Raw genomic sequence first — 55282 nt, forward strand, 5'->3', positions numbered from 1 at the left:
TGATATCGGAGGCCGCTTACCGTGATTCAAACTTACGGGCGCCCGGGCTGCCGCCCGCGGCTGTCACGCCCTACCTCGCCCGCGGCGCTCCCTCCGCGGATCCCGCCGACCGCTTCGCCGCGCTCGTCGAGGGCTGGGAGCCGACCACCGACGTCCCGCCGGGTCTCGCCCTGCTCGCCGGGGAGGCCACGGTCTACGGCTCCGGGTTCGACACCGCCGAGAACGACCGCCTGCTGATCACCGAGCCGAACGGCACCACGGTCTGCCTCGCCGTGCAGCGCCCGGACGCGTCCTTCTTCGCCGGCTGCACCGGCTCGGAGGCGTTCTTCGCCGGGGAGCCCCTCCGGGTCAGCGGCACGACGCTCCGCAGCGGCGCCCCGGTGTACACGCAGATCCTGCTCCGCCCGGACGGGACGATCGAGGGCGGCTACCAGCTGGTGCCGGAGTCGCCGCAGCCCGAGGCGGCGGAGTCCGGATCGGTGGAGTCCGGAACGGCGGAGTCCGGATCGGTGGAGTCCGGGTCACCGGACCCCGCGACCAGCGAGCCGTGAGCCCGCGACCAGCGAGCCGCTAGGCGCGCGTCGCCTCCGCCGCGTCCGCGATCACCTGGGCCGCGGACGCCGTCCGCTCCCACACCGCGCGCTGCCGCTCGGCGCCCGTGCCCCGCGCCAGGACCCGCTCGACGCCGCACGCCGCGACCTCCCCGTCGCCCGACTCCGCCAGCGCCCGACCCGCGTGGTCGAGCAGGCGCGCCAGCACCGCGGAGGCGGGGGCCGGGCAGCCGTCGACCGGATCGATGAGGTCGCCGGTCGTGCCGTGGCGGCTCGCCAGCCAGGAGGAGACGGCGATCACCGGAGTCGGCAGCGGCACGGGCGGGACCCCGGCGCCCGCGTCGCGCACGGCCGTCTCGGCGAGCGCCCGGATCAGGACGGCGATCAGCGCCGAGTCCTCGGCGTGCAGCGGGACGTCGGCGATGCGCACCTCGACGGTCGGGTGCGCACGGGAGAGACGGGCGTCGAAGTAGAGCATGCCCTCGTCCAGCAGCACGCCGCAGGAGGTGAGGGAGGCGACGACGCTCCGGTACTGCTCGACGTCGCCCCAGATGCCGACCGGGCCGGCGGTGGGCCAGCGCCCCCACGACTGGTAGCGCCAGCTGGCGAACCCGGTGTCGACACCGGCGCTCAGCGGGGAGTTGGTGCTCAGGGCGAGGAGGGCGGGCAGCCAGCCGCGCAGCCGGTCGAGGACCGCGATCCCCTCCTCCGGCGACCCGATCCCGACATGGACGTGCAGGCCGCAGGTGAACTGCTCGCGGGCGACGAGGCCGAAGCGCTCGGCCATCCGGTCGTAGCGCTCGTCGGCCGAGAGGTGCGGCTCGAACGCGGCGGGGCTGGTCGCGACCGCGACGGCGCGGGCACCGACCTCGCGGGCGGAGTCGTCGGCCAGGCGGCGGCCCTCGCGCAGTCCGGCCAGCAGCGCGTCGTGCGTGCGGGCGGGAGCGCCGACCGCCTCGATCTGCTCCGCCTTGAGCTCGGCGGCCAGGGCGACCGCCGCGGAGCCGCGGACGGAGCCGAGCAGCAGCGGCGCCGCGGGCGTCGGGAGGAACGTGCCGGCGTCGACGAGGAGGTACTCCTCCTCCACCCCGAAGGTGCGGGCGCTCATCGGAGCGCCTTCCGCCCGAGTCCCCCGCCGCAGCCCACCCGGTCATCCCACCGTGCCGGGCGCCCGCCGGGCAACCGTCCTCGGCCGATGTTCAGCGTCGGGACGCCCGCGACGCCGGTCCGCGGGCGGGCTGTCAAGGCCGGGTGCAGCGGGGCGCGGAGCGGCAGGATCGGAGCACACCCAGAACCGGAGGTCCCCGTGCCCGACAGCACTCCCGAGCAGGCCGAGTACGACGTCGCCGTCATCGGCGCAGGACCCGCGGGGACGGCCGCCGCCCTCCGCGCCGCGGAGCTGGGAGCGCGCGTCGTCGTGCTCGAGGCCGCGCGCGTCGGCGGCACCTGCGTCAACACCGGATGCGTGCCCACCCGCGTCCTGGCGAAGACGGCGCGGATGATGCGCGAGACCCGCTCCGCCGGCGACTACGGGATCGAGATCGGCACTCCCGTCCTCGACTGGGCCGCGACCGTGCGCCACGTGCACGAGCGCGTCGACCTGGTGCGCTCGATCAAGCGCGAGGCGCAGCGGTTCGAGGAGGCGGGGGTCGACCTGATCCACGAGGGCCGCGCCCGCTTCGTCGACGAGAGCACCCTCGTGCTCGACAGCGGGCGGCGGATCCGCGCGCGCTCGATCATGGTCTGCGTCGGCGGGCACTCGCGGCGGCTGCCGATCCCGGGCGCCGAGCTCGCGACCGTGCCGGAGGACGTGCTCGGGCTGACCGAGCTGCCGCGCCGCGTCGCCGTGATCGGCGGCGGCAACACGGGCGCCCAGCTCGTCACCGTCTTCAACGCCTTCGGCTCGGAGGTGACGCTCCTCGACGTCGCCCCGCGGATCCTGATGACCTCCGACTCCAGCATCTCCGAGCACGTCGGCGCCGCCTTCGAGCGCCAGGGCGTCCGCGTCCGCACCGGGATCGAGACGGTGTCGGGCATCGAGCGGCAGGACGACGGCTCGCTCGCGATCGCGTGGCGCGAGGGCGGCGAGGACCGCACGGCCGAGGTCGACGTGGTGATCATGGCCACCGGCTGGCCCGCCGACGTCGAGGACCTCGGACTCGAGAACGCGGGCATCGAGGTCGTCCGCTCGGCGATCCCCGCCGATCAGTACTTCCGCACCGTGGTGCCGCACATCTTCGCGGTCGGCGACGCGAACGGGCGCGACATGCTCGTCCAGGCGGCGCAGTTCGAGGCGGAGGCCGCCGCCGAGAACGCGGTGCTCGGCGCGAACCGGCGCACGCCCCAGTTCCTCCTGCCCGCGGGCGGATTCACGGACCCGGACTACGCGGGCGTCGGCTTCACGCAGGAGCAGGCCCGCGAGCGCGACCCGCAGTGCGTCGTCGCCTCGGTGCCGTTCTCCAATTTGGACCGCGCCGTCATCGACGACCGCGAGAACGGGTTCCTCACGCTGATCGCCGACCGGCGCCGCGAGCTGCTGCTCGGCGCGCACGCGGTCGGCGAGAACGCGATCGAGGTCGTGCAGTCGGTGACCACGGCGATGGCGGCCGGAGTCGACCTCGCGACCCTCGCGAACGTCCGCTTCGCCTACCCCACCTACAGCGCGGTGATCGGGATGGCGGCGCGCGCCCTGCTGGCCGAGCCGGCGCGCCCGACCGAGCTGGACTGACGCGCTACCCGATCCTCGGAGGCGGCGCCAGCCCCGAACCGGCGGCCCGCCGCCTCCGAACCACTGGAGACGGGCACTCCGCCCGCCCCGCCGAGAGGAACCCCTGTGCCGATCCCCGCTGTCGACTACAACCACGTCCGACTCACCGTCCGCGACATCGCCGTCTCGCGCCCCTTCTACGACTCCGTCTTCGGCTTCGACGTCGCCTTCGAGGCGCCGCCGGCCGACGCGTCGCCGGAGGAGAAGGAGCAGCTGGCGTTCGTGTTCGGCGGGGTGATCTACCAGTTCCCGGGCGGACTGCTCGGCCTGCGCCCCGTCGCGCCCGGCGACGACCGCTTCGACGAGGACCGGGTCGGGCTCGACCACGTCAGCTTCACCGTTCCCGACCTCGACGCGCTGAAGGCCGCCGCGGCCGTGCTCGACGACCTCGGCATCGCCCACGAGCCGATCAAGGACGCCGGCGGCATGAGCCTCCTCGAGTTCCGCGACCCCGACAACATCGCGCTCGAGATCACGTCCCCGAGCTGATCGGAGCAGCGCGCGTATCGAGATCTCCACGCACGAACGGGCAGGTCTCGATACGCCGCTTCGGGCTACTCGACCAGCAGAAGTCCCCGACATGCTGATCGAGTAGCGCGCACCGCGCGCGTCTCGAGATCCCCGCGCACGCCCGGAGAAGCGGACTACGGACGCCGCCGTCGGTACGGAGTCGTCGTCGACACCCGGACCAGGCCCGCGCGCTCCAGGATGGGCCGCGAGTACTCGGTCGAGTCGCTGTGCACGAGGGTCTTCCCGAGTGCCTGTGCGGAGGCGGCGCGGGCGGCCGTGACCAGGCCGTAGAGCCCGCGTCCGCGGTACTCCGGCAGCGTCGCTCCGCCCCAGATGCCGGCGAAGGCGGTGCCCGGGACGGGCTCGAGCCGGCCGCCGGACGCCATCCGCCCGTCGACCTCGGCGACCCACAGCTCCATGCCGTCGCCGCGCGCCAGGCGGGCGACGAGCGAATCGGCGATCGACACGTCGACCTCCTCCTCGAAGGCGGCGTCGATCATGGCGCTGAACGCGCGGACGTCCGGCTCGTCGACGACCCGCCGCAGCACGACCCCCTCCGGGACCGGCCGGTCCGAGAGCAGCGCCTCGACCGGGCCGATCATGATCGACTCGGCCTCGTCCGGCGCGAAGCCGTTCGCGACGAGCGCGTCGTGCAGGCCGGGGGCCTCGTCGTGGCCGCGGGTCTTCCACTCGACGCGGGTGATGCCGAAATCGGCGTCGAAGTGCGCGCAGGCCGCGGCGACCAGGCGGGCGATCTCCGCGGAGGAGGCGCCGGCGAGGTCGCGGTAGGTGACGAATCCGCGTCCTCCGGCGAAGGTCACCAGACGCAGAGGCCCCTCGCGCGTCACGGAGACGGCGCTCGGGGTCTCGGCGTCGGAGCGGAGCTGGTCGTCGTAGGCGCGGAGGTAGTCGGAGCTCATCGCCCCGACGCTACCCCCGGACCCGGGCGATCAGGTCCTGGATGAAGGGGATGACGTCCTTCGCCTGGTCGACGCTGGCGAATCCGGTCGCGACGAGCGGCCAGATCGAGCCGATGAGCGTCGCGATCACGGCGGCCACCGCGGCGACCCAGGCGAGGGCCGCGTTGCGGGAGAGGAACGCGACCGCGAGGCAGGCCAGGCCGACCGCGTAGCTGAGGACGATCGAGAGGACGATCGCGCCGACCGGGACGTCGAGCGCCCCGGCCGTGGTGCCGTCGGCCGCGCCGATCAGCCCGAGGACGGGCAGCAGCACGGCGACGACGACCACGAACGAGAGCACGACGCCCGTGCCGAGCGCGATCCAGGCCGCGCGCGGCTTGCGTCGCGCGCCGTACGAGCGGGTGCGCACGGGACTACTCCCGACCGGCGGCGGACGACGCGCGGTCGTCCTCGGAGCGGTGGGCGTCGGCGTCGTCGGACGCGGCGTCGCGATCGGCCGCGGCCTCGTCGCGCTCGACGTGCTCGGACTCCTCCGCCGGAGCGACCTCGACGGTCGCGGTGCGGGGGTCGCCGTCGTCGTCCACCGGCTCGACCTGGACGCGGACCACGAACTCCGCGGTCTCGACGACGGCCGGAGCCGCGTGCGTCTCGACGCGGGGGTCGTCCTCGTCGCGCTCGGCGGCGCGCTCGTCGTCGGCCGTCTTCTGGGCGGCTGCGCGCTCGTCGCGCTCGTCGGCCGCACGGTCCATCGCGTCAGCGGCGTCGTCGGCGGCGTCCGCCAGACGTCCGCGGGCGGAGTCGACGGCACCGGAGACGGCGTCGCGAGCGTTCCCGGCGGCCTCCTTGGCGGAGTCGCGGGCGTCGGACGCGGCGCGCTTGGCGGTGTCGACGAGCGGCTCCTTGTCCTCCTCCGGCTTCTCGATCGGGTCGAACGGGCCGTGGACGTCGGTCGCCTCGACGTTGACGACGACGTGGCCGCCGGCGACCGGCTCCGCCACGCGCTGCACCTGATCGCGCACGGCGTCCAGGACCTCGCGGACGGGGTGGGGGTACTCGACGACGAGGTCGATGTCGACGGTGGTGACGCCGTCGGCCTTCGAGACCGTGACTCCGGGGACGGTGCTGGTGCCCAGCACGCGGCGGGAGGCGCGGTCGAGGCCGCGGGCGACGGCTCCGCCGAGGTGGTGGACGCCGGACACGCGCTGGGCGCTCTCGCCGGCGGCGGTCGCGACCCGGCTCTCGGTCGACTCGGGCTCGGACGGCTTCCCGTCGCGGCGGGCGGACTCGCGCCGGCTCTGCTGGTTCGGGGTCGGCTGCTCATCGGTGCGGATGCGCTCGACGGTGCCGGGCTCCATCGGATCGGACATGGGGTGCTCCTTCAGAAAGACTTCCATCCCGCCTGAGCGGGGCTCTCCGGCCCTCCCGATCGGGAGGGCCGGACGGTGGTGCCGGCGGCTACTGCACGCGGGCGGTGCCGCTCATCTTCGTCCGCAGACCGCTGACGATCTGGATGACGACGGGCGTCTCCTCGCCGAGGAGGGCGTCCCACTGGCGGACGGCCTGGTCGACCGTCTGCCGGGTGCGGGCGGGCGAGGCGCCGCGGCGGGTGTGCGCGGTGACGCGCAGCACCTTCTGGTGCTTGATCTCGAACGCGGTTACGTCGACCGCGACGATGGACGGCTCCTGCGACAGGGCCTCCTCGAGGACCTGCTCGGCGACCTTCGCGTCGATGGTGACGGAGCCGCCCGTGGGCGTCCCCGCTCCCTCTCCCGAGCCGACGCGCAGCAGCGTGGAGGTGCGGCCGCGGCCCTGGCGCACGATGAAGCGCACCAGCAGCAGGATGAGGACGAGCGCGACGACCGCGATGGCCCAGAGGATCCACGGGGTGCCGCCCGAGAGGGCCTGGCTCGTGGGGTCGGCCGCGTCCTGCGCGGCGGTGGACACGTTCTCCTGCACCTGCGGGAGCAGCGACCCCACCGCGACGGCGCCGCCGGCGAGGAGGAGGACGAGGCCCACGACGAACAGGAGCAGCCGGTTGAGGAATCGGTTCGTGGTGGTCATCAGCGGACCGTTCCCTTCTCGGACAGGCGCACCTTGGAGCGCAGGCGCGGGGTGCAGTCGAACGTGGCGAGCTCGGCGTCGACGGCCTCGCGGATCGGCGTGACGTCGATGCTGCGGCCGGAGGTGCGGGAGACCGTCACGTCGACGACGCGGGATCCGACCGACACCGACACGTTGTCGGGGTCGACGTCACCGGCGTAGCCGGCGGTGCGGGCGACGGCCTGCGCGATGACGCGGTCGTCGACGATCGCCGCGGTACGATCGGTGCTGACGGCGCGACGGCCGCGGCGGCCGGGCTTGAGCGACACGACGATCAGGACGAGCCCGATCAGCGCGAGCACGGCGCCGGCGGCGGCGGTCAGCGCGATGGGCGCCGCGGCCGCGTTGAGCAGCGAGGACGCTCCGTCCTGCGGGGCCACGAGCAGCGCGGGCTGGCCGAGGACGGCGAGGACCGCCTCCGTGCCCAGCCACGCGAACAGGAGGATGAGCAGGACGGCGAGGACGATCGCCGATCCGGAGCGGGACGAGTGCGTCTCGCGCCGCACCAGGCGCGGGTAGAGCGCCCGGCCGGCAGTGGTGGGAGTCGTCACGACACCCTCCTTCGTTCTCGGAGGTCGGCACCGGTGATCCGGAGGTCGACCCGGCCGATCGTGGAGCCCGTCAGTTCGAGGCAGCGCGAGCGGATGGTCGTCTGCGCCCGGCTGAGTCGGTCCAGCAGCGTCCCGGAGGAGCGGCGGCCCGTCTCGCCCAGGGGCGTGACGTGGATGGGGGCGTGCGCGACGACGTGGAGGCGTCCTCCCTCGTCGTCGAGCTCGACGGACACATCGGACGAGTTCACGTCCAGCGCCTCCGCGGTGACGGCCGACACGACTCGGCGCACGGCGCGCGAGCTGATCGTCGTGCGGCCGTGGCTGGCCTCGTCGGCCATCACCGCCGCGGTCACGAAGACCGCCGCCCGCGGAGGGTGTCGCCGAGGGAGCGCAGGTCGAGCTTGCCCTCGACGACCCGCCCGACGCCGTAGCCGATCGCCATGGCGAGGGCGACCCAGAGGAGCGCCCAGAAGCCGAAGACGAGAGCGGTCAGCGCGAGGACCGCGCCGAGGACCAGGCCGATGTGGGACGGAGTCACTTGACGCGGCTCTCGGTCTCGTCGTCCTTGTCGTCCGAGGGGATGAAGACGTCGGAGATGGTGACGTTCACCTCGGCGACCTCCATGCCGACGACCGAGGAGATGGCCTCGGAGACGGCGGAGCGGATGCTGTCGGCGAGCTTCTGCAGTGCGACGGGGTACTCGGCGACGACGGTGATGTCGGCGGCGACCTGCTTCTCGCCGACCTCGACGGAGATGCCCTGGCCGCGGTCCTGCGCGTTGATCGCGTTGCGGATGGCGCCGATGGCGCGGGCGGCGCCGTTGCCCAGGTCGTGCACGCCGGGGACCTCGCGGGCCGCGATGCCGGCGACCTTCTCGACGACGCCGTCGGCGATCGTGTTCTTGCCGGCCGAGGTGGCGGTGCCGTGCTTGGCCGAGGAGGCGTTGGCGAGGCTGGTGGGGGTGACGTTGGTCATGATCTTCTCCAGATGGTCAGAGGTCGTGGCCGGGGCCGCGGTGCTCACGATCCGTGGCACATGATGAAGACGTGGCCCGGGGCCCGGACGTCCCGGTGGTTCAGCCAAGGTGCAGGGAACGTCGAGCGGAGATGCGTTTCGCGGCCACCGGCGTCCACAGGCCCCCGCGGCGCACTCGCTGAGCGGCCAGCGGAGTGCACAGCCGCGTCAGGCCGCGGTCGCCGTCCCCGCCGGGAGCCGGCGGTCGCGCCGGCGGGTGAGGGCGCGGCGCCAGGCGGGGCTCCACCGCTCCTCGGCGACCGCGTTGACGCCCCAGGACAGCAGGAGGACGACGACGAAGGCGACGAGTCCTGCTCCGTCGCGGCCGATCAGCGGCCAGAGCGCGCTGACGATCGCGCTGCCCACGACCAGATGGAGGATGTAGAGCGAGTAGCTGATCCGCCCGAGCCAGAGCAGCGGCGCCCATCGCAGCACGGCGGTCCGGCGCCGCATCGCGACGACCGCGACGGCCGCGCAGACGCCGAGGACGACCGCTCCGTCCGGCCCGCCGTGGAGGAGCTGGGCGTTCAGGGCCGCGATCAGAGCCGCCGGCACGGCGAGGAGCTCGAAGCGCCCCTGGCGTCGCGAGAGGAACAGCAGCATCCCGACGCAGAAGAGCGGTCCGTACTCGGCCAGCGTCAGGTTCGCCAGGACCCGGACGGCGACCGGCGCCGAGACGACGTCGACGCCTCCCGAGGCGAGGTGAGCGGCGACGGAGGCGGTCACGGCGACGCCGAGCCAGACGACCACCAGCACGCGGACCAGCCGATCCGTGAACCGGCACTTCGTGAGGACGAGCACGAGCAGCACCAGCAGGTAGAACTGCATCTCGACGGCCAGCGTCCAGAACGCGCCGTTCACGTTGGGCACCAGCAGCAGCCGCTGCACCATCGTGAAGTTGAGCAGCAGCTCCAGCGGCGTGAGGTCGGTGCCGGGGACGCGGGCGAGAGCGCCGACGACGATCGAGACGACCACCGCGATCCAGTAGGACGGGTAGAGGCGGCTGACGCGGGAGATCGCGAAGTCCGACGGCCGCCGCGCGCGGTCCGCGGACATCAGGATCACGAAACCGCTGATGACGAAGAAGAGCTGGACGCCGAACTCGCCGAACGGGAGCGCGAAGGATCCCGGCGGTGCATCCGGATGATCGAGCGAGAACGCGGTGGTGAAGTGGTAGACGACCACGCCGAGGGCGGCGAGGCCGCGCAGACCGTCGAGCTCGACGAAGCGTGACGCCACGGCTCCCCCGCTCCGGAGCCCCCGCCCCTCGCTCGAGTGTTCCAGAGCGCTCCGGCCGCCCGCGCGTCTGCCGTCCGTCGTTCCGCGCCGCGCCCGGCATCAGCCTCGACCCGCATCTCGGCGGCGGAGGCGCGGGGAGGGCGGCGCTCAGCTCTCGGGACGGATGCGGAGCGCGCGGGCGAGGGCATGCCGACCTGACCGAGCGGTTCGTCGCGGATGCGATCGCGTCGGCCTCGCGCATGACCGAGCGCGGACTCCTCCCCGCGGAGGAGCAGCGCGTCAGGCCTCGTGCAGGTGACGGTCGAGCGTCATCCAGTTCTCCCGGCTGAGGCGGGCGGCGCCCTCGGTGTCGCCCGCGCGGAGGGACTCCACGATCGCGCGGTGCTGCTCCACGGATCCGCGGGCCGCGAGGGAGGCGAAGCGTTGGCGCTCGGCACGGCGGATGAGCGGAGTGGCCTGCTCGAGCACGTCCTCGATCATCCCGTTGCCGCTGAGCCCGGTGAGCACCGCGTGGAACGCGTCGTCGGAGCGCAGCGCCAGCTCGACGTCGCCCTCCGCCAGCGCCCGCGCGAAGTCGTCGTTCGCCGACTCCATCGCGGCGAGCGCCTCCGGAGTGACGGCCGGGCCGGCGAGGCGCGTGGCGAGCTCGTGCATGGCGGCGGCGATCTGCTGGGCGTCGCTGATGCTCTCGGCCGTGGCGGGGGTCACGATCGTCGCCCGGCCGGGCTTGGCCGAGACGAGGCCGACGCGGGCCAGCCGGAGCAGCGCCTCCCGGATCGGCGTCCGGCTGACTCCGAGCCAGGCCTCGAGCTCCTGGTCGCGGAGGCGCCCCCCAGTAGGCGCGCGAACCTGATGCGCCCACCGGCGCCGGAGAAGCCTCGCGCTCCTCGATGAGCGAGAGGACATAAGCTCCCACACGTGGCAGCCGGCGCAGTGATGTACAACTTCGCGATACAGCTGGCTGATGTGGACCGCGGTGTCTACGAGGACATCACGTTGCGGGCCGCTCGGCACCCCTCCGAGACCGACGCGTACATGATGACGCGCGTGCTCGCGTACTGCCTCGAATACGTGGAGGGGATCACCTTCAGCGAGGGGATCTCGTCGACAGCGACCGAGCCGGCGGTGCTGGTCCGCGATCTCACCGGCAGGTTGACCACGTGGATCGAGGTGGGCGCGCCGGACGCCGAGCGACTGCACTTCGGGAGCAAGCTGGCCGACCGCACGACGGTCTACACGCATCGCAACCCGGAGAAGGTGATCGCGGCGTGGTCCGGCAAGCGCGTCCACCAGCTCGAGCAGATCACCGTGCAGAGCTTCGACCAGGGGTTCCTGGATGCCGCGGTCGCGGTACTCGAGCGCCGCAACACACTGACCGTGTCGGTCGTCGAGGGGCAGCTGTATCTCGAGTTCAACGGCGTGACGTCGAGCAGCGACATCCACGTGCATCAGCCGGGCTGAGCCGGCGCCGAGTGTCACGAGGTCCGTGTCCTGAAGACCGGTCGGAGGACACGATGGAGCATCCTCCGAAACGGTCCCTCGGGACGCACCCGGAGACGACGAGGGCCCGGCACCGTCCTGAGACGGTCCGGGCCCTCGGGCTCGCAGGGGCTGAGCGTCAGCGGCGCAGCGTGTGGCTCGGCTTCTCGTCGAAGCGCACCTGGTACGCGCTCGCGAAGCGGCCGAGGTTGCCGAAGCCCCACTCGCGGGCGACCGCGGCGACGGTGGTCGAGCAGGGGTCGCCGGCGACCAGGTCGGAGTGGGCGCGGTCCAGCCGCACGTCGCGCAGGTAGACCGACGGCGACACTCCGAGGTGCCGCTTCGTCGCCTGCTGCAGTGTGCGGGTGTGCAGACCGGCCGCGCGGGCGGCGTCGGCCGGGGTGATCGGCTCGTGGGCGTGGTGCTGGAGGAAGTCGAGCGCCACCCGGGTGCGGGAGGCGGACGGGCGCCGCAGCACGGCCGGCACGTCCCACGCGCGCCACGGGAACAGCAGGAGCAGCACGCGGGCGAGGTCGAGCTCGGCGGTGAAGCGCACGAGCGGAGTGATCGCGGCCGTCGCGAGCGCGGCGCTCGCCTCCGTCACCGCGGCGCGCCAGCGGGCGAGGACGCCGGGGTCGGCGTCCGCCCCGTGGTCGAAGGAGACGGGCTGGCGGGGGCCGGCGTGCGTCTCGGTCGCGACGTCCTCGAGGAACCCGGGGGCGAAGTGGATGAGGTTCTGCCGGTGCGGCTCGAACTCGAGCCCGAACTGGCGCTCCGCGGGGAACAGGAACGGGGCCGAGAGCGCGCCGGTCCGGGTGAACGGCGGCAGGTTCAGGCGTCCGCCTCCGGCGCGGAACCAGCCGACGACGTACTCCTTCAGGTGGGGGACCTGGCCGGTGAGGGCGCCGGAGCAGTCGGAGGTGCGCAGGGTCACCCGGTCGCTGCCGCGGACGGCGTAGCGGTAGGAGAAGCCGCGCTGCAACGGAGCGACGCGGAACTCGCCTCCGCCGTACGCCTCGGAGTAGACGGCGGACGCGGCGGACGGATCGTCGCCGGAGGCTTCGTAGCGCCGGTCGGCCCGCTCGTCGCCCGCGAACGGGCTGCCGAGGGTGAAGGTCGACTCGCTCATGACGTCCGCCCGGGGCGGCGGCGGAGGGAGCAGTGCATGGGGGACTTCTTCCGGGTTCGGGGTCCGTGCGCTCGGGGGGACGCACGAGGGGTACGGAATCAAGACGTGTCGAGGAGCCGGAATGTCACGAATCCCGTCTCGAGACGTCCCCCATCGGCGGCACTCGCAATCCGGCCAGCGGATTCGGCGGCCCGTTGTCAAGGCTGGTAGTCATGCCGGACGGCGCCCCACACTGAGGGCATCGGCGCGCGGGGACACCGCGCGCGGGACCGCGGAGGAGGCGCTCATCGACGACGACCCCCTCCTGAACGCGTCCGACGCGACCCTCGCCGCGCGCGCCGTCGACGGCGACGTGCAGGCGTTCGAGCAGCTCGCCCGCCGCCACGGCGCCCTCATGCGCGTCTACGCCGCGAAGCTCCTCGGCTCCGAGGCGGAGTCCGAGGACGTGGTGCAGGAGGCGTTCCTCACCGGCTGGCGGCGTCTGGCCGATCTCGACAGCCCGGCGCACATCCGCAACTGGCTGATGCGCATCGTCACCCACAAGGCGATCGACCGGATCCGCGTCCGCCGCCGCCACGACGACATCGACGACTGGGATCCGCCCGCGCCACCCGAGCACTCCCCCGAGCGCATCGTCGAGGCACGACTCCAGCTGGACGCGGTCTGGGAAGCGCTGGACCGATTGCCTGCTGATCAGCGACGCTGTTGGCTACTCCGCGAGACCGCCGGCTACAGCTACCAGGAGATCGCCGACGCTCTCGAACTCCCCGTCTCGACGGTCCGCGGCCTCCTCGCCCGGGCCCGTCGATTCCTGCTCCACGAATTGGAGGCATGGCGATGACCGACGACGCCGCCGTGCCCGAGGACGACCTCGACGGCCACACGCTCGAGGAGCTGGGCGAGTACCTCGACCGCGGCCGCGAGCCGCGCGACCCCTCGATCGAGAACTCCGCCGCGTGCCGGCTCGCACTCGCGAACCTCACCCGCCTCACCGAGCTCTCCGCGCGGGCGCTGCGGCAGGAGGCCGACCGCGAGCCCGACCGCGACGAGGTCTGGATCGCCGGCCTGCTCGACGCGATCCGCTCCGAGGTGCGCTCCGGCCGCGACATCCCCGTCCGCGACCCCGACCCGACCCTCCGCCTGGCGCTCACCGAGGCGGCCGTGCGCGGGATGATCCGCCGCGCCGGCGACACGATGGGCGGCGTCATCATGGGCCGCTGCACCCTCGACGGCGACGTCTCGGCTCCCGGCGCCGTGGTTCGAATCGACGTGACCTGCGCCCTCGAGTTCGGCCTGCCGGTCGCCGTGGCCGCCGACCGCCTGCGCGAGCGCATCCGCTACGCCCTCGAGCGCCACACCGAGCTGACCGTCGGCGCGATCGACGTGACCGTCGACGACGTGTACCCCCACCGGGAGGAGCGGGAATGACCGACGACACCGAGCTCTCGCAGCGGCTGACCGCCGAGATCCGCGACATCGAGGGCGTCGCGGGGGTCTACCCCGCCCAGCCGATCGTCGAGGCCGCGGCCGACGCGCTCGCCGTGAAACTGGACCTGCGTCAGCCCGACGTGCTGGTCGACATCGACCGGTCGGAGGGGTTCACCACGGTGAGCGCGCACATCGCCGCGTCCGCCGCGCTGCCGGCCCCCGAGACGCTCCGCCTGGTGGGCGAGCGGATGCACGCGCTGCTCGCCGCCGACCCGTTGGTCTCGGGGCCGCTCGCCGTGAACGTGAAGGTGCGCCTCATCGAGGATTCGGGGCGCGCCGAGCACTGAGCGGGGCCGCCGCCGCCCCCCTCCCGCGAGAGGCCACCCGAGTACCTCGCGCGGCGTGCCGCGTACCGAGGTGGCGTCTCGCGGAAGGGATCAGGGGCAGCCCGTCCGGGTCAGCAGGAGACGAGGCGGTCGAAGCGGGACGCGACTCCCGAGCTGTCGCTGAACTTGCGGTTGATGACGCTCATCGTGTTGCAGCCGCTGTCCGGGCCGTTCTTCCAGATGACCTTGACGTTGCTCGCCTGGTCGCAGTGCCACCACACCGTGACCTGCGCGCGACCCAGGGAGTCGCGCTGCGAGCGGACCTCGTAGCAGTTGCCCGGGCCGCCGTTCCGGTAGACGAGCTGCCCGGCGGAGGCGGGGGTCGCGACGGCGACGGCCCCTCCGAGGGCGAGGGCGATCGCGGCGAGCGTGGCCGTGAAACGACGGTGCATGGTGTTCTCCTTCGAACGGGCGATCGGAGGCGACGGCGGCCGCCCCTCTGCCAGCACCCTGGACCCGGCCCGGCCGAGCCCGGTCGTGAGCTTTCGTGCCGGAGATCACCCCGCCTGGAGGGTGGGGGGAGAGCGAGTACTCCTCACTAGCGTCGAGGCGCGTGCAGCTGCGCGCCCCTTCGACGCAGAGGACTCGCCATGCCTTCACGACTCCTCGACCGGCCGCGACTCGCCCTCGCCCTCGCAGCCCTGTGCCTCGGAGTGCTGGCGGCGACACCCCCGCAGGCGGTCGCCGCCCTCGCACCGGCGTCCACGACTCCGACCGCCTCGTCCGCCGGCCAGGCCGTCACGGCGGCACCCGCCGACGCCCCGGGCTGGACCACGCTCCTGCGCGACGACTTCACCGGGCCGGCGGGCGCGCCGGTCGGGAGCCAGTGGGAGCACGAGGTCGGCACCTGGGGCACCGGGGCGGTCGACCGGACGACCGCGTCGACGGCGAACGTCTTCCTCACGGGCGGCGGCGCTCTGGGAATCCGCGCCCTCCGCGACTCCGCCGGAGCATGGACCTCCGGGCGGATCGTCACCGCCGACAAGTCGTTCTCGGCGCCGGCGGGCGGCCGACTGCTGATGACCGCCTCGATCCAGCTGCCGGACGTCGCGCAGGCCACCGGCTACTGGCCCGCCTTCTGGGCTCTCGGGCGGGACGCGAACGCCGTCATCGACTGGCCCGCGACCGGCGAGTTCGACATGCTCGAGGCCGTCAACGGCACCGCCCAGGTGATCCAGACGCTGCACTGCGGAGCGCCGGACGGCGGCCCCTGCGACGAGCCCGCCGGCCGGACGAGCGGGATGCTGGACTGCGCGTCCTGCGTGACGGGGTTCCACCGCTACTCCGCCCTGCTCGACCGGACCGTGCCCGGCGACGAGCGCGTGGAGTTCCTCGTCGACGGCGTCACCCGGCACGTGGTGCGGGAGTCGGAGGTGGGGACGGCCGCGTGGCAGGCCGCGGTCCCGAACGACGTGCTGCTGATCCTGAACCTCGCCATCGGGGGCGGGCTGCCGAACGGCGTGTGCGGGTGCGACAGTGCAGCCGCTCCGAAGAGCTCCGGCGGGACGATGCTCGTCGACCACGTCGCGGTCTACCGGTCCGACGCGGCGCCGGCTCCGGTCGTCGTCGGGACCGCCGCGGTGGGCGCGACACTGTCCTCCTCCGCCGGCCGGACGGGACCGCTCGTGCATCGCTGGGCGGCGGGAGGCGTCGACATCGCGGGAGTGACGGGTCCGGATCTCGTGGTCCCCTCCTCCGCGGTCGGCAAGCGGGTGACCGTGACGGTGAGCGCCGCCGACGGCTCCGGCCCGACGACCTCGCAGCCGACCGCACCGGTCGCCGCCGGCACCCTCGGCGCCGCGAGGCCGACCGTCACGGGCACGGCCCGGGTCGGAGCGGTGCTCACGGCAGCCCCGGGTCCGTGGACGCCGACCCCCGTCAACCTCACCTACCGGTGGAAGGCGGACGGCGCGGCCATCGCGGGAGCGACGTCGCCGCGGTTCACGCTCACGAAGGCTCAGGCGGGGAAGCGGATCACGCTGACCGTCACCGGGACGAAGACCGGCTACTCCACCGCGAGCCGGACCTCCGCGGCGACGGCGGTCGTGGGACGGTGACGGGCGCGGGCTGTCCCCCGCCCGCCACCGTGTCTCAGACCTCGCGCTTGCGGCGAGGAGCGATGCGCAGGACGGCGGTCCCCGCAGCGATGAGGGCGAAGGCCGCGAGTGCCAGCCAGACCGAGTCGAACCCGGTCATGGCGAGCGTTCCGGCACCGACTCCGGCTCCGGCGGCTGTTCCGATGTGGTTGTACATGTCTCTCTCTCTGTTTCACCAGTCGCGCCGACGGCGTGTCAGCGCATCCAGGTAGGCCTTGGTGTGGACGACCTGCAGGAACAGGTCGACGACGAGCTCGTACATCGACGCGGCGGCGAGCATGTACCGCCAGCCGCGGTCGCGGACCGTCACGATCCGCTCGACGACGAAGATCGCGGTGACGGCCAGCCAGAACGGCTGGAGGCTCAGCTCGCCCCAGCCGACGGCGTAGACGATCGTGGCCAGGTAGACGTAGGTGATGATGCAGCCGAGCATCGTGAGCAGCTGGCGCCCCCAGTAGGGAGCCGTGACCCGCGTGAAGCCGTACTGCACGCAGTTCTCGACCGCTCCGCGCTTCCAGCGCAGGCGCTGACGCCAGAGGTCTCCCCAGGTCGGCATGACCTCGGTGACGAGGGTGCAGCCGGCAGGGCTCAGCACGTCGTAGCCGAGGTGGCGGATCGCGAACGTGAGCTCGTTGTCCTCGGTGAGGACGGTGGTGTCGTAGATGCCGCCGATGCCGTCTCCGGAGGGGAGGGAGCCGGCCAGGCGGGCCGCGCTGATGCGGCGCATCACGGCGACCTGGAGCACGGCCGCGGTGCCCGTGACGACGAGGCACTTCCCGTTCAGCCGGCGCACGTCGCGGGCGTAGCGCGCGTACTCGTTGCGCTGGAGGTGGCCGACGAAGCCGCCGCCCTCGCCGCCGCGGAACACTCCTCCGACCGCGCCGATGCCGCCGTGCAGCCTGCCGCGGGCGATCTCGAGGAACCCGGAGTCGAGCGCGGAGTCGGCGTCCTGCACGAGCACCAGGTCGTCGTCCTGCAGCCCCGGGAGGACCTCGGCGAGGAACTGGTTGAGGCCTCCCGCCTTCTTGTGACTGTTCCCGACGGTGACGAACACCTCGGCGCCGTGCGCGAGAGCGATCTCGACCGTGGCGTCGGTGCAGTTGTCGGCGATGACGACGATCCGGTCCGGCGGCCAGGTCTGCCGGCGCAGGCCCTCGATCGCCGCGGCGATCCCGGCCTCCTCGTTGTGGGCGGGGAGGGCGGCGACCAGGTCGCCGATGCGCGACGAGGCGCGGCGGCCGCTGCGGGGGCGCGTGCCGCGGATCGGAGTGGATGCCGGAGGGAGCCGGTCGGCGTCGACGGCGGGGAGCCCGGTGCGCTCGAGGACCGCAGTGGGGGCCGGCGGACGCTCGAGCAGCGCGGTCGGGGCGGCCGAGCGCTCCAGGAGCGCGGTCGGGGCGGACGGACGCTCGACCACGGCGGTCGGCGCGGCCGGACCCTCGACCATCGCGGCCCGACGCTCCAGGACAGCGGTCGCGGCGGCCGGTCGCTCGACCACTGCGGGCGGGGCGGCCGGACGCTCCAGCACCGCGGTCGGGGCGGCGGGGACCGTCACCGCTCCGGCAGGCGTCGCGGACGCGAGGCGGCGCGGAGCGGAGACCCGCTCGCGCCCGGAGCGGGCGGCACGGCGTCCCGAGAGCGGGCGCGAGGCCGTCTCGTCGTGCGCCTCCCAGGTCGCCCGGCGACGGGGAGCCGTCGGCTCGTCCGCGCCGTGGCCGGGCTGTGTGCTCATGACTGTTCCTCTCCGCGGCCGGGGGCCGATGTGCGCTGATGAGCGCCCGCGCGGAACGGAGGTCGTCGCCGGGGTGGGCGCGACCCGAGTGAGGATCGGCGTCCGACGGGGGGATCGGAGCAGGGCCTGACAGAGGACAGCATCGGGGGTGCTGCGATCAACCTAGGGGCACGGAGATGATGGAAGCAAGTGAATTTTGTCACCCTAAAGGGGCCACGCAAGGTCCTTGCGGCTTCTTCGTCTTCGTCGTATTCGGTCAGTCGGCTCGCCGAGCCTCCTCCACACCCGGCGCACCCCTCTCCGCTCGGCCCCGCGGCGGGCCGTTCGGGGGTCGGCGGCGCTCTTGTGCGCCGAGCCGCCGGGGTCCACCATCGAGCGACGGCCCCCGCCCGGGGCGGCCGCACCCGACGGGTCAGGGGCGCCATGCGGTCGCGAGGTCTGCTCTTCTGCCTGATCCCGCCGATCCTCTGGGGCGGCATGCTGCCGGTCGCGGACAGCATCGCGGCGACGGTCGACTCCTTCTTCATGACTCTCATCCGCTACACCGCCGCCGCGGTCGTCCTCGCCCTGCTGCTCGCCCGGGCGGAGGGGCTCCGCGCCTTCCGGCTCGACGGCCGCGGGTGGCGGCTGGCGCTGCTCGGCGCCTCCGGATTCGCCGGCTTCGGACTGCTCGCCTTCACGGCTCTGCGGTTCACCTCGGCCCCGAACGTCAGCCTGATGATGGGGATGATGCCCGCGATCGGCGCGGTGCTCGCGAGCATCGGCGCGCGTCGCCTGCCGCCGGCCGCCACCGTCGGCTGCATCCTGCTCGCGCTCGCCGGAGTCGCGCTCGTCGTCACCCGCGGCGACGTCGCCCTCCTCCTCGACGGCGAGCTGGGGTTCGGCGAGCTGCTCGCCCTGCTCGGCGCGATCTGCTGGGTCGTCTACACGCGCGGAGCCGCGGCGTTCCCCGGCTGGTCGGCGCTGCGGTACTCGACGCTCACCACCGCGCTCGGCTGCCCCTCGATCGCCGTCGCGGTCGCCGTGGCGACGGCCACCGGCTCCGCGCACCCGCCGACCGGGGCCGAGGTGCTCGCGGCATGGCCGCAGCTGGCCTACCTGATCCTCCTGGCCGGCGTCGTCGCCGTGCTGCTGTGGAACGCCGGCATCAAGCTGCTCGGCGCCCTCAACGGCACGCTCTTCCAGAACCTCGTCCCGGTCACGACCTTCGCGATCAGCATGGCGGGCGGCTACCGGCCGGGGCCCGTCGCCCTGCTCGGCGCGGCCGTCGTCGTGACGGCGCTGCTGCTCAACAACTGGGCGACGCGGCGCGCGGCCGCGGTCGCCGCGCGTCCCGCGGCGGTGCCGGCTCCGGTGCGCTGAGCGCACCGCGGGAGCCTCCCGCTCGGGGCGGTCACTGGTCGGAGTTGCCGGCCCAGCGGACGGAGCCCTGCGCCTCCTCCTTGCTGATCGGGGACACTGTGCGGCAGTGCGAGCACTCGAGCAGGTAGCGGGTCGAGACGGTCAGGACGGGGACGAAGAAGAGCGAGAGGCGCGTCCGGCGGCGGAGGATCCGCTGCTCGTCGCGCTGCCCGCAGACGCGGCAGACGAAGACGAGCGTCCGGAGGAGGTCCTCGACGGCTCGGGTCCCGAAGATGAGGAGCATGCGTCCGAGCGTAGGGAGCAGGGCGCGCTCGGCGGAGGGGGTTGCCGGGGCGCCGTCGCCGCGTAGCGCCGGGCGCAGACGACCACGGCGAGCGCCGTCTCGAGCAGGTCGCCTCCGTAGAACAGCAGGAGCGCCGCCTGGCGTCCGGTCTCGTCCGGCGCCTCCGCGTAGAGCACGGTCGCGAGCAGCCCGTGCGCGGCGATGCCCGCTCCGAGCACCCCCAGGCGCAGGCCGAACGGGGCGCGGTGCGGGTTCGGATCGACTCCGGCGAGCGCCGCCGTCATCAGGCAGCCGCTGAGGAGGAAGTGCACGCTGAGCGCGAGGTGCAGCAGCGGATCGGCGTGCGCGGCGGCGAGCAGTCCGGTCGCGTGCACGAGCCAGAGGGAGCCCGTCGAGAGCAGGAGCGCCGTCACGGGGTGGGCGAGGAGACGGGCCGGGCGGCTCCGGAGCAGCCGCGAGAGCCGCCGGGCAGCCGTGACGTCGAGCGCGCGCAGGGCCAGGGTGACGGGGGCCGAGAGCACCAGGAGGAGCGGCGCGAGCATCCCGAGGACCAGGTGCGTCAGCATCGCCCCGCGCGGATCCGCGTGCGACCACTCCGCGAGCGGACCCGTGAAGCAGAGCGCCGCGGTCGCGAGCCCGCCGAGGAGCAGGGAGGTCCGGTGCAGCGGCCACGGCCGTCCGCGCCGCCGCTCGAGGGCCGCGGCGCCCCCTCCGAGCGCCGCCGCCGCGGCCAGCGGGGCCAGGAGCAGCAGGCCCGGGTCGAGCAGGGTGTGGTCGGCGTGCGGGGTCACGCCGTCGCGCGCCGTCGCCGCGGCAGGAGGAGCAGGCCCGCCGCCAGCAGCACCGCTCCGGAGGCGATCCAGACGGAGTCGTAGAGCAGCAGGTCGACGTCGTAGCGCACCTGGTGCACCCGGAGCAGCTTGTGGTCGACGACTCCGTCCCACAGCTGGAACAGCCCCGCCCCCGTGAGCCCCGCGGCCCACGCCGTGCGCGGACGCAGAGCGGATCGGCGCCGGGCGTCGGCGAGCAGGAAGCCGCCGCCGACGAGTGCGAGGATCTCGGCCGCGTGCAGCAGCCCGTCCGAGAGCAGGCCGATCGCCGGAGTGGAGCGGTCGTAGAAGTGGTGCCAGGCGAGGATCTGGTGGAAGACGATCTCGTCGACGGCCACCATGAGGCCGACTCCGATCAGGAAGGCGCCCTGGAACGCCCGGTCGCCGCGGAGTCCCCCACGCCGCATCCGGTCCCCTCCCGATCGAGTGCCGGGGCCCCGGGATCCCGAGACCCCCGCGCCTCCTCCCGAGGCCCCGCCTTCAGGGAAGCGGACGCGCGGATCGCGGCCTAGAGGGTTGACTCCTCGCGCCCGCGCCGGTCGTGCTCCCCCTTTGCTACGGGCTGGGCGGACGAGGCGCAACCCCGCGCGAGGGGCGCTCCCGTTCGGGAGAGTGGAGGCATGCAGCAGCTGACCTACGCCTCCAAGAGCTTCGTGACGACCGACGCCGTGACCGAGGCCCTCCTCGACCTGGTGACCGCGATCGACCGCCAGGAGCACTCCGAAGCGGTCACGGTCCCGGCGTTCACCGAGGACGGCGAGCTCATCGAGGCGAAGATGACCCTCGACGCGAGCAGCGAGCTGGTCGCCGTCCCCGTCGAGGTCTCCATCAAGGACGAGGAGTCGACCACCGGCGCCGTCGAGGCCGCCGTCGAGGACATCCGCTCCCGCATCAAGAGCAACCGCGCCACGATCGCGCGCCCCGTGATCGACGAGGACCCGGAGCCCTACAACTACGAGGAGTTCTGAGCAGCGCCTGCGGGCCTTCACGCCTCCGCGCTGAGGTGCCTGGATCTGCTCGCGACACGCCGGAACTGCCAGCCGATCCGGGCACCTCAGCGGCGGTCCCTCAGAGCGCGGACGCAGCCCAGCGCGGGTCGAGGGCGTAGTCCGCGAGGCGCTTCTCGAGCGCGGCGCGCACCTGACCGGGAGCGTCGTCGCCCACGAGCAGACGGAACCGGGCGTCGCTCCGATCAGCGACGTGCGCGAGGATCTCCGCCGCCACCTCGGCCGGAGGCGTGCCTCCCTGCGGACCGTCGGTCGGCCAGGGGACCTCGGCCGCTCCGAAGAGCTCCCGCCGCAGGTCGTCGTACTCCGGCATCGGCGCCGCGAACCGCATGCTGCCGCCGGCCCAGTCGGTGGCGATCTCCCCGGGCTGCACGAGCGTCACGCGGACGCCGAAGGGGGCGACCTCTGCGGCCATCGCCTCCGTCCAGCCCTCGAGGCCCCACTTCGCCGCGTTGTAGACCCCTAGCGTCGGCATCGTCCCCACCGCGCCGACGGTCGAGATCTGCACGATGTGTCCGGACCCCTGCCGCCGCATCACAGGCAGCGCGGCCCGGCAGAGCCAGAGCGGACCGAGCAGGTCGACGTCCAGCAGCTCCCTCACCTCGTCCTCGCCCACCTCCTCCGCCGTTCCGATGAGCCCGTAGCCCGCGTTGTCGACGAGGACGTCGAGGCGCCCCTCGATCGCCGTGGCCGCGTCGACGGCGCCGGCGGCTGCGGAGGAGTCCGCGACGTCGAGCCGGTGGACCTGCAGCCGCTCGTGCTCGGGCAGGGAGTGCGCGCCCCGGACCGCGGCCAGGACGCAGTGGCCCTCGGCGAGCGCCGCGAGGACGAGCGCACGCCCCAGCCCGCGGGAGGCTCCGGTGATCAGCCAGGTCTGTCGAGTGGTCATGCCTGCACGCTACTCCGAACAAGACGCTCCGTCTCGTTTCGCAGTAGGATCAGAGAATGGCCACCAGCAGGACACGGCAGCGCGTGCACGCCGCCGTGCTCGACCTCGTCGGGACCGAGGGGCTTCCGCGCCTGACGATGGAGGGCGTCGCCGCCCGCGCCGGAGTCGGGAAGCAGACCCTCTACCGCAGCTGGCCCTCCACCGGTGCGATCCTCTTCGACGCGCTCCTCGCGCGGAGCCTGACTCCTGACGGGGCCGTCGCCGTCCCGGACTCCGGAGATCTGCGCGCCGACCTGCTCCTCCTGGTCACCGGCACTGCCGCCGAGCTGAGCGACCCAGTGGCCGAGCCGCTCCTGCGCGCGGTGACCGCTGCGATCCAGACCGACACCGAGCTCGCCGCGCAGTACCGCACCCTGCTGCTCGAGCCCCAGCTGAGCGCGATCGCCGCGCGTCTCGCGAGTGGAGGAGCGGCCGACCCCTCCGGCGCGGCGGAGCTCCTGCTCGGCCCGATCCTCCACCGATGGCTCCTGCGGAGCGGCCCCTTCACCGGCACGTGGGTCGAGCGGCACGTCGACCGGGTCCTGCGAGCGCTCCGCGCCTGACGCGTCCCCACCGACCGGCCGGCCTGCCGGGGCCGCATTCCAGCTGCGCCTCTTGACCGGCGGCGCCGCAGGGAGTCGGATGAGGGCGTGCGCGCGCTGGTCCCCGTCTCCGATCCGTGGTCCGTCGACGGGAGCGGGCGGACGGATGACGGACCGGTCGACGACCTCTCGGTGCGCGCCGAGCGGGACGGCGGCTCGTACTCGGTCCGGACGCTGCGGCTGACCGGTGTCCGCCTCGGGCCGCGCGGCTCGGTGCACGGAGTGGTCACCGATCCGGTCGCGACGGCCGCGCTCGCGATCGGGTCGCTCCTCCTCTCGCTGATCTCCGCCGGCCTGCCCGTGGACCGGACGCGAGCGGCGATGGTGGCGGCGGAGGCGCGGGCCCAGGAGCTGGCCGCCGACCGGCCCGCGTGGGACGTGAGCCCCCTCCCCCTCGACGGGATCGACTACGCGCTCTTCACCCGGACTGTGCCCGAGGGCGCCGTCGCCCACGCCGACCTCGGCTGGGCCGTCGTCGCACTGTGGAGCACAGGCCCGCTCCCCCGGGGCCCCTTCCACCTGCTCGAGATCCCCGACGAGCCCGTCCCGCGCTGAGTCGCCCGGATCGGCTCGCGACACGCCGCATCGGGGAGCCGCTCCGGGCGATTCAGCGAACGGATCCGCGCAGGGCGGCGCGGGATCACGCGCCCGCGACCGTGGAGCCGCGCACCAGCAGCTCGGTCGGCAGCAGCGTCACGCGCTGCACCTCCTCGCCGGCCAGGAGGCGCACCAGCACGTCTGCCATCGCCTCGCCGAGGCCCGTGGAGGGCTGGCGCACCGTGGTGAGGCGCGGCTCGCTCGCCTCGGCGAAGTAGTCGCCGTCGAAGCCCGCGAGCGCGATGTCGCCCGGCACCGTGAGGCCGCGCTCGCGCAGCGCCGTCAGGGCGCCCGCCGCCATCTGGTCGTTGGAGGCGAAGACCGCGTCGATCGGCCGGCCGGAGTCGAGCAGGCGGCGCATCGCGGTCGCGCCGTCCTCGGGCGAGTAGTCGCCGTACTCGACGAGCGAGTCGTCGAGGCCCGCGGCGGTGACGGCCGAGCGCCAGCCGGACAGGCGGTCGATCGCGGCGGGCATGTCCTGGCGGCTCGCGATCATCGCGGGGGCCGTGCGGCCGAGGCCCAGGAGGTGCTCGGTGACCGTGCGCGCCGCTCCGGTGTTGTCGACGTCGACGAAGTAGCTGCCGCCCTCCTCCGTCAGCGGCCGCCCGCCGAAGACCACGGGGAGCGAGGCGCCGAGCTGCGCGTAGGAGTGGTCGCCGCTGTGGTGCGAGACGACGAGCGCGCCGTCGACGTTGCCGCCGAGCAGGTAGCGCCGCGTCTTCTCGGGCGCCGCCTCCGACGCGATCACGATGGTCAGCGTGTACTCGGTGCCGGCGAAGGCCATCGCGGCGCCCTGCACGACCGAGGCGAGGAACGGATCCGCGAACACCTTCGCCGCCGACTCCGGCACCACGAGAGCGACGGTCTGCGTGCGGCGGCTGGCGAGGGAGCGGGCGGCGCGGTTGGGCACGTAGCCGAGCTGCTCGATCGCGGCGAGCACGGCCGTCCGGGCGCCGTCCTTCACGCGCGGGGAGTCGTTGACGACCCGGCTGACCGTCGCGCGGGAGACTCCGGCCAGCGCGGCGACGGCTTCGAGGGTCGGGGCGGCCGAGGCGGTGTCGTGGGTCATGCAGGCCTTCCTCGCGGGTGCCTCCGAGGCTAGCCGAGCGCCGGAGGAGCGGGACCGTGGAGGGCGTCCTCGGCGCGAAGGGGCGCGGATCGCGGCCATTCGGGGGTGATGCGGGCCGCCGGACCGGGCCGATGGAGCGAGTCCGCGGCGTGAGAGGGCGCGGATCGCGACCGTTCGGGGTGGCGTAGCGCGGTCGGGGGCGCCGCCTCGGCGATGGCCGACACGACCGGCGCGCAGCGATCGATCGCCCGCCGCCGGCAGCAGGCCGCCCCCGTGACGGTCAGCGCCCGCGACGGAAGCGCGCGAGGAGGCTTCGGAGCCGCTCGGCCTGCCGGTCGGTGAAGTCGTTCGACAGCCGGAACGCCTCGCTCGTCGGGTCCGCCCCGTTCGCGACATCGCGGATCGCGCGCAGCGCCTGCTCCGACGGCGTCGGCCCGTCCCCCGGACGCGGCTGCGCCGGCCCGCTCGAGGGGTCCTCGTCGCGCGGGTCCTTCGGCTCCATGTCGCCTCCTCCGCGCCAGCCTAGGCGGCGGGAGGTCCGGCCAGGAGGCCCTAACGGGGCGTGATCGGCGGGACCCTGCGCGGCAGCGATCGGGATGCGCCGAGCACGACGACCGTCCGGGTCGCGAACCCGCCGGCCGCTCAGTCCACGGCCTTATCTTTCCCCGCAGCCCCCGACCCCCGGACCCGGAGCACCACGGCCCCGGGCCCGAGGCCCCCGTCCCGCGGTCCGATGTCCCCCGACCCGGTCCCGCGGGAGTCTCCGGGCCTCAGCCCTTCACCGCTCCGCTCATGATGCCCGCGATGAGCTGGCGTCCGGCGAGCAGGAACAGCACCAGCAGCGGGATCACCGAGAGCACGGCGCCGGCCAGCACGATCGAGTAGTCGACGTAGTAGCCCGACTGCAGCTGCGCGAGCGCCGTCTGCAGGGTCGGGTTCGTGGGGCTGAGGACGATCAGCGGCCAGAGGAAGTCGGTCCACGCCATCATGAACGTGAAGAGCCCGAGGATCGCCATCGCCGGTCGCGCGGCAGGCACCGCGACGGTGAGGAACGTCCGGAACTGGTTCGCTCCGTCCACGCGCGCCGCCTCGATCAGCTCGTCCGGGATCACGTCGACCAGGTACTGCCGCATGAAGAACACGCCGAACGCGGTGACCAGCGTCGGCACGATCACGGCGCCGAGCGAGCCGGTCCAGCCGAGCTGCCGCATCAGGATGAACAGCGGGATGATGCCCAGCTGCGTCGGGATCGCCATGGTCGCGACGACTCCGATCATCAGGCCGTCGCGCCCGCGGAACCGCAGCTTCGCGAAGGCGTAGCCGGCGAGCGTCGAGAACGACACGACCGAGAGCGTGATGATCCCCGAGACGATGACGCTGTTCAGCAGCGCCGTCCAGAACGGGATCGCGGTCAGCACCTGCGAGGCGTTGGCGAGGAAGTTGCCGCCCGGGACGAGCGGCAGGGTCTCGCTGCGGGTCGCGTTCGAGCCGCTCGCCACGACGAACGACCACCACAGTGGGTAGGTCGAGCCGAGAATGAAGGCGCTCAGCAGTCCGTAGGTGAGGAAGCCGGGCCGGTCGACGCGGCCTGCGCGGGAGGCGCGGACGCGGCGCACCGGGAAGGCGGCGGAGGTGGCGGGGGCGGTCATCGCTCGCTCTCGTTCTGGCCGAGGCCGGTGGTGGTGAGCAGGGGGTCCGCGGCGGCGATCTCGTCCGCGGTCGCGGGGCGGGCGGAGCGCCGCTTCGAACGCTGCGAGATCCGGTTCTCGACGGAGGCGATCCGCCGCGAGATCGCGAAGTTCAGCAGGCCGATCAGCACGATCAGGAGGAACAGCAGCCACGCGATCGCGGCCGCCTCGCCGAAGTTCTGGCGGAAGAACGCCATCTCCCAGAGGTAGAGGACGGTGGTCTGGAACTGCCGGTCCGACCCGCCGATGCCGCCGGCGTTCGACACGTCGAACAGGCGCGGCTCAGCGAAGATCTGCAGGCCGCCGATGGTGGCGGTGATGATCACGAAGATCAGGGTCGGCCGGATGCTGGGGATCGTGATCGAGCGGAAGCGGCGGAACGCGTTCGCCCCGTCGATCGCCGCCGACTCGTGCAGCTCGCGCGGCACGGCCTGCATGGCGGCGAGGAGGATGAGGGCGTTGTAGCCGGTCCAGCGCCAGTTGACCATCGTCGCGATCGCGACGTGGCTGGCCAGGCGGTCGTTGGTCCACTCGATCGGGCTGATGCCCACGAGGCCGATCAGATTGTTGATCAGGCCCTCCTGGTCGCTGAACACGCTCGAGAAGATCAGCGCGACCGCCACCGGCGAGACGATGTACGGCAGCAGGACGCTCATCCGCCAGAAGGTGCTGGCCCGCAGCGCCTGGTCGAGGGCGGCCGCGAGCAGCAGCGCGACGGCGAGCTGCGGGATCGTGGAGAGCAGGAAGATGCTCAGCGTGTTGACGATCGAGTTCCAGAAGAAGCGGTCGCCGAGCACGGCCGCGAAGTTCGCGAACCCGACGAAGTCGCCCTGGCCCTGCAGCAGCTGCCAGTCGTAGAGCGACACGACGAGCGTGTAGACCAGCGGGAACGCTCCGGTCAGCGCGAAGAGCAGGAAGAACGGCGAGATGTAGAGGTAGGGCGAGGCCTTCACGTCGAAGCGGCTCACGCGCTGGCGGAAGGTCAGCGGGAGTCGGGGCGCCGGGCGCCGCTTCCCCGCGGGGGGCGTCGCCGTGGCCGGCGGGGTGAGTGTGCTCGTCATGGCGCTCTCTTCGAGGTCGAGTCGGAGTCGGAGGGGATGCGGCGGGGCCGGAGTCTCTCGTGCGGCGGGGCCGGCCGCGGGCGGCGGGGCCGGAGAGGCCTCGGCCGGCGGGCGGCAGCGTTTCTCCCGTGCGGCGAGGCGGCCCGGGATGCGGGCGGCCCGGCCGCACGGGGACCGGGAGGTCCGGTGGCGGCCGGACCTCCCGTGATGGTGGGGCCTCGTCCCGGAGGCGTCAGCCCCCGTGCGTCGGCCCGACCGGATCAGTCGACGAGCTCACCGAGGAGCTGGAGCGCCTCGTTCCAGCCCTCCTTGCCGTCGATCTCGCCGCGGTCGACCTTCTGCAGGACCGGTCCGAAGACGTTCTCCTGGATCAGCGAGTCGTCCGGGCCCTTGTACTGGGCGACGACGCCCTCGGCGCGCTGCGCAAGGATCGCGCCGGTCGGGGAGTCGTTCATGCCGGGGTCGGGAGCGGTCGCCGAGGCGAGCTCCTTCTGCGCGTCGAGGGTGCTCGGGAACGGTCCGGCCGCCTCGAACGCCTTCAGCTGCTGCTCCGGCTCGCTGAGCCACGACGCCAGCGCGGCGGCCTCGGCGGGGTGCTTCGACTGGGTCGGAACCGAGAGGAACGAGCCGCCCCAGTTGGCGGGGCCGCCGGGGAAGACGTCGGCGAAGTCCCAGCCGGTGGCCTCGGCGTTCCCGCCGCCGGCCTCGACGTTGCTCTTCAGCGTGCCGAACATCCAGCCCGGGCAGACGAAGGTGGCGAAGGTCTGGTCGGTGAACGACTTGCCCTTGTTCCAGTCCCACGCCTTCTGCGCGGCCGAGAGGCCGGAGGCGGTGGCGTCGGTCAGCTGACCCCAGCGCTCCTCGAGCTCCGGGTTGCCCTCGACGTTCAGCTCGCCGTCGGAGGTGTAGTACCCCTCGGGCAGCTGGTTGACCATGGCGTTCCAGACGAATCCGGAGTGGTCGAACCACGCCTTGCCGGTGGCGTCGTGGTACTTCTGGCCGGCGGCGAAGTAGTCGTCCCAGGTCGCGTCCGGTCCGCCGAGCATCTCGGCGACGGCGGCGCGGTCGGTGGGCATGCCGGCGGCCTCGAAGGCGGCCGTGTTGTAGCAGAGGCCCTCGGGTCCGATGTCGGTGCCGTAGCCGATGACGCGTCCCTCGGGGTCGGTCGCCTGCTCGTACTTCCAGTCGACCCAGTCGGCCTTGCGGTCCTCGATGCCGTGGTCGCGCAGGTCGACGAACTGGTCCGAGACCTCCATGACGGAGCCGAGCCAGCCCTCCTCGATCGCGACGACGTCGGCGAGTCCGGAGCCGGCGGCGAGCTTGGTGAACGCGTCGGTCCGCGCGTTGCCGCCGGTGTCGATGTTGTTCGGGACGATGGTGATACCCGGGTTGGCGTCCTCGTACTCGCCGTAGAGCTCGTCGAAGCCCATGGCGTTGAACGTGGTGACGGTCAGCTCGATCTCGCCGCCCTCGGAGGCGTCGGATCCCGACGAGCATCCGGTGACGATCAGGGCGAGGGCCGAGGCGCCGGCGATCGCCGCGGCGATCCTGGTGCGTCGTGAATAGGGCACGGTCACTCCTTCGTGATGGTGGTGGGGCACCCCTGCGAGCGCTCTCACGCGTGCTGTTCCGCGTATGTGAGAGCGCTCTCACGAGGTGTGCGGCGAGCTTACGCACGCCCCCGCGAAGAGGTCAAGCGTTTTCGAGAGAGCGCTCTCATCGAATTGATGGTCCGCGCCCAGCCGCGCGCCTCCCCGCCGCCCTCGCCCCCGCGAGAACGCAGAAGTCGCGGTACTCGAACGCGAGTACCGCGACTTCCGTGGACTCACCGCCCCCTGCCGATCGAGTAGCGGCTACTCGACCAGCAGGGCCGACCTCAGCCCACCAGCACCGCGAAGCCCTGCGCGGGCAGCTGCACGGACACGGCTCCGGACGGCGCCGTCTCGCTCACGAGCGCGCCGTCCTGCGAGTAGACGCGCAGGGTGCCGGAGCCGCCCGAGACGCCGATCGCCGTGGTGCGCACCCCGTCGGTGGAGTTGCGGATCAGCTCGGTGCGGCCGCCCTCTCCTCCGACCACGAGGCGCGTGACCAGAGGTCGCACCAGCATGGCGTCGAGGCGGGTCGACGACGCTGAGCACCAGCACCCGGCCGCGCTCGGCGAGCACCCGCTCGACCCCCGAGATGAAGGAGGGGAAGAACGGATCGGCCGCGATGACCGCCGGGTCGCGCGCCACGACGAGGCCCACCGCGAACGAGACGCTGGTGGAGAGGGAGCGGGCCGTGAGGCTGGGCCGGTAGCCGAGCTCGGCGGCCACGCGGAGGATCCGCTCGCGGGAGTCGGGCGAGACGCCCGGCCGGTCGTTGAGCGCGAACGAGACGAGCGCCTTGCTCACGCCGGCCTCACGTGCAACGTCGAGGATCGTCGGTCTGCCCGCCATGGGAGCTCCTTCGCTCGTCGCCGCGTCTGAACCGGTTTTGTAAACCGGTTCAGAGCACCGTGGCAGGGAGGCGGGCGGAGGAGAAGAGGGAGGTGGGTGAGGCGGTGCACGTGCCACCTGGAGCCTGTTTCCCGCCTGTCCCCGGTGCTGGGACGTGCACGCGTCGGCCGGTCGCTACGGTGTCGGACGCCTGTGCACGGGCCCCCGGGATGGCCGCCGAGCGAGTGGCTCCAGGCCGCTCACGGAACCGTCGAGCGACGGAGTCTGAGAGCCCTCCACGTCCCGACTCCGGCGCGTCCGCCTGGTGCTGGAGTGTCCCGGTGCCCGGTGACCCCGCAGGCACTCCCCCGACCCGAGAGAGAGAACGATCATGGCCCGCCCCCACTCCGCCAGCCGCACCACGAGCGAGCAGCGCACCGAGCACGCCGAGCAGTACTCGGCCGGAGCGCGCTACGCGTCGGAGGCGTTCGGCACCTTCCTCCTGGTCGCCGGCGGCGTCGGCACCGCGGTCTTCGCCTCCGCCTTCCCCGACTCCGGCAACGCGCTCGGAGTCGGCTTCCTCGGCGTCGCCCTCGCCTTCGGCCTCACCGTGATGGCCGGCATCTACGCTGTCGGCCACATCTCCGGCGGCCACTTCAACCCCGCCGTCAGCGTCGGCCTCGCCATCGCCGGCCGCACCGAGTGGAAGCACATCCCCGGCTACATCGTCAGCCAGATCCTCGGCGGACTCGTCGGAGCCGCAGTGGTCTTCCTCGTCGCCGCCGACGGCCCCGCCGGCTACCTCACCGCCGCCCGCGACGCCGGCTTCGCCTCCAACGGCTACGGCGCCGCCTCCCCCGGCGGCTTCGGCCTCGGCGCAGTCCTGCTGACCGAGATCGTCCTGACCGCCGTCTTCGTCGCCGTCATCCTCTCCGTCACCGCCAAGAGCGAGTACAAGGCCGTCGCGCCGCTCGCCATCGGCTTCACGCTGACCCTCGTGCACCTGATCAGCATCCCGGTGAGCAACACGTCGGTGAACCCGGCGCGGTCGATCGCCGCCGCGGTGTTCGCAGGGCCGGACGCGCTCGGGCAGGTGTGGGTGTTCCTGGTGGCGCCGATCGTGGGCGCTGCGATCGCGGGGGTGGGCACGAAGGTGCTGAACCGGCGGAACTAAGGGGGCAGAGGGGGCGTGCCGGGCTAGGCGCGTCCCCTTGGACGAGGGCACGTCGAAGCTCTCAAATCACCTCGCAGAGACATTGGCTGAAGCCGTGCTCCCTCAACCTTGTCCCGGCCGGAAGAAGAGCGATCGAGAATCGACCTGCTCGTCCGAAGGGCGAGACGACGACAGCGTGTCCGCCCTCGGCTCGCTCGAGGAACATCCCTTTCCCCGGATTCTTCAACCGCGACCTCGCTCCCCGAGGCGGCCTCGCTGGAGACGTGCCGATGGTGCATCCCTCCAGTGACGAGCGCGTCGAGGTGCACCCGACCGCAACGAACTGGCGTTTGTGCGTCAGGAGACTCACCCGCCGTGGCGCGGCTCCGCCTTGGAAACTCCCTTAGATGCACAGAGCGAGACGTCCCGCAACGAGACGTCTTCCCGAGACGGGCGCACGCGCGATCCTGTGAGCCCCAGCGAGTTGCAGGCGAGGCGACCGCGTGTCGCAATAGCCTGCCGTTTTGTACGACGGCGACGAGAAGCCGAGCAGCGGCGACTGTCTCCTAACGGAGAGCTGCGCGATCGATGCACCGCGCGGTAGTGCGCCATAGTTGCGAGGCCGGCGGCCTCGCGCGAGCACCCGGCGACGGGCGCAGGATGGCGCAGGCCAATGAGACGTCTCGATTCCCTGAAAATGCGAGAGACGTGCACCTGAGTTCTTTGCCACCTTGCTTCTGATACACCGGTACGGTTGTGGGTCCAACTGCCCAAGCGCCAGACTTGCGGATCCGTAGTGCGGGTTCGCTGTCAGGTTGCCAACTCGACGTGTACTTCAACCTGCTTTACCGTGTACCGCTGAACAGCACCGCCACGTGCCACCTCTGGATGGAAAAGCGCAATGTTGATGCCCTCGCTCACCGAACTTCGGTAGATCACCCCGTCGTATCCGCAATGCTTGATGAACTCGCAGAGGTGCTGGCTTGGAACATACTCGAATGGAGCGCTCTTAGGTAGGACGGGGCGCGTGAGCTCGTCGCCGAGACGTTCGAGGAATGGTATGTCTGCCAACAGCTGGACGACTTGATCGTCCTCGAGGCCAAACGGCGAGATCCGTTCTCGGGGACTACGAAGATCCACCGCCTTTAGTTCAGGGATAGAGAATTCCGCCACGGATGCTGCCTCAGCCGTGTGCGGACGAACCTCCGAGATGGAAGTACTCGGCGACGACCCGAGATACAGATACGGAATCCCCGCCGGGTTGGCTCGACCGTGCCCGGCATATCTTGGTGGTGGTGCGCCCATTTCCTCAAGAGTGTACAAGGTTTCGTCGTTCATAATGCGGGCGCGATGCCAACGCTCACTCAGCACTGAGGGGTCTTCGATGAGCAAGCTGAAAAGGTAGCGCAGCCTATCGTAGTCAATATCTTTGCTCAGGAACCAACGGTTGCCGTGCATCATTTCGGCGCGCAGGTCGTCCCATTTCGTCAGGCTTTGCGTGCCATAGCCTGCTGGCGGTCCGAAGGCCTTCCGGAAGAGGTCACCGCTGTCCAGCACATCCGCGAGAAGCTCTTTTGCATGAGCGTCGTCCTGCATAACGGGGTGATTGAACAGCGCCCAATCTTGGCGCAATATCTCTGGGAGGGACAGCCCGTTGTCAACGACCTCGTAAACGCCAACCAGCACTTCGAAGGCCTCCCGCAACTCTGTCGGTCGAACGAGGGCAGCCCCCGGTGTCCGGCAGTATCCACAGGTACCAGTGCCGACAACTAAATCAACTAGAACGTTGTCGCGCAAGTTCACGTCACCGAAGCAGGAAGCGCAACAGAATCGGTTAGGCATTTGCTGCGAGGCGGTGGTAGTTGGCAAGAGTCTCAAGATGGTGACGGATCGAGAGCTTCTTGACGTAGCCGAGACCCGGAAAGTGACCTGTCTCATGAAGGAAACGAAACTCTTCGAGCGCGGAGGTGTTCAGGAGTTTTGAAGTTCCCGATTCATACTTATTTACAAGCTTTTGAAGGGCTTGATGAAATTTACCCGCTGGGTCAGTGGGGGTATCATTGGTATCTGACTTAAAATGGTATACGAACATCGCATCGTCATTGTCCGGGTCGATGAAGGTCAGGTGGATTGCGACTGCGTAGGCGGGTCCGCCGCCCTCCGTGTACCGATCACCGACCGTAAGAAAATCTCCGTAACCCTGCGCTCCGAACTCTTCGTAGGTAATGTGCAGATCCGAAAACGGGTCTAACGGGTCGTAGTCAGCGTTTTTTCGCTGCACGAACCCATCCTTGACAAGCACACGCGTGCTGTTCTGGAAGTGACGTCGATATAGAGTGCTAGCCTGATCTTCGATAAAGACATTTGTCGTCTCACGCATTCGTTCGCCGAGTAGCGAGGCAAGCAGCTTTGGTTCGGTGAAGCCCGCGTGAATGATGGCTTGCGGGTGAGCAACATGGTAGTCCACCAGATATTTGGCCACCTCGGCGGACGTCTCGCTGAGGAGAAGTACGCCCGCCGAGATCGCGTCGTTGCCTCGGTAGTTCTGTTCGAGGAAGGAACTGATGCTGGTGCCGTCGGCCTTCATCTCTCCGTGCCGAGGGTTAACGATGACGATGGCGCGAGCCCCGGCATCTGCTAGCCCCCGCAGTGCACGTTCAAGGCTCGTCAAAGTCTCCCTCACCGGTTCAATGATGGGAACGAAGTTCGCGTCCGCAATAAGGGAGGCACTCTCGCGCAACGCGATGAGCTCAAACTGCTTACCTCGAAAGTAGGGGTGATACATCGGGTTCAACTCCAGGCGAGAGCGGCGGGAACTGACAATCTCGTTGCGTCGAGAAGTCTCTTTTCCGACGCTCCGCTCATCCTTGCAGTGAGCATGGCAGCGCGCAATGAAATTGGGATGGTTTTGATGAAATCTGATGCCGCGCTTTGGGAGCGGGTCATCTTAAGTGTTGCCACCATTTGCGTATGGATCACTGTCGGATCCAGCGGACTATACAAGTCGCGTAGGGCTCTGCGCATCTGCGTGTTTGGCACGTCCGGAGGCGTGATGTCGAGCGACCGAAGCACACGGTGCGCTTCGTCGACGCGCATTATCTCGAGTACAGCAAGCGGATCGGTGCGCGCAGCGTCGACCACGGCAGGGCGTTCGATCTGCAATGTGAACTTCTCCGACAGTATTAAGACCCCCACCCATTCGGGGATCTGACGAAATACCTGCTTCACGTGCGAAGGGCTGGTGACCACATTCACCGCAGCGAAAACCTCACCGTAGGCTTTTACCTGATTCGTCAGTCGCGTCAAAGAGTCACGTTCGGACTTGATCTCATAGGCTGTAGATGTGCCGTTGAGAACGACAACGTCTGCCTTGCATTTGCCGACACGGGCCTCACTAAGCATCGTAGCGGTTCGCAGGTTATGCTGGCCAAGCAGGATCTTCTGGGTGATAGCGGAGCGGTAAACGTATTCGTCTCGATTTCCCAACGAACGCAACAGGCTAAATGCGCGGTCGAAAACGTCACCGACGGTGGCATCGCTAGGCAAATGTGGACCCACGCCGGACTGAACCAGTAGCCGCGCGAAGAGTGCTGAACATCCGTTGCGACCAAGTTCTCGGATGACTGATGCAGAGAACATGCGGGTGAGGGCGGCCAGCTCAGATTTTCCGAGATTCAATGCCTGCCTCTTTCCGAGTCAACTTGATCCACGGCCTCGCCGCGGGCCAACTCTACCGTGGGTCTCTGGCGCCAAAGACGGAGCGCCACCTCAACCAACCTGGTCTGAGGAGAGCCAGCTTCCTGCCGCCAACCGCTGGGTCTGACCGTCTCGTAACCTACCGTTCTCAAAATTTACGCGACCCCGGACAGCCAGCCATCTGGCCTGCTGGAGGTTCGGTTGACTCCTTGACCTGCCCGTGATGACCGCTGGTGGCTGCTGGTGTCCGGGCAGAACACCGCGAGCAGTCAGGCCAACAGCTTCCGGTAATCTCGACCCTAGAAACCGCGCTCCGGCGCGCACGACGTTCAGGGGCACCGTTGACCACGATCCACGATCTTCTTAGCGAATACGCGAGCATCGCTCGCGACACCAGGGAGAAGGGGCTCCTCCTAGAGCGCCTGACGCGCGCCTACCTCACGACCGAGCCGCAGTGGACCGCGCAATTCGATGAGGTCTGGCTCTGGCAGGACTGGCCGGGCCGACAGGGCCGCCCTGACACCGGCATCGACCTCGTCGCTCACGAGCGTTTCGGCGGGGGTTACTGCGCGATTCAGTGCAAGTTCTACGCCCCGACGCACACCATCCAGAAAGCCGATCTCGATTCGTTCTTCACCGCATCCGGGAAATCGCCTTTCACGACGCGCATGGTCGTGTCGACCTCAACGAAATGGTCCAAGCACGCAGTCGATGCGCTGGAGGAGCAGTACGTCAACGCCTACCGAGTCGGTATCAACGAGCTTGCCGAGTCGGAGATCGACTGGTCGAGCTACTCGTTCGCCAAGCCCGACGAAGTCAACCGCGCCCCCGGTAAAATCCTCCGTCCCCATCAACAAGATGCGCTTGAGAGAGTGCAGGAAGGATTTGAGGACAACGAACGCGGCAAATTGCTTATGGCTTGCGGCACCGGCAAGACCTTCACCGGCCTGCGCATCGCCGAAGCCGTCGCGGGCGCCGGCGGCAGTGTGCTATTCCTGGTGCCGTCCATTGCGCTGCTGTCGCAGACGCTCAAGGAATGGTCGGCCGAGCGCGCCATGCCGTTGCGGGCGTTCGCGATCTGTTCCGACAGCAAAGTCGGTAAGAATGCCGAAGACTTCTCTGTCAGCGATCTGGCCTTCCCCGCCACCACGAGCACAGAGCAGCTGCTCACCGAGGTCGCCAAGGCCGAGACGCCGGATGGTCTCACCGTCTACTTTTCGACCTATCAATCGATCGACGTGGTCTCCCGCGCTCAGATGCAGGGGCTGCCAGAGTTCGATCTAGTGATCTGCGACGAAGCACACCGAACGGCCGGGTTCACCCTTGCCGGAGACGCGTCATCCGCATTCCTTCGCGTGCACGACGACCAGGCGATCAAAACCAAGCGTCGTCTCTACATGACAGCGACCCCGAAGATCTACGCCGAGTCGGTGCGCGCCCAGGCGGCCGACAAAGCCGCCGTGCTGGTAAGCATGGACGACGAGGCCGTATTCGGGCCAATCTTCCACCGGCTCGGCTTCGGCGAAGCGGTGGAGCGCAACCTGCTGACCGACTACCGCGTCATCGTGCTGGCTGTTGATGAGGGCAGCGTAAGCGCCGCTTTCCAGGAACAGTTCGCCACCGATGGCGCGCTGAACATCCCCGACGCTGCGCGCATCGTGGGCATCTATAACGGCCTCGCCAAGCGCGGCGTCCAGGGCATCGAGAACACGCCGGTGGGGCTTGCACCGCTGCGCCGGGCGGTGGCGTTCTCGCGATCGATCGCGGACAGCAAGAAGGTCACCGAGCTTCTAGACGGCTACGACGGCGATGCCGACCAGCCGCTCAGTATCGCTGGCCAGCGCATCGACGAGACCGCTGACGGCGCGCAGGTCTACCGGCTGGAGTCGCAACATGTCGACGGGACCATGAACGTGCTGCAACGCACGGAGTTGTTGGACTGGCTCAAGGCCGACACCGGCGAGGACGTGAACGTCTGTCGGATCCTGACCAACGCGCGCTGTCTGTCTGAGGGCGTCGACGTTCCAGCACTGGACGCCGTTATCTTTCTGAATTCACGCGACAGCCAGGTCGACGTCGTGCAGTCCGTCGGCCGCGTCATGCGCCGCGCCGAAGGCAAGGACTACGGCTACATCGTCCTGCCCATCGCGGTGCCTGCCGGCGTCACCCCGGAACAGGCGCTAAACGACAACGCGAAGTTCAAGGTCGTCTGGGACGTGCTGCGGGCCCTGCGCGCTCACGACGAGCGTTTCGAGGCGAAGATCGAACAGATCGATCTCAATGGCAAGACCGCCGATGGTCCGGTGCTGATCTCGGACCTCCGTGACCCGCAGTTCGGCGAAGCCGCGCTTCGCGACGAGAAGAAACGGAGCGCAGACCCGGACACCTTCTCGACGACACTTGACTGGACCGCGCTCGGAGCCGACTGGCGCGATGCCATCTACGCGAAGATCGTTGACAAGGTCGGCGAACGCGACTACTGGGAGAACTGGGCCAAAGACGTCGCCGACATCGCCTCCCGCCACCAGATCCGCATCCGTGGCCTCGTCGATGGCTCCAACGAAGAACTGCACGCGACGTTCGAGGCATTCGTCAGTGGTCTGCGCGACAACTTGAACCCATCCATCACCGAGGGTCAGGCGATTGAGATGCTATCGCAGCACTTGATCACGCAGCCGGTGTTCGATGCTCTGTTCTCGGGTCATGCGTTCAGTGACCACAACCCGGTGTCCCTGGTGATGCAGCACATGCTCGACGCGCTCGAGAACAGCAACCTCGAGACCGAGACAAGCGATTTAGAGGCCTTCTACGCCGGCGTGCGGCGTAGCGTGACCGGGATCACGGATGCTGCCGGCAAGCAGACGACCATCAAGCGCCTCTACGAAAAGTTCTTCAGCGGCGCCTTCCGCGGCACCTCAGAGCGGCTGGGCATCGTCTACACGCCGAACGAAATCGTGGACTTCATCATCGCCAGTGCGGACGAACTTTCTCGCGAGCACTTCGGGGTAGGACTCACCGACGAAGGCGTGCACGTGTTGGATCCATTCACCGGGACCGGTACGTTCATCGTCCGATTACTGCAATCGGGGCTAGTTGATCGAAGTGACTTGCGCCGAAAGTTTCGGGAGGAGTTGCATTCAAACGAGATCGTCCTGCTCGCGTACTACGTGGCCGCCGTTAACATCGAAGCGACGTATGCGTCGCTCGCTGGCGCGGGCGCATACGAGGCATTCCCAGGCATCGTGCTGACCGACACGTTCCAGTCGTCTGAGGATGACGATCGTTACGACGATGGCGGCATCTTCGGCGACAACAACGAACGCGTAAAGGCGCAGAACGAGCTGGACATCCGTGTCATCATCGGGAACCCGCCGTACTCCTCGGGCCAGGACTCCGCCAACGACAACAACCAAAACTTAAAGTACCCGTCGCTCGACAAGCGCATCGCGGATACCTACGCTGCGAAGTCAACGGCGCAAAACAAGAACAGCCTCTACGATTCTTACATTCGCGCAATCCGCTGGGCTTCGGACCGGATCAAAGACCGTGGCATCGTCGGCTTTGTAACAAACGGCGGATTCCTCGACGGCAATACAGCTGATGGACTGCGCGCTTCCCTGGCCGACGAGTTTACCGAACTCTATGTTCTCAACTTGCGTGGCAACACGAGGACCTCGGGTGAGCAAGCCCGAAAAGAAGGTGGTCAGACCTTCGGTCCCGGTAGCCGCGCCACCGTAGTTATCTCCCTCCTCGTGAAAAACCCAGACCGAGTTCCGTCCGGTGCGATCCGATACCACGACATCGGCGACTACCTCTCTGCCGAGCGGAAGCTGAGCCTGCTCCGCGAGGCTGGAAGCGTTTCGGAGATCGAATGGGTCAACGTGCGGCCGAACGAGCACGGCGACTGGCTGAATCAACGCTCTAACGCCTTCACAAAGTTCACAGGACTCGAAGACGTGTTCTGCGAGAGGACTCAAGGCATCACCTCGTCTCGAGATGCCTGGGTGTACGGCTCATCAAGAGACCAAGTCACCGAGTCCGTTCAACGGACTATCAAGACCTACACGTCGACTTTCCCATCTGACGGTGGAAATTCGATCGCCGACGATCCCACACAGATCAGCTGGTCTCGCAAGCTGAGGCGCGCAGCGGTCTCAAAGATGTCTATCGAATTCGACCCGGATCGGGTTCGCACGTCGAGCTACCGTCCATTCAACCGCCAGTACCTCTACCTGGATCCCCAGCTCAACGAGGTGTCGGGCCAGATCGCAAAGGCACACCCGAAAGAGGGCGCCAACTACGGCATCTACTACACATCGCCGTCCACGCACTATCCGGCGTTCGCAGCGATAATGGTGGACGCCGCCCCTGACTTGCATCTATTGGACACCGGTCGGTATCTGCCCCGCTACCTGTACGAACAGCCCGCAGCTTCGGCCCCGACCCTGTTCGATGAAGACTCCGGGCGAATCGACAACATCACGGACAGTGCACTGGCACGCTACCGCCAGCTCTACGGAGCCGAGGTGAGCGCCGATGACGTATTCTTCTTTACCTATGGGCTGCTGCATTCGGTGGACTACCGGACTGAGTTCGCGGCAGACCTGAAGAAGATGCTGCCGAGGATTCCTGAGCTCGAGGCCGGCACTGATTTCTGGGCCTTCGCAGCGGCCGGCCGGGAACTCTCAGCGCTGCACATCGGCTATGAGCAGGTCGCGCCCTACCCGGTGAATATCGCTGGCGATACCGGCGGCCCTGTCGTCGTCACGTCCAAAAAGATGCGCTTCGGCGGCAAGGCTGGCGCCTGGGACCGCAGCACCATCAAGGTCACCGATTCGATCACAATCACCGGAGTGCCAGAGCAGGCTCACGAGTACATGCTCGGGTCTCGTTCCGCAATAGAGTGGATTTTTGAGCGGTACGTCGTGAAGACCGATAAATCCAGCGGCATCGTCAACGACCCGAATCTCTGGGGCACGGAGCACGGCAACACGCGTTACATCCTGGATCTGCTGCTGCGGATCATCACCGTCAGCGTTGAGACGGTAAAAATCGTGAACGGACTGCCAACGCTTAAGTACGTGGTGCCAGAGTGACCGCATACGCCACGACATCATCTCCAACCGCGGCCGCATCCCGGGGAGGTCCAGAAGGCCTAAGATTGCGCCCACTAGATCGGGCGCATCCTACGTGGTAACGGGTTCAAGCGCGAGGGACCAGCCTGCCGGCTTGTCGACGGCGCGGCCGTCGCGGTCGATGAACACGTAGAAGTAGAAGGTCGAGAGCCGCTTGTCGTTGCTGCCGGACAGGGCGCCGGCTGCATAGAGGCGCGTCGCCCACTGCTCTCCCACGGCGGCTTGCGCCCAGGCGGGGTACTCGTCGGGTTCGAGGACCACGCGCTTAGGGATCGGCGGGAGTAGAACGCTGAGGCTTCGGGCCTCAGCAGCGCTACGCAACTCTTCCAGCCACCTCGCACCGCTGATGGTGCGCTCCTCATGCTGATTCGCGATGACGCGCAGCTCGGCGTTGTAGGCGTAGGTGAATCGGGCGGCGATGGGGTCCTGGACGAGGAGAGTGACCTCGACCTCGCGGCGCCAGCTGGTGTCGATGAGCACTCCGCGGCCGGGAGCGGCGGCGACCTGCTCGGGAGTGACGCTCTTCCCGTCCTCGCCGCGCAGCTGCCGCACCGGCGTCCACGTCGCCTGGTCACCGTAGGCGTCGGAGCGGGTGAGGATCTGGAAGACGTTGCCGGTGTACTCGGCGGCGGTCGCCGCGAGGAGCGCCTGGTGCGCGGCCTCGTCGCGGAGGGTCTGCACGGTGTGCTCGAACTGGGCCGGGTCGTGGGTGGCGACCTCGATCAGGGTCGCGCGGGCGTCGGCGTCGTCCTCGAACTCCAACAGCACCGCCGCCTGGTCCAGGGTCAGCTCGTGCTCGTGCAGAACGGACGTGACGGTCGCGGACTCCGCGACCGCAAGCCCCTTCTTCACCGCGTCGGTCTTGGTGCCGGTGCGCTTGGCGATCGCTGCGGCGGACACGCCCTCGAACGCGAGCTGCGCCCACGCGGCGGTGCGGTCCGTGACCGAAAGTGCGGCGCCCTGGTCCTTGTCCACCATCTTCCGCATGATCCGGTCGGCCATGGTCTCATCGCCCCTCGAAGGCATAGACCGTGGTGGCGGCGACTCCGACCTCGCGGGCGGCAAAGGTCCTTCGCCGTCCGGCGCAAACGACGACGTGCGCAACGGGGCACTGGGCCAACCAAATCCTCGACATTGAGGTGGCAGAAATGATTTCGCGATTAGGCGTAGAGACGCAGGTCGCTCTCGAGTAATGGCTCTTCTTTGAGCGCGTTGATGAGCGCTCGAAGCGCATTCAACGCGACAGCCTCCGCTTCATCGAAGTCATCAGAATTTGCGGCCTTGTGCGCGGCTCGTAAGACCGCATGGTGTTTCGCATGAATTTCATTCTCACCGAGAACGGCTTCGAGCAGATCGGCGAAATCTGCGTAATAGCGGTAGAGCGTGCCAATTCCGACGCCAGCGCGGGCAGCCACTTGGGCAGTCGTCGCCCTCTCTCGGCCGACCTCGACGACGACCTGCCGGGCCGAGGCGACGATTGCGGCCCGAGTCCGGTGGGCGCGATTTTGACGTGGTTCTACCGGCGTTCTGCGATTAAGGGAGACTGTCATGCTGATCATTTTCCCGACGGACCCACCGTACCTGACACATACTCATGTGAGGAATCGAACAGCTTCGGCAGCACCGGACGGAGCCCGGCCGAGCGGCACCCAGCGTCCGGACCTCTGAAGGGCGAGCGCGGCGGGCGACTCGATCCGATGACTCTGCTGGTCCCGATGACCGAGGTCGGCGTCGCTGTCGGTGACTGATTGATCTCAGGGCCGAGCTTCGCTCCGATCGTCCTGGCGGTGCGAGCCGTCGCCTCGGTCGTCACTCTGCGCCGGCACGACGCGACGTCGTACCTCCCCGCCGCGGCGGCGAAGAACCTGATCGGGGCGCCGGAGAGCCGGGCGATGACGGTCGGCCTGCGGGACTGACCGCATCACGGCAGCTCCTGTCACGACCTGCCCTTCCAGGAATGACCAGGGCTCTGCCACCCCCGCTTCGGTACCGTCTCCCCCATGCCCGACCCCACTTCCGACACCCCCGAGGTCGCCGCCGAGCACCTCCGAGCGGAGTTGCAGCTGCGGCGCTTCGGGCGGCTCCGCCTCACCATCGACATGGCGCTGGGCAGCGGGATCCTCGCTCCCTACGACCTCGTCGTCGTCCGCCTCGACACCGGGGCCGAGATCATCCGCGTGAAGGCCGATCTCACCGATCCCCACTACCTGCTCGGGCAGGTCGAGCTCGACCTGGAGACGAAGACGGTCGCCGAGTTCCTCGAGGAGTGGCGCCCCGCCTGACCGGGCCGGCACACCCGCGATCCCGGTGACGGGACGGGGCCGCGGCGACCGGAGCAGGACTGCGGAGATCCCCACCCCCTCGCCTCACAGCCCCGCGGGAACCCTGTCGCGCTCCTCACCGGCGACCACGACCGGCACCCACGCTCCGCGCGCCGGCCGCCCGGCCCACCAGACGTACACACCGGCAGCGACCACGGCGCCTCCGGCTGCGATCGCCCACCAGGGGAACCCGGCGACATCGGGCGACTCCCCCGCCGCGTCCACGTCCGACTGCGGCGTCGGGATCACCCGTTCACCGGTGACGAGGATGCGGTGGGTGTTGATCCCGAGCGGGGTGCAGGTGACGAGGGTCAGGAGGTCCTGGCCGGGCTGCACGAGGAGGCTCTGCGTGTCCTCCGGCTCGACGACGAGCGTCTCGCGCACGCGGTAGGTGACCACCTCGCCGTAGACCTCGATGGTGAAGGTGTCACCGACGTCGACGCGGTCGAGGTGGGTGAAGAGCTCGGCCGAGGCGAGACCGCGGTGGCCGGTGAGCACCGAGTGGGTGGAGGGGCCGCCGACCGGCAGGGCGGTGCCCTCGAGGTGGCCGACGCCCCGCTCGAGGACGGCGTCGCTCGTGCCGTGGAAGATCGGCAGGTCCACGTCGATGGCGGGGATCCGGATGCGGGCCATCAGTCCCTCGGCGTCGCCGCGCAGGAGGGAGGAGTAGCGCTCGCGGTCGGTGACCTGCTCGTCGTCGGCGAGGGGGAGGCGCTCGTTCGCGGCGACGGCCGCGCCGCCTCCGCTCAGGCTCTGGTTGTAGGCGCGGGCCTCGACGAGGTTCTGCCGGAGGGTCTCGGCGCCGAGGTCGGTGATGTCCTGCGTGAGGGAGTCGATCTCGCGCGCCTGCTCGACGGCGCTGAGCCAGCTGGCGGCGACGGGGTACAGCAGCAGCGCCACTCCCGAGAGGCTGATGAGCGCGATGACCAGCGGGGCGACCGGGAGCCGCCAGCGCGGTCGGCGGTGGAGCTGCCTCCGGAGAGGAAGAGGAGCTGAGACAGAGGAATGCGGGGCACCCGACGGGTGCCCCGCATTCGACTTCGTCATGGTGTGACGTTACTCCGCGGTCTGAGCAGCCAGCGCGGTGCGGCGGCGCGAGGCGATCAGGCCCGAACCGATCGCGAGGGCGAGGAGCGCGCCTCCACCGAGGGTGAACCACTGCGCGCCGCCACCGGTGAGGGGCAGGGCGAACGCCGGCACCTGGGTGTGGAGGAACTCGACGTAGTTCTGGATCGGCGCGGTGGCCGAGCTCGGTCCGGCGACGACCTGCGTCAGCACCTGGGCCGGGGTGGGCAGACGGAATCCGGCGGGCGGGGTCAGCTCGCGGACGTAGTAGTTGCCCGGCGTGATGATCGGGATCTCGACGATGCCGTTCGCTCCGGTCGTCCAGTTCTGGTTGCCGTTGATGAACACCGGGTTCTGGCCGAGGTTGGCGTCGTTCTCGGTGAGGAACACCTGGTAGACGGCACCCGCGAGCGGCACGCGGTTGGCGCCGTTGTTCTGGTAGGCGTACACGGTCAGCTGACCGATCGGGGTGCTGCCGGTGACCGTCTCCGTGGCCCCGTTCACGACGCTCGTCGCCGAGTTGGTGATGATGCCGTTGGCCGGGATGGCGGTGGCGCGGGTGAGCACCGTGAGGGTGACGACGCCGCCCTGCAGGCCCTGGAGCTTGGTGAGGCCGGACTGCAGGAAGTTCAGCGTCACGTTCCGGGTCGCGGCGTCGTAGCCGAGCGTGTAGTCGGTGTTCGCGATGAACGCCGGTGCGGGCGCGGTGCCCGCGGCGCTGGTCACCGTGATGCCGGTGGGCGCGACGCCGGCCGGGCCGGTCGGCAGGTAGGTCAGCTCGGCGGGGAGCGTGTCGGTGAGGGTGAACGCGTCGAGCGTGTCACCGGCGGCGAGCACCGGGACGTCCGAGGCGATGGCCCAGCGGATGAGGTCGGGGTTGCGCGCCTCGACCGAGTTCGCCGCCGCGGGGACGCGCGTCTTGGTGAGCTCCGTGACCGCGTTCTTGGGGTAGACGTGGACGTCGTAGATCCACTGGTTCGCCGGCGCACCGGTCGGGCCCGTCGGGAACGGCAGGGTGACGAGGAACGGCGCCGCGCCGTTGGTCGCTCCAGCGGGGAGCTGGGTCTCGGTCACGAGGTAGAGGCCGAGCGGCATGCTCGCGCCGTTGTTGAACACGGCCTCGCCGTCCGTGCCGCTGGTGGCGGTGAAGGTGTCGGCGGCCGTGACGCGGGTCGCGGCGGTGCCCGGGGTCAGGTTCGCGACCTGGTTCCAGCCGTCGGGCGTGGTGAGGTCGACGCCCTGGACGCGCGCGGCGGTGAACACGGCGCCGGGCAGCGCGTCGCCGGGGACCGTGATCTCCTGGCCGGTGCCGATCGCCTGGCCGTTGTTGGAGCCCAGCGCGAGCTTGTGCACGGTGAGGGTGCGGCTGATGGTGGGGTCGATGTTGCCGGGCAGCGTGACCGCTGACGCCGGCGCGACGGCGGTGAAGACCGCCGCAGCGCTCAGCGCGAGGACGCCGGCTGCGGCGGCGAGCCGCCTGGTGAGTGAGCGGGACATGTGATCTCTCCTACTGAGGTCGTGCTTGCTGGTGTCGTGGAGTCGAAGGTGTGCGGGAAGGGGTCTGCGGGAGAGCGCCGGGGCTCTCGGTCGGGGCGTCACCGGGAGGGGCCTCGCAGCCTCCGGCGCCGCTCCCAGAGGAGGAGGCCGAGTGCGAGAGTGAGCACCGACCCCCCGCCCAGGAGGAACGCGTCGGTGCTGGCGCCACCGGTCAGCGGCAGGCGTGTGGGGTCCACGGGGGCGTTGACGAAGCGGTAGACCGCCGTCTGACCGGCCGTGGGGGCCGTGATCGTCCGCGAGGCGACCGGGGACCACGTCGTCCCGGTCAGGCGCTCGAGACGCAGTTCCTGGTAGGCGAGGCGGCGGGTCGGATCCGTCGCCGCCTCGGACAGCGTGTAGCCGTGGCCCGGTCGCACCTCGAAGGTGCTCGCCGGGTTGCCCGCGGCGACGTACTCCGCGCCGACCCGGGTCTCCGTCGGGAGCGTCGCTCCGGCCAGTGCGGCGGGCGTCGCGGTGACGCGCCAGTCGGCCGCCTGGAAGCCGGTCTGGGGGCGCAGGACCTGCTTGACCAGGGTGATCGTCGCGCTGGCGTTGTCCACGGTGCAGGTGACGGCGGCGCCGTTCGTCGGGGTCACGTCTCCGGCCGCGCTCACGGTGAGGGCGGCGCCGGTGTCGGTGCGGCACTGCCAGGGTGCGGTCTGCACGGAGGTGGCGGGGCCCCCGGTCTCGGCGAGCCGGTAGGCCACACCCGGGGTGACGGGGATAGCCGACACGCCCGCCGAGCCCGCGCGGCCGGTCGGGCCGGGCAGGGCGCCGGTCGGGCCGGTGGCGCTGAGCGTGAAGTCGCTGGGCAGCGCACTGCCGGAGCTCACCGTCTTCACGAGCGTGAGCGAGGCCGTGGGCCGGTTCACGATCGAGCACTCGACGACCGCCGCGGAGGCGATGCCGGTGAGGCTCGCGCTGATGACGGTCCCCGACTGCGAGAACGTGGTCGCCCGGGCGGCGCCGTTGACCGTGCAGGCGCCGCTGACGAACGCGAAGCCCGTCTGCTGCACCTCCGAGACGGTGAGCGTCGCCCGCGACGCCTCCGTGCCGAACAGGACGGTCCAGGCGGCCTGGCCCGCGGCGTCCGTCTGCTGGCGGGGCGACTGCTCCGGCAGCAGGGCGACGGTGCCCGCGGTGGCCGTCGCCGTCGTGCCCACGGTCCAGTCCGCGCCGGGGCGGGTCGTGCCGGAGGCGTCCCGGATCGTCTTGGTGATGCGCACGGTGGAGGCGGGGCGCGGGGAGTTGAAGAAGGTGCAGGTGACGTTGACGCCGAGCCGGTTCGGAAGGGTGACCGTCCCGGTCGGGTTCGAGCCCGTGCTCACCCGCACACCGTCCGCGTAGCACTCGTAGATGCTCGTGTAGGCGGTGATCGGGGAGGCGGAGCCCGCGGCCATCGCCTCCGAGACCGTCACCGTGCTGTTGATCGGAGTGGGGAAGGGGCCGACCTGCGCGGTCTGGCGGCCGGTGGTGGCGCCGGTGGTGGTGGCCGTGGCGAACGGCGACGCCGGGGAGCCGGCGGCGGCCGTGAGCTGGAACTGGTCCGCCGCGGCCAGGCGGCCCACCACGCTCTTCTGCACGGTGATCGTGGCCGGCGAGGAGCAGCCGGAGAGGTCGACGGCGTTGACGCTCACGCGCGGCGTGCCGCTGACGCGGGTCCACGTGGTGGCGTCGAACTCGTAGGCGCTGCCGGGAATCGCCGGGGCGCCGTTCGCGGCGGCGACGTCGCCGTTGGCGAGGTAGACGGTTCCGCGCGGCGAGAAGGCGATGCCGTTGATGTTGGCGAAGGCGGCGTCGGTCCCCGTCACGGCCTTCGCGATCGAGGTGTTCACCGGGAGGGTGCCGCCGGTCGCCGCGGCCAGGGCGTCGGCCGGCACGGTGAAGATCGCGGCGCTGCTCGCGTTGTTGACCGAGCCCGCGCCGACGACGTAGAGGTTGCCGCGAGCGTCGAACGCCATGTCGCCGTTGCCGTTGGGGGTTCCGGAGGTGGGGAAGGAGCCGACGAGGGCGAACCGGGTGGCGACGGGGTTGGCCTCGGTGAAGCTCCAGATGTAGAACTGGCCGCTCGCGAAGCTGCCGAACAGGTACCGGCCCGTCCGGAGGTCGACCGCGCCGGCGACGATGCTGCCGGTCACCTGCGCTCCGCCGGCCACGGTCGTGTACGCGCTGTTCGCGATCCTCTGGAAGCCGGCGTCCGGCGTCCACTTGAGGACGGCGTCGACGTCCGTCGCGTCGGACGAGCGGTCCAGCGCGTAGGCGAAGGCACCGTTCGCGCCGACGCCGAGCGCGTTCGCCTCGGCGGTCCCCGACCAGCTGCCGATCGAGGTCAGGGATCCCGTGACGATGTCGGCCTGCTGCAGGGCGCCGGCCGCCGTGAGGGAGTAGAAGCGGCCTGTGTCGCAGAACAGGCGGGGCGTCTGCACCGTGTTCGTGAAGGTGCAGAGCACCTCCGCTCCCGCCTCGCTGGGGATCGTGATCGACCCGGCGGCGGAGGCTCCGGAGGCGATGACCGTGCCGCCGCGCGAGCACTCGTAGCTGTTGGAGTACCCCAGACCCGCGCCCGCGGTCTGCGCCTCGGCGATCGTGTACGTCGCTCCGGACTGCACGGTGAGGCGGCTGATCTGCGCGGCCTGGATCCCGGTGGCGGTGCCCGTGGTGGTCGCCGACGCGAGGACCGTCGTGCCGCTGCGCACCGAGAGCGTGAACTGGTCGCCCGTGGCGCTGCGCACCGGCAGGTTCTTCCGGACGGTGAGGGTCGTCGCGGCCTGGATCGTCACGGACGTCGGGGCGGAGGCGATGAGGCCGGTGGGAGTCGTGGTCCCGGTGCTGTACGTCCCGGCGGCGGCGGCCACCACGTCCACCGAGATCGTGCAGGAGGTCGCGCCCGCGGCGAGGTCGCCGCCGACCGTCGAGACGGTGGAGGATCCGGCGGCCGCGGTCACGGCGAACGCCGTTCCGGTGACGTCGGTGCAGGACCCTCCGACGGCAGGCGTCGGGGCCACGACGAGGCCGGCCGGGAGAGCGGTCGAGAAGCGCCAATCCGCCTTCGCGAGGAGGTCGCTGGTGTTGGTGACGGTGTAGGTCAGCGTGGTCGGCACCGTCGCGGTCGGCACGGCCTGCGTGAAGGCCGCATCGAGAGCGGGGGTGACGTCGAGCACGCGGAGGTCGTCGACGGCGAAGGCGCTTCCCGAGCCGGTGACCGTGTTCACGAGCTGCACCTGGGCTGCGGCGATCTGCGCCGGAGTGAGGAGCGCGGTGCTCGTGCCGGTGTAGGCGGCGGCGCGAGCGGAGGCGGGGAGCGCGGGATCGACGAGCGAGCCGAGCCCGCCGACCAGCGGGAGGGTCGGGGACGTGTAGAACACGCTGCCGGTCGCGGCGCAGGGCACGACCGGTGCGGCGAATCCGGTGAGGACGGTGGACCCGCCCGAGACCAGGTTGAGGGAGAGGGACGCGTTGTTCGTCCCGCACTGCCCGCCGGCGGCGTTCATGCCGACGGCGTAGTAGCGGGCGGCGGGAGCGGAGACGCCGATCCCTGCGGCGCTCTGGGCGACGGTCGTGCCGCCGGTGATGGTGGCGTACGGGTACTCGACCAGGGCGTGGTTCGCCTGCGTGCCGGTGTTCGAGCCGTTGGCCGGTGCGGTGCTGGAGGTGGACCCCGGCACTCCGGCCGCCACCTGGCCGAGGACGTCCGCCATGCGGCGGGTCTCGCGTGCGGCCGACGATCCCGTGCCGACGGTGAGGAGGGGCCGGGTCGGGCAGAAGGCGGCGTTGGGGTACGGCGCCGTGTAGTTGACCAGGACGCCGGTGCAGTTCGTGGCGGTCGACCAGCCGGTGGCTGCCGTGTAGCGGCCGTTCGCGTAGGCGGTGAGCGCGCTCGGTGCGGTCGTCAGACCCTGCTCGAAGGTCTCCGTCCACACCTGTCGCGGGGCCTCGGCGACGCCGGCGGCGAGTGTGGAGAAGCCTCCCGCTGCTCGCGCCGTCGCGGGTGGTCCGCGGTCCGACTCCTGATCGTCGTCCGAGGCCGCCGTGGGAGCGGGCGCCGACCCGGCTGGCGTCGGCTCGACGGGCTGCTCCGTCTGCGCGGCGCTGCGGGGCGCTGCGGGATCGGGCTCGTCCTGAGCGGCCTCCTCCGCCGTCGCACTCGGCGACTCCGCGGCCTCGGCGGGTGCCGACGGGGCGGACGTCGACGGGGCGGACGCTGACGGAGTGGGTGCCGAGGTGGCAGATGCGGAGGGGGCGGGTGCCGGATCGGCCTCGGGGGCTGTCGGCGGTGTCGGTGCGACCGGCGTCGGGAGAAGGGCGGGGGCGTCGCCGGCGACCGGATCCGCCTGGTTCGCGGCCTGAGCGGGAGACGAGGCGGAGACGTCGCCGAGCCCCCACGAGCCGACGAGGAGAGCGCCGATCGTCGCGAAGACGACGGCCCGCATTCCCAGGCGCGACGGCGCACGGTGCCGCGAGGGGCGGCGCCGCCGGGTCGTGAAAGCCATGGTTCTGCTTCTCAGTCGTGTTGTCGATCGTGGAGATGAGCGAAACGTCGACACGACGAACGACACGGATGTCGCAGCGAGTGCGGAGGCCCCAGACTCCGGAGGGGAGCACGCATTCCCCGCGGGCTTCCGAAGATGAACGTATAGGTCGGCCTCCCTCTCGCCATAGAGAAGTGAGCCCCCCTTGTCGGGGCCATAACCGATGAGAAAAGGACCGGGGTGAAGCCGAATATGGCGCCTTTTGACGGGTCCTCGCGAAGGAGTTCTAAGAAGTGAGCGCGCGCGACCGGCTCGGCTCACTCCTCCCGTCAGGTCCCGCGCAACGCTCGGGCCCCACCCGGCCACGTACTCGGTAGACGCCCGACCGACGAAGGATGGACCCGATGACGCGACGCACACTCGACGACCTGCTCTCCCGCAGCGACCCCGCGACCGACGACCGGGCGCCCGGCGTCCGCACCGCCCTGCACAGCGTGATCGCCGAGACCCGCGAACGCGCGCCCCGCCGTCCCGCGCGGTCGAGGGCGTGGTGGCTGGCGGCTCCCGTCCTCCTCGTCCCGGGTCTCGTGCTGGCGACCAGCGCCGGCACCGACGTCCGCTCGGTCCCCGACTTCACGATCCCGATCAGCTACACCACCGACTCCGGCGCAGCGGTGTCGTGCTCGATCGACTACTTCAACGGAGAGATCGACTACCGCGAGGTCACCACCTCCGCGACCGACTACCTCCGCGCGCAGGACTGGAGCGGCGTCGGCCAGCGGATCCACGACGACGCGGTCGCCTACACGACCGACCCCGCCTGGCTGGCCTCGGACATGAACAGCGACGGCCCCGGCCTCTCGGACGAGACGATCCGCTGGCGCGCCTGGATCACCGCGGCGGACGACCACATCCTCGACACGATCCCCGAGGGCGTGATCGTCGAGGGCGACGGCGGCCTGGGCGGCAGCACCGACTGCACGGGAGAGCTGTGATGAGCGCCGGCGAGGCGGCGCCGTCCATGGCCCGCAGCGTCGTCCGCTCCCCCGCGCGCGACCGCGAGGCCGAGATCACGGCCCTGGTCGAGCGGGAGGCGCCGGACCTGCTCCGCTACTTCGCGCGGCGGACGGCGAGCCCCGAGGACGCCGCGGACCTCCTCAGCGACACCCTCCTCATCCTCTGGCGGAAGGAGCGGTCGATCCCTGAGGACGAGACGCGCGCGCGGATGTGGGCGTTCGGCGTCGCGCGACGGGTGCTCTCGGGCCAGCGCCGCACCGCGACCCGGAGGAGCGCGCTCGTCGAGCGGCTGGCGGAGGAGCTCCGCATCACTCCGCCTGCACCCGCCGACGACGCGGCCGAGGACGTCCGCGCCGCGATCGCGCAGCTGAAGCCCGTCGACCAGGAGATCATCACCCTCGTCTACTGGGACGGCTTCTCCCTCGCCGAGGCGGCCGAGATCCTGTCCCTCCGCGCCGCGACCGTGCGGAGTCGGCACGCGCGGGCGCGGGCGACGTTGCGGGAGGCGCTAGGAGCGGCGATGTGAGGAGGGTGCGCGGCACGGTCGCACCCCTTCACCCGGCACCCCCGCCTGAGTAGCATCCCCCGCATGAGCAGGCTCGTCGTCTCCGTTCTCACCTCGCTCGACGGCCGCTTCGAGGGGCCCGGGCACGACCTCTCGGCGCTGCCGTTCGAGGACGCGTCCAACGACCACAACCTCGAGCTGCTGCGCCGCGCGGGCACGCTCGTCTACGGCGGCCGCTGGTTCCGCGACAACTGGGACAGCTGGAGCGCCGTCGCCGCGGACGGGACGGCGGGCGAGCGGGAGCACGAGACGGCGCGGCTGGTCACGTCGCTCGACGCGCTGGTGATCAGCGACTCCCTCGCTCCCGATCCGGCGGCGCCGTGGGCCGCCACCACGCGGATCGTGCCGCGGGAGCAGGGTCCGGCCGAGATCGGACGGCTCAAGCAGGCCGACGGGGGCGACCTGCTGATGTTCGGCAGCGGCACCACCTGGAACCCGCTCCTCGAGCAGGGCCTGGTGGACGAGCTGATCGTCCTCGTCGGCGCCGGACTCGCGGGCGGCGGGACGCCGCTCTACTCCGGGGCGCCGCAGCACGGGCTGCGCCTCCTCGACGCGACGGTTCTGCCGGGCTCGGAGCTGGTGCGGCTCCGCTACGACGCGAGCGGGGCCGGCGGGCGCTGAGCGGGACCTGCCGACGCGCGAGGACGCCGGCGGACCTGCGCCCTTCGAGCCGTCGAGGCGCTCGCCTCCGCCGGGGTGCGCACGACCTCGGCTGAGACAGGGCGGCCTCCCTCAGGAGCCGACGCCCCCTCCCGTCAGCTGACGTCGTGCGCGCGAGGCGCAGGGGCCGCCCCGGACAGCGAGCGGTCGCCCGACGCTGCAGGCCTGCGGAGTGCCCCGGCGCACAGCCGGACCCCCAGAACGACGCTCGTCACGCCTCCCGCCAGCAGCCCGGCACACACCGCGGTCCAGATCGTCATGCTCGAACTCGGCACGGCGTGCAGCCCGAAGACGAGCCCCGCTCCGCTGCCGACCAGCGCGGCCGCGACCAGTGGGATCGTGAGCGCCGAGCTCTTCTCGGCGGCGGTCCACGACGAGCTCCACAGGACCAGAGCGGCGCCGATCGGCCAGCCGATTCCGGGGATCAGCAGCCAGCCGAAGGCGAAGACCAGGGAGGCCGCGACCGCGAACCACCGACGGGCGAGAATCCCCCGCACATTTCCGTGCTGAACTCCGGCCTGGACCTGATCAGACATGCGTCGGAGCCTACGGAGACGGACGGGACCGCGGCACGAACTGGCGCAGGGCCCCCGCGCACCGGCACACGGCGCGGCGAGAATCGCGTCTGTGGCGCAGCGAACGCGCCACCGTACTCCGAAGCCTTGGCCGCCTGTGCACGCCATCAGTACCTTGTCACGCAATGTTCCACCCGGAACAAGAAACGGAGACACTCATGTCTGGATTCAGATCCAAGCTGATGGCGGGGATCGCCGTCCTCGCACTCGCTCTCACCGGAGCCGCGCCTGCGAGCGCGAGCACGGAAGCCGAGCACTCGGAGGTCGTCATCGCCCGCGAGTTCCTCTCGGAGTACGGCGTTCCCTCCGAGACGCAGGACGACCTGGTCGAGGCGTACCTCGCCGGCGAGGCGTGGGACTCGCTGTCGAGCGCTAACCCGACCGTGAAGGTGGTCGAGGAGAAGCGTCCTGATGGCGACTACACGATCTCCACCTATGAGGACGGATCCGTCAGTGTCGTCCGCATCGGAGGAGAAGGCGCCGACGTGAAGACGCGCGGCATCAGCGAGTGCTCCGTGAGCGGGTCCGCGCGGAACGGCTGCAAGATCGACACCTGGGTCGGACTGGTGAGCATGAGCTTCTACACCTCCTACAACCTGTCGAGCAACACGGTGACCGCCAACCCGTGGGGCCCGGCCTGGACGATCGGGGGAGCCTGTGGCTCGTCGCTCAACTACCTCGGCCGACCGCTCGCCAACCGCGCGCAGATGCTCATCAACGCGCAGATGTGCGGCGTCCCCTACAACACGACCTTCGAGTTGCGCCTGACGGTCTCCGGAGGAGCCGCGACGGTGAGCTGGAGCTGACCAGCAGAGCTCATCCGGCTCACTCCAACGCGCTGTGCGCCCGCCGCGTCCTCACGAAGCGGGCGCACAGTCGCGTCCCGAGAACAAGGCTGGTGCCACCCCCGACCAGCCACGCACCAGCCAGGACCGTCCACGTCGTCATACCGGAACTCGGCATCGCCGACAGCCAGTAGTAGAGCCCGATCGCCCCGCCGACCACCACGGCAGCGACGACGGGGATCACCAGCGCCCTCCTCTTCTGCGAGACGGTCCAGGACGAGCAGAGGAGAATCGCGACGGCGCCGAGGAGCCAGCCGAATCCGGGAATCACCAGCCAGCCGAAGGCGAAGACCAGCGAGGCGACGACGGCGAACCAGGGGCGGTCGAAGATCGACCCGCCGCCCCCAGCGAGCGATCCGCCGGCGGCCTGCGCGATCCGAGAGGGACTTCCCAGTTCATCGATCCGCTCACGGGCGGCATCGTCGTCGAGGCCGTCCAGCTCTTCCGCGATCCCGCTCCAGATCTCACTCCGGAGGTCGGCGGGCACGCCGGACAATGCGATCCTCAGCTCCTCGAGGTAGCGCGCCGCCGCCGGCGATGTCGTCGTGCTCATGACGTTCCCCTTCCGATCGTCTCGTTCACCTGCCCGACGAAGGACGGCCACTCCGCCCTGAACCGCCCGAGCTCGACCTTCCCCACGTCGGTCAACGAGTAGTACTTCCGAGCCGGACCCTGCGTACTCGGGACGACGACTGCGGTGATCGAGCCTCGGTCCCGCAGCCGACCCAGGAGTGGGTACAGGGTGCCGATGCTCCCGATCACACCGACCTCCTGCAAGCGCGTGGACAGTTCCCACCCGTACATGGGAACGGTGTCGAGCAGCCCCAGGATGCAGAACTCGGCTACGCCCTTTCGAAGCTGTGCCCCGACTCCATCTATCATGCGTGACAGCATACGGGTATGCCCGGAGTGGCGCCATACGACCGCGACGTCGGCGCGGTCGAGCCGAGCCCCGTCTGACCTCGGCACCGAGAGCGCCGCGACACTCCCGCGCAGCCGACGATCCATCCGGTCGCCCCGATGCGGTCAGTGGCGCAGAGGTTCCGCTCCCCGGCGACGTCCGCCGTGCCGATGGCCGGCAGGGGAGGAGCCGGATCGACGACCACGTCGCCTCCCTCCCCGCGGTCGACCGCGTCTTCCTGGTCGGCGCGGGCGGATCGCTGATGGGCGTCCAGGCCGCTCAGTACCTGCTCGACACGGCCGCGATCACGCCCGCCGCCTCCTACAACTCGGACGAGTTCTTCTTCCGCGCGCCCGCCTCGGTCGGCCCCGGCGCCCTCGTCGTCGTGCTCTCGGGCACCGGCGAGACCCCCGAGACCGTGCGGGCCGGCGAGTGGGCGCAGCAGCGCGGCGCCGCCGTGGTCGGAGTGACCCTCAAGCAGGAGGGACCGCTCGCGCTCGCCCTCGACACCGCCTTCGTCGCGCAGACCGGTCAGGGCACGCAGCTCGTGCTGCAGCTGCTCGCGCTCGCGCTCGCGGTCCTGCGCCGCGACGGGGTGGACGTGACGGATCGGCTCGAGGCGCTGCGCGCCCTGCCGTCCGCGATGGTCGCCACGGTCGCCGCCTTCGAGCCGAGGGCCGAGGAGCTGGCCGCCGCGATGAAGGACGTCCCCGTGACCTACCTCGTCACCTCCGGGTCGCTCATGGGCCCCGATCAGACCTTCACCTCCTGCTACCTGCAGGAGATGCAGTGGATGCACGCCGCGACGATCAACGCGGACGAGTTCTTCCAGGGCCCCTTCGAGGTCTTCGACGGCGAGACGCAGAGCCTCGTCCTCCTCGCCGAGGACGCGACGCGGCCGATGGGCGAGCGCGCCCGGAGCTTCCTCGACCAGTACAGCGGGACGACCCACTACGTCGACTCCCGCGACCTCGAGCTGCCCGGCATCGCGGCGCCCCAGCGCGCCTTCGTCGCACCGCTCGTGTACTCGACGCTGGTCTCCCGGCTCGCCGCCCACTGGGCCGCGGCCCGGGGCTACGCGCTGGAGGGACGCCGCTACATGTGGCAGTTCGCCTACTGAGCAGCACCGAGACCGGGAGGCGGGGGCGACTGCGGTCGTCCCGCCTCCCGCCCTCCCTCACCCCGCGACCGTCAGCGACACCTCGACCGCCACGTCCTCCGGCCCCTCCCCCAGCACCGTCTGCCGCACCTCGACCCCGTCGAGCCGGAGACCGCGGTCTCCGGCGGCGTCGAAGAGCGCGACGATCGCCGGATGCAGCGTCCCCTCGGGCAGATCCTCCGCGTCGCGAGGCCGCCAGGTGGCGACCAGCTCGGTGCGCGCGGGGAGGATCGCGGCGAGATCGGCGAGGCCGCCCTCCGCCTCCGCCGACGTCGGCCAGCAGCAGACGAGCTCCGCCGAACCCCGCTCGCCCGCCCGGAGCGCCGTCCAGAAACGTCCCGTCGGCCCGAGCCCTGCCGCGTGCACTCGGGTGGCGAGTGCGCCGAAGATCTCGTTCGCCTCGTCGTAGCCCGGCCCGTCGGCCTCGTCCAGGGCGATC

At 70.7% G+C, this 55282-nt stretch carries 58 protein-coding genes and 2 pseudogenes (1 of these 60 cut by a window edge); 21 read left to right on the forward strand and 39 right to left on the reverse strand.

Annotated features, from left to right (window positions below; translation table 11 throughout):
• The coding region (locus C5C50_RS16975; RefSeq protein WP_181133914.1) for a hypothetical protein at window positions 1–551 on the forward strand (551 nt) is incomplete at its 5' end.
• 19 nt (window positions 552–570) lie between these two features.
• Here the strand turns inward: C5C50_RS16975 and C5C50_RS09810 are convergent.
• On the reverse strand, window positions 571–1659 hold the full coding sequence (locus C5C50_RS09810; RefSeq protein ID WP_104273355.1) for a glutamate--cysteine ligase: 1089 nt from the start codon (window positions 1657–1659) through the stop codon (window positions 571–573).
• 198 nt (window positions 1660–1857) lie between these two features.
• On the opposite strand from C5C50_RS09810, the gene C5C50_RS09815 reads away from it, so the two are divergent.
• A complete protein-coding gene (locus C5C50_RS09815; protein WP_258063244.1) occupies window positions 1858–3279 on the forward strand; it encodes an NAD(P)/FAD-dependent oxidoreductase in 1422 nt (473 codons plus the stop codon).
• Between the two features lie 105 nt (window positions 3280–3384).
• Window positions 3385–3807: a VOC family protein gene (locus tag C5C50_RS09820; protein WP_104223996.1), complete on the forward strand. Its 423-nt coding sequence runs from the start codon at window positions 3385–3387 to the stop codon at window positions 3805–3807.
• Between the two features lie 155 nt (window positions 3808–3962).
• On the opposite strand, the gene C5C50_RS09825 is transcribed toward C5C50_RS09820, so the two are convergent.
• From C5C50_RS09825 to C5C50_RS17475, 11 genes and pseudogenes are all read right to left on the reverse strand, one after another.
• Entirely contained in the window at window positions 3963–4748 is a 786-nt protein-coding gene (locus C5C50_RS09825; RefSeq protein WP_104273356.1) for a GNAT family N-acetyltransferase, read from the reverse strand.
• Between the two features lie 10 nt (window positions 4749–4758).
• Entirely contained in the window at window positions 4759–5157 is a 399-nt protein-coding gene (locus tag C5C50_RS09830) for a hypothetical protein (RefSeq protein ID WP_104223994.1), read from the reverse strand.
• Window positions 5158–5161: 4 nt separating this feature from the next.
• Window positions 5162–6115, reverse strand: coding sequence for an Asp23/Gls24 family envelope stress response protein (locus C5C50_RS09835; RefSeq protein WP_181133915.1), 954 nt, complete (start codon window positions 6113–6115; stop codon window positions 5162–5164).
• Window positions 6116–6203: 88 nt separating this feature from the next.
• Entirely contained in the window at window positions 6204–6809 is a 606-nt protein-coding gene (locus C5C50_RS09840; protein WP_104250494.1) for a hypothetical protein, read from the reverse strand.
• Window positions 6809–7399: a DUF6286 domain-containing protein gene (locus C5C50_RS09845; RefSeq protein WP_104225847.1), complete on the reverse strand. Its 591-nt coding sequence runs from the start codon at window positions 7397–7399 to the stop codon at window positions 6809–6811. The genes C5C50_RS09840 and C5C50_RS09845 overlap by 1 nt, the downstream gene beginning before the upstream one ends.
• Complete coding sequence (locus C5C50_RS09850) at window positions 7396–7752, reverse strand: hypothetical protein (RefSeq protein ID WP_244230558.1); 357 nt, start codon at window positions 7750–7752, stop codon at window positions 7396–7398. The genes C5C50_RS09845 and C5C50_RS09850 overlap by 4 nt, the downstream gene beginning before the upstream one ends.
• Complete coding sequence (locus C5C50_RS09855) at window positions 7749–7937, reverse strand: DUF2273 domain-containing protein (RefSeq protein WP_104223990.1); 189 nt, start codon at window positions 7935–7937, stop codon at window positions 7749–7751. The genes C5C50_RS09850 and C5C50_RS09855 overlap by 4 nt, the downstream gene beginning before the upstream one ends.
• A complete protein-coding gene (locus tag C5C50_RS09860) occupies window positions 7934–8374 on the reverse strand; it encodes an Asp23/Gls24 family envelope stress response protein (protein ID WP_104223989.1) in 441 nt (146 codons plus the stop codon). The genes C5C50_RS09855 and C5C50_RS09860 overlap by 4 nt, the downstream gene beginning before the upstream one ends.
• Before the next feature lie 207 nt (window positions 8375–8581).
• Complete coding sequence (locus C5C50_RS09865; protein ID WP_181133916.1) at window positions 8582–9652, reverse strand: acyltransferase; 1071 nt, start codon at window positions 9650–9652, stop codon at window positions 8582–8584.
• Window positions 9653–9931: 279 nt separating this feature from the next.
• Entirely contained in the window at window positions 9932–10360 is a 429-nt protein-coding gene (locus tag C5C50_RS09870; protein WP_258067725.1) for a GntR family transcriptional regulator, read from the reverse strand.
• Between the two features lie 9 nt (window positions 10361–10369).
• Window positions 10370–10558 (reverse strand): annotated as a pseudogene (locus tag C5C50_RS17475) (GntR family transcriptional regulator); the annotation flags it as partial.
• Between the two features lie 12 nt (window positions 10559–10570).
• Here C5C50_RS17475 and C5C50_RS09875 point away from each other — a divergent pair.
• Entirely contained in the window at window positions 10571–11113 is a 543-nt protein-coding gene (locus tag C5C50_RS09875) for a YaeQ family protein (RefSeq protein WP_104250497.1), read from the forward strand.
• A 157-nt stretch (window positions 11114–11270) separates the two neighbouring features.
• Here C5C50_RS09875 and C5C50_RS09880 read toward each other — a convergent pair whose 3' ends face one another.
• Window positions 11271–12260 carry a helix-turn-helix transcriptional regulator gene (locus C5C50_RS09880; RefSeq protein ID WP_104255209.1) on the reverse strand — a complete coding sequence of 330 codons (990 nt, stop codon included), beginning with the start codon at window positions 12258–12260 and terminating at the stop codon, window positions 11271–11273.
• Between the two features lie 352 nt (window positions 12261–12612).
• Here C5C50_RS09880 and C5C50_RS09885 point away from each other — a divergent pair, with 352 nt between their 5' ends.
• From C5C50_RS09885 to C5C50_RS09895, 3 genes are read left to right on the forward strand one after another with little or no spacing between them, the layout of a single operon-like run.
• Window positions 12613–13101 carry an RNA polymerase sigma factor gene (locus C5C50_RS09885; RefSeq protein WP_244248147.1) on the forward strand — a complete coding sequence of 163 codons (489 nt, stop codon included), beginning with the start codon at window positions 12613–12615 and terminating at the stop codon, window positions 13099–13101.
• Window positions 13098–13688 (forward strand): Asp23/Gls24 family envelope stress response protein, encoded by a 591-nt coding sequence (locus C5C50_RS09890; RefSeq protein ID WP_146085881.1) that lies wholly within the window; start codon window positions 13098–13100, stop codon window positions 13686–13688. The genes C5C50_RS09885 and C5C50_RS09890 overlap by 4 nt, the downstream gene beginning before the upstream one ends.
• Entirely contained in the window at window positions 13685–14035 is a 351-nt protein-coding gene (locus C5C50_RS09895; RefSeq protein WP_104273361.1) for a hypothetical protein, read from the forward strand. The genes C5C50_RS09890 and C5C50_RS09895 overlap by 4 nt, the downstream gene beginning before the upstream one ends.
• A gap of 110 nt (window positions 14036–14145) precedes the next feature.
• On the opposite strand, the gene C5C50_RS09900 is transcribed toward C5C50_RS09895, so the two are convergent.
• Window positions 14146–14466 carry a hypothetical protein gene (locus C5C50_RS09900; protein WP_104273362.1) on the reverse strand — a complete coding sequence of 107 codons (321 nt, stop codon included), beginning with the start codon at window positions 14464–14466 and terminating at the stop codon, window positions 14146–14148.
• A 198-nt stretch (window positions 14467–14664) separates the two neighbouring features.
• Between C5C50_RS09900 and C5C50_RS09905 the strand changes: the two genes are divergently transcribed.
• Entirely contained in the window at window positions 14665–16131 is a 1467-nt protein-coding gene (locus C5C50_RS09905) for a family 16 glycosylhydrolase (RefSeq protein WP_104273363.1), read from the forward strand.
• A gap of 34 nt (window positions 16132–16165) precedes the next feature.
• Here C5C50_RS09905 and C5C50_RS16980 read toward each other — a convergent pair whose 3' ends face one another.
• Both C5C50_RS16980 and C5C50_RS09910 read right to left on the reverse strand, forming a co-directional pair.
• The gene (locus C5C50_RS16980) at window positions 16166–16327 is read right to left on the reverse strand and encodes a hypothetical protein (protein WP_167305255.1); all 162 of its coding nucleotides are present in this window, start codon (window positions 16325–16327) and stop codon (window positions 16166–16168) included.
• A 15-nt stretch (window positions 16328–16342) separates the two neighbouring features.
• Window positions 16343–17902 carry a glycosyltransferase family 2 protein gene (locus C5C50_RS09910; protein WP_258067726.1) on the reverse strand — a complete coding sequence of 520 codons (1560 nt, stop codon included), beginning with the start codon at window positions 17900–17902 and terminating at the stop codon, window positions 16343–16345.
• 423 nt (window positions 17903–18325) lie between these two features.
• On the opposite strand from C5C50_RS09910, the gene C5C50_RS09915 reads away from it, so the two are divergent.
• Entirely contained in the window at window positions 18326–19264 is a 939-nt protein-coding gene (locus C5C50_RS09915) for a DMT family transporter (RefSeq protein WP_104273364.1), read from the forward strand.
• Between the two features lie 31 nt (window positions 19265–19295).
• Here C5C50_RS09915 and C5C50_RS17480 read toward each other — a convergent pair whose 3' ends face one another.
• From C5C50_RS17480 to C5C50_RS09930, 3 genes are read right to left on the reverse strand one after another with little or no spacing between them, the layout of a single operon-like run.
• Window positions 19296–19454: a hypothetical protein gene (locus tag C5C50_RS17480; RefSeq protein WP_374953052.1), complete on the reverse strand. Its 159-nt coding sequence runs from the start codon at window positions 19452–19454 to the stop codon at window positions 19296–19298.
• Window positions 19406–20338: a cytochrome c oxidase assembly protein gene (locus C5C50_RS09925; protein ID WP_181133917.1), complete on the reverse strand. Its 933-nt coding sequence runs from the start codon at window positions 20336–20338 to the stop codon at window positions 19406–19408. Before C5C50_RS09925 ends, C5C50_RS17480 begins: the two co-directional genes overlap by 49 nt.
• Complete coding sequence (locus C5C50_RS09930) at window positions 20335–20784, reverse strand: DUF2243 domain-containing protein (RefSeq protein ID WP_104273366.1); 450 nt, start codon at window positions 20782–20784, stop codon at window positions 20335–20337. The genes C5C50_RS09925 and C5C50_RS09930 overlap by 4 nt, the downstream gene beginning before the upstream one ends.
• Before the next feature lie 213 nt (window positions 20785–20997).
• Here C5C50_RS09930 and C5C50_RS09935 point away from each other — a divergent pair, with 213 nt between their 5' ends.
• Window positions 20998–21345 carry a hypothetical protein gene (locus C5C50_RS09935; RefSeq protein WP_104223965.1) on the forward strand — a complete coding sequence of 116 codons (348 nt, stop codon included), beginning with the start codon at window positions 20998–21000 and terminating at the stop codon, window positions 21343–21345.
• 100 nt (window positions 21346–21445) lie between these two features.
• Here C5C50_RS09935 and C5C50_RS09940 read toward each other — a convergent pair whose 3' ends face one another.
• On the reverse strand, window positions 21446–22273 hold the full coding sequence (locus tag C5C50_RS09940; RefSeq protein ID WP_258059797.1) for an SDR family NAD(P)-dependent oxidoreductase: 828 nt from the start codon (window positions 22271–22273) through the stop codon (window positions 21446–21448).
• A 56-nt stretch (window positions 22274–22329) separates the two neighbouring features.
• Here C5C50_RS09940 and C5C50_RS09945 point away from each other — a divergent pair, with 56 nt between their 5' ends.
• Together C5C50_RS09945 and C5C50_RS09950 are read left to right on the forward strand one after the other, a co-directional pair.
• Window positions 22330–22875 (forward strand): TetR/AcrR family transcriptional regulator, encoded by a 546-nt coding sequence (locus C5C50_RS09945; protein WP_104232939.1) that lies wholly within the window; start codon window positions 22330–22332, stop codon window positions 22873–22875.
• A gap of 87 nt (window positions 22876–22962) precedes the next feature.
• A complete protein-coding gene (locus C5C50_RS09950) occupies window positions 22963–23469 on the forward strand; it encodes a hypothetical protein (RefSeq protein ID WP_104273367.1) in 507 nt (168 codons plus the stop codon).
• An 85-nt stretch (window positions 23470–23554) separates the two neighbouring features.
• Here the strand turns inward: C5C50_RS09950 and C5C50_RS09955 are convergent, their stop codons facing one another.
• From C5C50_RS09955 to C5C50_RS17305, 7 genes and pseudogenes are all read right to left on the reverse strand, one after another.
• Entirely contained in the window at window positions 23555–24580 is a 1026-nt protein-coding gene (locus tag C5C50_RS09955; protein WP_104223963.1) for a LacI family DNA-binding transcriptional regulator, read from the reverse strand.
• A gap of 280 nt (window positions 24581–24860) precedes the next feature.
• Window positions 24861–25082, reverse strand: coding sequence for a hypothetical protein (locus tag C5C50_RS09960; protein ID WP_104225836.1), 222 nt, complete (start codon window positions 25080–25082; stop codon window positions 24861–24863).
• 268 nt (window positions 25083–25350) lie between these two features.
• Complete coding sequence (locus tag C5C50_RS09965; RefSeq protein ID WP_104223961.1) at window positions 25351–26229, reverse strand: carbohydrate ABC transporter permease; 879 nt, start codon at window positions 26227–26229, stop codon at window positions 25351–25353.
• Window positions 26226–27329, reverse strand: coding sequence for a carbohydrate ABC transporter permease (locus tag C5C50_RS09970; protein ID WP_104273368.1), 1104 nt, complete (start codon window positions 27327–27329; stop codon window positions 26226–26228). Before C5C50_RS09970 ends, C5C50_RS09965 begins: the two co-directional genes overlap by 4 nt.
• A gap of 260 nt (window positions 27330–27589) precedes the next feature.
• Complete coding sequence (locus C5C50_RS09975; RefSeq protein WP_104273369.1) at window positions 27590–28900, reverse strand: ABC transporter substrate-binding protein; 1311 nt, start codon at window positions 28898–28900, stop codon at window positions 27590–27592.
• Window positions 28901–29205: 305 nt separating this feature from the next.
• Entirely contained in the window at window positions 29206–29436 is a 231-nt protein-coding gene (locus C5C50_RS17300; RefSeq protein WP_258063257.1) for a hypothetical protein, read from the reverse strand.
• 190 nt (window positions 29437–29626) lie between these two features.
• Window positions 29627–29767 (reverse strand): annotated as a pseudogene (locus C5C50_RS17305) (LacI family DNA-binding transcriptional regulator); the annotation flags it as partial.
• A 370-nt stretch (window positions 29768–30137) separates the two neighbouring features.
• On the opposite strand from C5C50_RS17305, the gene aqpZ reads away from it, so the two are divergent.
• A complete protein-coding gene (gene aqpZ / locus C5C50_RS09985; RefSeq protein WP_104273371.1) occupies window positions 30138–30920 on the forward strand; it encodes an aquaporin Z in 783 nt (260 codons plus the stop codon).
• 789 nt (window positions 30921–31709) lie between these two features.
• Here the strand turns inward: aqpZ and C5C50_RS09990 are convergent.
• Genes C5C50_RS09990 through C5C50_RS16695 form a run of 3 tightly spaced genes read right to left on the reverse strand, consistent with a single transcriptional unit; the run spans window position 31710 to window position 34577 of the window.
• Complete coding sequence (locus C5C50_RS09990; protein ID WP_219814094.1) at window positions 31710–32702, reverse strand: RES family NAD+ phosphorylase; 993 nt, start codon at window positions 32700–32702, stop codon at window positions 31710–31712.
• A gap of 31 nt (window positions 32703–32733) precedes the next feature.
• Entirely contained in the window at window positions 32734–33684 is a 951-nt protein-coding gene (locus C5C50_RS09995) for a sce7725 family protein (RefSeq protein WP_104273373.1), read from the reverse strand.
• 5 nt (window positions 33685–33689) lie between these two features.
• The gene (locus C5C50_RS16695) at window positions 33690–34577 is read right to left on the reverse strand and encodes a sce7726 family protein (protein ID WP_146085882.1); all 888 of its coding nucleotides are present in this window, start codon (window positions 34575–34577) and stop codon (window positions 33690–33692) included.
• A 359-nt stretch (window positions 34578–34936) separates the two neighbouring features.
• Between C5C50_RS16695 and C5C50_RS10000 the strand changes: the two genes are divergently transcribed.
• Window positions 34937–39691: a type ISP restriction/modification enzyme gene (locus C5C50_RS10000; protein ID WP_104273374.1), complete on the forward strand. Its 4755-nt coding sequence runs from the start codon at window positions 34937–34939 to the stop codon at window positions 39689–39691.
• A 90-nt stretch (window positions 39692–39781) separates the two neighbouring features.
• Here the strand turns inward: C5C50_RS10000 and C5C50_RS10005 are convergent, their stop codons facing one another.
• Both C5C50_RS10005 and C5C50_RS10010 read right to left on the reverse strand, forming a co-directional pair.
• On the reverse strand, window positions 39782–40732 hold the full coding sequence (locus C5C50_RS10005) for a hypothetical protein (protein ID WP_104273375.1): 951 nt from the start codon (window positions 40730–40732) through the stop codon (window positions 39782–39784).
• Window positions 40733–40890: 158 nt separating this feature from the next.
• Window positions 40891–41280, reverse strand: a complete 390-nt coding sequence (locus tag C5C50_RS10010; protein ID WP_181133918.1) for a TetR/AcrR family transcriptional regulator — start codon at window positions 41278–41280, stop codon at window positions 40891–40893.
• Window positions 41281–41517: 237 nt separating this feature from the next.
• Between C5C50_RS10010 and C5C50_RS17310 the strand changes: the two genes are divergently transcribed.
• Window positions 41518–41646: a hypothetical protein gene (locus C5C50_RS17310; RefSeq protein WP_258067727.1), complete on the forward strand. Its 129-nt coding sequence runs from the start codon at window positions 41518–41520 to the stop codon at window positions 41644–41646.
• An 84-nt stretch (window positions 41647–41730) separates the two neighbouring features.
• Window positions 41731–42012 (forward strand): hypothetical protein, encoded by a 282-nt coding sequence (locus C5C50_RS10015; protein WP_104273377.1) that lies wholly within the window; start codon window positions 41731–41733, stop codon window positions 42010–42012.
• 84 nt (window positions 42013–42096) lie between these two features.
• On the opposite strand, the gene C5C50_RS10020 is transcribed toward C5C50_RS10015, so the two are convergent.
• The 3 genes from C5C50_RS10020 to C5C50_RS10030 form a co-directional block, all read right to left on the reverse strand.
• The gene (locus C5C50_RS10020; RefSeq protein ID WP_104273378.1) at window positions 42097–43098 is read right to left on the reverse strand and encodes a class C sortase; all 1002 of its coding nucleotides are present in this window, start codon (window positions 43096–43098) and stop codon (window positions 42097–42099) included.
• 9 nt (window positions 43099–43107) lie between these two features.
• Window positions 43108–44613: a SpaH/EbpB family LPXTG-anchored major pilin gene (locus tag C5C50_RS10025; protein WP_104263422.1), complete on the reverse strand. Its 1506-nt coding sequence runs from the start codon at window positions 44611–44613 to the stop codon at window positions 43108–43110.
• 98 nt (window positions 44614–44711) lie between these two features.
• Window positions 44712–49142, reverse strand: a complete 4431-nt coding sequence (locus tag C5C50_RS10030) for an LPXTG cell wall anchor domain-containing protein (RefSeq protein ID WP_104273379.1) — start codon at window positions 49140–49142, stop codon at window positions 44712–44714.
• A gap of 383 nt (window positions 49143–49525) precedes the next feature.
• Between C5C50_RS10030 and C5C50_RS10035 the strand changes: the two genes are divergently transcribed.
• From C5C50_RS10035 to C5C50_RS10045, 3 genes are all read left to right on the forward strand, one after another.
• Window positions 49526–50116 carry a hypothetical protein gene (locus tag C5C50_RS10035; RefSeq protein WP_104273380.1) on the forward strand — a complete coding sequence of 197 codons (591 nt, stop codon included), beginning with the start codon at window positions 49526–49528 and terminating at the stop codon, window positions 50114–50116.
• A gap of 26 nt (window positions 50117–50142) precedes the next feature.
• Window positions 50143–50664: an RNA polymerase sigma factor gene (locus tag C5C50_RS10040; RefSeq protein ID WP_104250224.1), complete on the forward strand. Its 522-nt coding sequence runs from the start codon at window positions 50143–50145 to the stop codon at window positions 50662–50664.
• Window positions 50665–50727: 63 nt separating this feature from the next.
• Window positions 50728–51324, forward strand: coding sequence for a dihydrofolate reductase family protein (locus C5C50_RS10045; RefSeq protein ID WP_104273381.1), 597 nt, complete (start codon window positions 50728–50730; stop codon window positions 51322–51324).
• 134 nt (window positions 51325–51458) lie between these two features.
• Here C5C50_RS10045 and C5C50_RS10050 read toward each other — a convergent pair whose 3' ends face one another.
• Window positions 51459–51899, reverse strand: coding sequence for a hypothetical protein (locus C5C50_RS10050; protein ID WP_146085883.1), 441 nt, complete (start codon window positions 51897–51899; stop codon window positions 51459–51461).
• Between the two features lie 197 nt (window positions 51900–52096).
• On the opposite strand from C5C50_RS10050, the gene C5C50_RS10055 reads away from it, so the two are divergent.
• On the forward strand, window positions 52097–52744 hold the full coding sequence (locus C5C50_RS10055; protein WP_146076483.1) for a hypothetical protein: 648 nt from the start codon (window positions 52097–52099) through the stop codon (window positions 52742–52744).
• A 19-nt stretch (window positions 52745–52763) separates the two neighbouring features.
• Here the strand turns inward: C5C50_RS10055 and C5C50_RS10060 are convergent, their stop codons facing one another.
• Window positions 52764–53336 carry a hypothetical protein gene (locus C5C50_RS10060; RefSeq protein ID WP_104266541.1) on the reverse strand — a complete coding sequence of 191 codons (573 nt, stop codon included), beginning with the start codon at window positions 53334–53336 and terminating at the stop codon, window positions 52764–52766.
• Window positions 53333–53665 (reverse strand): PadR family transcriptional regulator, encoded by a 333-nt coding sequence (locus tag C5C50_RS10065; RefSeq protein WP_104223999.1) that lies wholly within the window; start codon window positions 53663–53665, stop codon window positions 53333–53335. The genes C5C50_RS10060 and C5C50_RS10065 overlap by 4 nt, the downstream gene beginning before the upstream one ends.
• Before the next feature lie 2 nt (window positions 53666–53667).
• On the opposite strand from C5C50_RS10065, the gene C5C50_RS10070 reads away from it, so the two are divergent.
• On the forward strand, window positions 53668–54804 hold the full coding sequence (locus C5C50_RS10070) for an SIS domain-containing protein (protein ID WP_258067730.1): 1137 nt from the start codon (window positions 53668–53670) through the stop codon (window positions 54802–54804).
• A 57-nt stretch (window positions 54805–54861) separates the two neighbouring features.
• Here the strand turns inward: C5C50_RS10070 and C5C50_RS10075 are convergent, their stop codons facing one another.
• Window positions 54862–55282, reverse strand: partial view of a MerR family transcriptional regulator gene (locus tag C5C50_RS10075; protein ID WP_104273385.1) — the 3' portion only. It continues 383 nt past the right edge of the window; 421 of the gene's 804 nt are visible here — the last part of the coding sequence; its start codon lies off the right edge, out of view; its stop codon occupies window positions 54862–54864.

Origin of the sequence: Rathayibacter sp. AY1D9, from assembly GCF_002932395.1 — a bacterium.
GTDB lineage: Bacteria > Actinomycetota > Actinomycetes > Actinomycetales > Microbacteriaceae > Rathayibacter.

Bases quoted from the DNA above. Each gene is read 5' to 3' on its own strand.
- C5C50_RS09825 (WP_104273356.1), bottom strand. From the start codon at position 4,748: ATGAGCTCCGACTACCTCCGCGCCTACGACGACCAGCTCCGCTCCGAC.
- C5C50_RS09860 (WP_104223989.1), bottom strand. From the start codon at position 8,374: ATGACCAACGTCACCCCCACCAGCCTCGCCAACGCCTCCTCGGCCAAG.
- C5C50_RS09810 (WP_104273355.1), bottom strand. From the start codon at position 1,659: ATGAGCGCCCGCACCTTCGGGGTGGAGGAGGAGTACCTCCTCGTCGAC.
- C5C50_RS09940 (WP_258059797.1), bottom strand. From the start codon at position 22,273: ATGACCACTCGACAGACCTGGCTGATCACCGGAGCCTCCCGCGGGCTG.
- C5C50_RS10010 (WP_181133918.1), bottom strand. From the start codon at position 41,280: ATGACAGTCTCCCTTAATCGCAGAACGCCGGTAGAACCACGTCAAAAT.
- C5C50_RS16980 (WP_167305255.1), bottom strand. From the start codon at position 16,327: ATGTACAACCACATCGGAACAGCCGCCGGAGCCGGAGTCGGTGCCGGA.
- C5C50_RS17300 (WP_258063257.1), bottom strand. From the start codon at position 29,436: ATGCTGGTGCGACCTCTGGTCACGCGCCTCGTGGTCGGAGGAGAGGGC.
- C5C50_RS10035 (WP_104273380.1), top strand. From the start codon at position 49,526: ATGACGCGACGCACACTCGACGACCTGCTCTCCCGCAGCGACCCCGCG.
- C5C50_RS09930 (WP_104273366.1), bottom strand. From the start codon at position 20,784: ATGCGGCGTGGGGGACTCCGCGGCGACCGGGCGTTCCAGGGCGCCTTC.
- C5C50_RS09995 (WP_104273373.1), bottom strand. From the start codon at position 33,684: ATGTATCACCCCTACTTTCGAGGTAAGCAGTTTGAGCTCATCGCGTTG.
- C5C50_RS09900 (WP_104273362.1), bottom strand. From the start codon at position 14,466: ATGCACCGTCGTTTCACGGCCACGCTCGCCGCGATCGCCCTCGCCCTC.
- C5C50_RS10045 (WP_104273381.1), top strand. From the start codon at position 50,728: ATGAGCAGGCTCGTCGTCTCCGTTCTCACCTCGCTCGACGGCCGCTTC.
- C5C50_RS10025 (WP_104263422.1), bottom strand. From the start codon at position 44,613: ATGTCCCGCTCACTCACCAGGCGGCTCGCCGCCGCAGCCGGCGTCCTC.
- aqpZ (WP_104273371.1), top strand. From the start codon at position 30,138: ATGGCCCGCCCCCACTCCGCCAGCCGCACCACGAGCGAGCAGCGCACC.
- C5C50_RS09915 (WP_104273364.1), top strand. From the start codon at position 18,326: ATGCGGTCGCGAGGTCTGCTCTTCTGCCTGATCCCGCCGATCCTCTGG.
- C5C50_RS09840 (WP_104250494.1), bottom strand. From the start codon at position 6,809: ATGACCACCACGAACCGATTCCTCAACCGGCTGCTCCTGTTCGTCGTG.
- C5C50_RS09935 (WP_104223965.1), top strand. From the start codon at position 20,998: ATGCAGCAGCTGACCTACGCCTCCAAGAGCTTCGTGACGACCGACGCC.
- C5C50_RS10030 (WP_104273379.1), bottom strand. From the start codon at position 49,142: ATGGCTTTCACGACCCGGCGGCGCCGCCCCTCGCGGCACCGTGCGCCG.
- C5C50_RS09895 (WP_104273361.1), top strand. From the start codon at position 13,685: ATGACCGACGACACCGAGCTCTCGCAGCGGCTGACCGCCGAGATCCGC.
- C5C50_RS10055 (WP_146076483.1), top strand. From the start codon at position 52,097: ATGTCTGGATTCAGATCCAAGCTGATGGCGGGGATCGCCGTCCTCGCA.
- C5C50_RS09970 (WP_104273368.1), bottom strand. From the start codon at position 27,329: ATGACGAGCACACTCACCCCGCCGGCCACGGCGACGCCCCCCGCGGGG.
- C5C50_RS09880 (WP_104255209.1), bottom strand. From the start codon at position 12,260: ATGAGCGAGTCGACCTTCACCCTCGGCAGCCCGTTCGCGGGCGACGAG.
- C5C50_RS09835 (WP_181133915.1), bottom strand. From the start codon at position 6,115: ATGTCCGATCCGATGGAGCCCGGCACCGTCGAGCGCATCCGCACCGAT.
- C5C50_RS09945 (WP_104232939.1), top strand. From the start codon at position 22,330: ATGGCCACCAGCAGGACACGGCAGCGCGTGCACGCCGCCGTGCTCGAC.
- C5C50_RS09910 (WP_258067726.1), bottom strand. From the start codon at position 17,902: ATGAGCACACAGCCCGGCCACGGCGCGGACGAGCCGACGGCTCCCCGT.
- C5C50_RS09955 (WP_104223963.1), bottom strand. From the start codon at position 24,580: ATGACCCACGACACCGCCTCGGCCGCCCCGACCCTCGAAGCCGTCGCC.
- C5C50_RS10005 (WP_104273375.1), bottom strand. From the start codon at position 40,732: ATGGCCGACCGGATCATGCGGAAGATGGTGGACAAGGACCAGGGCGCC.
- C5C50_RS10015 (WP_104273377.1), top strand. From the start codon at position 41,731: ATGCCCGACCCCACTTCCGACACCCCCGAGGTCGCCGCCGAGCACCTC.
- C5C50_RS10020 (WP_104273378.1), bottom strand. From the start codon at position 43,098: ATGACGAAGTCGAATGCGGGGCACCCGTCGGGTGCCCCGCATTCCTCT.
- C5C50_RS10040 (WP_104250224.1), top strand. From the start codon at position 50,143: ATGGCCCGCAGCGTCGTCCGCTCCCCCGCGCGCGACCGCGAGGCCGAG.
- C5C50_RS09960 (WP_104225836.1), bottom strand. From the start codon at position 25,082: ATGGAGCCGAAGGACCCGCGCGACGAGGACCCCTCGAGCGGGCCGGCG.
- C5C50_RS09890 (WP_146085881.1), top strand. From the start codon at position 13,098: ATGACCGACGACGCCGCCGTGCCCGAGGACGACCTCGACGGCCACACG.
- C5C50_RS09905 (WP_104273363.1), top strand. From the start codon at position 14,665: ATGCCTTCACGACTCCTCGACCGGCCGCGACTCGCCCTCGCCCTCGCA.
- C5C50_RS09965 (WP_104223961.1), bottom strand. From the start codon at position 26,229: ATGACCGCCCCCGCCACCTCCGCCGCCTTCCCGGTGCGCCGCGTCCGC.
- C5C50_RS10050 (WP_146085883.1), bottom strand. From the start codon at position 51,899: ATGTCTGATCAGGTCCAGGCCGGAGTTCAGCACGGAAATGTGCGGGGG.
- C5C50_RS10065 (WP_104223999.1), bottom strand. From the start codon at position 53,665: ATGATAGATGGAGTCGGGGCACAGCTTCGAAAGGGCGTAGCCGAGTTC.
- C5C50_RS10060 (WP_104266541.1), bottom strand. From the start codon at position 53,336: ATGAGCACGACGACATCGCCGGCGGCGGCGCGCTACCTCGAGGAGCTG.